Origin of the sequence: Marinobacterium nitratireducens (assembly GCF_014645375.1) — a bacterium.
Lineage (GTDB): Bacteria > Pseudomonadota > Gammaproteobacteria > Pseudomonadales > Balneatricaceae > Marinobacterium_A > Marinobacterium_A nitratireducens.
On sequence record NZ_BMLT01000001.1, the window covers coordinates 368,835 to 426,505 of the forward strand.

Below are 57,671 nucleotides of genomic sequence, written 5' to 3' on the forward strand. Positions count from 1 at the left end.
CCGAGCGACTGTCACGGCCGGCGAGTATCGATCTAGACGACCCGACAGTAGGCGGTCGGAGAGGGGCTGTAGCAGGCCAAGAGCCAGCACCGATCGCCGACTCATCAGAGTCGCGAAAATCGTCCCTGCCGCTGCAAGTTGACCGAGATCGACGGCTCAGCGCACCACGGGTTCAAAGGCCGTGGCGACTACCTGCACGCTGCGCGAGTTCATAGACGACGCCTCCAGCGAACTGATGACCTCAAGCTTTGTCGCCGCCGAGACCACCAGGCATACGTGAGGCTGCTGATTGACTACTTGATCCAGCACGGTCGTCCGGTGGTCCTGTATTCCGACCGACACAGCATCGTCAGCATCAACCTCCTCGAGCATGAGGGAGAAATGACTCAATTCAACCGAGCGCTCAAGACGCTCGACATCAAGCCGATCTCCGCGCCGTGAGCCTGTTCAAAAAAAAATACCTGTTTTCCAAAACCTCAAAGAACTCTGTCGCAGGAACCCTCTGGGGAACATGCGATCTAGTCCCTTGTTTTCGGATAACTTGGCAGTTGCAGCGGTATAACCAGTATTTTGAACGAATTTCAGACAAACGTTCTCAATTTTTTGTCTGGATGCTGATTAGCAAATTTCAGACACCGATATTTATGGCCGAGTTGGCTTAATAAATATATTAAAAATGTAGGCTAGCCCGCTAAACTGCATTAATCTGACGAAAACTGAGCACTTAATCGTAGGTTTCACTAGGGTCGAGGACGGTATCACATACTTGTTCTCGATTAGCCAGCATGCATAACAAATCCATCAAATTTTCTCCCTACGGTTGCCGGGCCTCGCGCCGTTTATGTCGGCGGTATACGGGGCTTATCCAGCCTAGCAAACCAACTCAAAACGTATTCGTCGAAAGCCTTAATGGGAGACTGTAAATTCTTCTGTGTAAGTGGCGGTTTATCACAGTGATATTCTGTCACCGAACAGGATCATAAATTGGCTCATCGCCTGTTTCCAATCCCGTATTGGCATAGTCCACTTCTTAGCGATCTGATGCAAGGCCAGATACAGCACTTTCATCACCGACTTATCGTTGGGGAAAGATCGTCGCGTCTTAGTGACCTTTCTCAGTGACGCGTTAACCGACTCGATGGCATTGGTCGTGTAGATGACCTTGCAGATCTGTGGCGGATAATCAAAGAACACGCTCAGGCGCTCCCAGTTGGCTCTCCAGGAACGACTGATTGTCGGATGATCCTCATCCCACTTCAGCGCAAACTCATCCAAGGCACGTTCTGCTTCATCGAGCGTAGATGCGCCGTAAATATTGCGTAGGTCTGCTGCGACGTCCTTACGCTGTTTCCAGTTCACATAGCGCAGGGAGTGGCGTACCTGGTGAACGATACACAGCTGGATCTGAGTCTGCGGGTAGACTGCCTCAATAGCCTCAGGGAAGTCTTTAAGACCGTCAACGCAGGCAATTAAGATATCCTGCAAGCCACGGTTCTTCAGCTCAGTAACGACTGAGAGCCAGAACTTAGCGCCTTCGGTCTGGGCCATCCATAAGCCCAGTAGTTCCTTCTCGCCGTCAAGGTTGATGCCCAGTGCCAGATAAACGTGTTTGTTCTGTACGGCGCCGCTATCGCGACTTTGTACAACCAGAGCATCCAGATAGACAATAGGGTAGACGCTATCCAGAGGACGATTCTGCCAGGCAAAGACCTCGTCCATCACGGCATTGGTCACCTGCGATATGAAGGTTGGAGAGACCTCGACACCATAAGCTTCTTGGAAATGCGCCTGTATGTCGCGTGTCGTCATGCCTCGGGCATACAATGAGATAATACGGTCATCGAAGCCGTTGAGCTGCTTTTCACCTTTACGAACTAACTTCGGCTCAAAGGTACCGTTACGATCACGGGGGACTTCAAGTTCCATCTCACCATGGATGCTGCGAACTGACTTACGGCCTTTGCCATTGCGAGAGTTACCCGTGTTCTTGCCTGAGGGTTCATTCTTGGCATAACCGAGATGATCATCCATCTCGCCTTCCAAGGCGCGTTCAGCAACCATCTTGGTTAGCTGTTTAAGAAGACCATCCTCACCGAGGATGTCATCAGGGCTGGAGCAGCCCTCTAAGAGTTGAGCAATTAGCTCGTCTGATATTGGCATTCTGTTGTCCTTTCAACAGGGTGGTAAGAATGCCACTTACACAGTTCTTTTTACACTCTCGCAAACGGCAAATCCTCTGCAACGCCGGACAGGTAGGTTTATCCTTTATGCAGGGATAACTTTTGGCTCTTTCTATTTGACAGGTGCTGCATTCAAACCCAATAACTGTGGCACCTTCTTTGGACATCATGTGGGTTAAATGACCTTCGCCACTCTCGACATCCAAAACCGTTTTATCTTTAAGGGAGGTTTGCGAGTAAAACGGCTGCTTTTCGTTTCAGTTCCATGGGAAATTACTATATTCATATAAAGTTATATAGCTATGCCGGATTGCTGTTGGAAGCAAGCCGCTACCATGCAAAAGGGACCTGCATCATAAAATGCAGGCCTCTTCATATGGGAAATGTGATCGCTTATTGAATTTGATCTATCATGAATTGTCCAAGAACAGAATGGTGGGCGATACGGGAAATGGGCAGGATTGTTTCTGCCGGACCCCAAGCAAAGACATTGACCGGAACAGCCGTATGGGTACCTGTGCCCCAAACGACATTTTGCTTGGTTGCCTGTTCGCGTGCCAGAACGTTGCCGCGTTGGTTATAGGGGAAGAACGCATCGAAATCGTGAATGGCAGGGACGTTTTTCTTTTTCAGATAGCTGTGTTCCTCATCATAGTAAGGATTGACCTTGTCTGTAAGAACGCGTTTTGCTTGTTCTTCGGAAATGGTGAAAACTGAATTCTTGTTGACCAAGGCGGCAAGGGCTGCGGGCGTTTGATTTTTTTCATCCATTTTGGAGAAAGCTTTGAACAAACCTTCATAGCTGAGTTTTTGATCATACAAACCATCCAGAATTTCAAAACTTCCGAAATTGAAAGCTGGCTTGTAGTCCTGGTCTTTAAAGGCTGGGCCAGTGCGTTTTTGTGCTTTGGGCAGGTCGGCGGAAGAATAGCTAAACCCGAAAGATCCAGTTTCATGGTCAGCGGTGACAATGACCAGAGTATCTTCGCGATCTTTGGCCCAGTCGTAAACGCTTTGAACGGCTTCGTCAAACTTAACCATTTCATTCAACATTCTTCCGGCATCGTTCTGATGTCCGGCCAAGTCGATCTGACCGCCTTCGACCATAAGGAAGAAACCGTCGTTATCCTTTTGCAGAATGGAAAGGGCTTTTTCTGTCATTTCCGCTAGGGTCGGTTGTTTGCGGACCGGATCGTCTTTGGTCAAACGATATTCCACGCCATCGGCCATATAGGAACTGGAAAACAGGCCGAGCAATTTGTCGCCTGTTTGTGCATCAAGCTGTTGCCTGTTGAAGGCGAGGGAATATCCGGCGTTTTGTGCATCGCTTAGTAAATTGCGTTCATCCTTGCGTTTGGATTTCAGCGCGACGGCCCCATCTGTCAATTTGACGAGCTGATTATAAGTATCGCCCTTTTCGTTGGTGGATTTCGGAATGAAATTACTAATGCCGCCGGAAAGCATGACATCGGCGCCCACATTGATCATGTCTACGGCAATGTCATTTTCCAAAGAACGGTGCGGTTGATGTGCGGCAAAGGCAGCCGGAGTTGCATGTGTCAGGCGGGTATCGGATACAATGCCTGTTGCTTTACCAAGACGTTTGGCTTTTTCAAGAATAGTTTCAACATGATTGCCTTGGGCATCAATTCCGATGACTTCGGATCCCGTGTGCATGCCTGTTGCAAGCTGGGTTGCCGAACAGGCAGAATCGACAACGATTGCATCTGTCGGATTGGTGAGGGAGGCGCCGACAACCCCTTCTCTGGCAAAGGTTGACAGGGCTGTTTCACGTCCTTTGTAAATCGAATGAGGGGCATGTTGGGCGTAGGTTTCGAGTAAGCCAACCTGCTGGGGGCCCATGCCATCACCGATCATGAGAATGACATTTTTGATTTCTGCTGCGTGAAGCGTTGCCGGCAAAGTAGCGGTAAAAGCCGCTGCCAGCAAAAGAGTTTTTGTACGTTTCACCCTAACCTTAGACCTAACGAATTCTGAATGCATCGGTGCGTTAAATTCTGTTCTTTTTATACTCATTGTTAGCAACCTCATGTGTTATTTTTTTGGTTTTTCGAATCTGGTAGAAACAAATTCAAACATGCGAGTGTGATCCGCTGAATTCCCAACTTCTTTGGATGCGCTCTGCCACATTAAATCTGTTTCTTCCAGATTTTTTAGCTCCAAGTTCAGACTTTTCACTAATTCTGCCGCTATGCCCTATGCCGCTATGCCGCTATGCCGCTATCAAAGTGACATATTGTCGTACATAACGTCATTATTAATATGTTTTTGAACGGAGAGCAAGTCATGGAGAAAACGGCAAGTTATTCGATCAAGGAGTTGCTAGCCCGGATGTTGCAGCATAAACAAGAAGGGCGACCTGGTTTTGCGTTATAATTCAAGTGCTTAAGTCGAATATAACAACCCGGTCGCCCATGACACATTGTACTGTTACACAGGACCTAGTTCCACGCTGTAAAGGCCGTAAGATCGAGGCCAATTTCGACGGTGGCGACATCACGTCCGATGCCGGTGTGATACTGCTACGACAGCTCGACCGGGAGCTGGGCCTGACCCGTTCGATCGCCCGCAAGATTACAGATCCGCGCAGCCCCTCCCATTGCCGGCACCAAGCACAGACCATGATCCAACAACGCGTTTACGGACTGGCGCTGGGTTACGAAGACCTCAACGATCACAAGACACTGAGGCATGACCTGGCGCTTCAGACGGCCGTCGATAGCGATGCTGAACTGGCCAGTCAGTCGACGTTGTGCCGGTTCGAACTCAACGCTAATCGGGCCTGGGCCGTGGCCATGCATGAAGAGCTGGTTGAGCAGTTCATCCGCTCGTACAGAAAGCCACCGAAGCGGCTGATTCTCGATTCGACGCGACTGACGATACGGTGCATGGGGAGCAGGTGGGCCGCTATTTCAGTGGTTACTACAGAAGTTACTGTTTCCTGCGCTTTTCGTTTTTTGCGGGCAGAAGCTGTTGGTGAGCTACCTGCGCCCTGCCTACGTTGACGCTGCCAAGCATGCCTGGGCCGTTCTGGCCCTGCTGGTCAGGCGGCTTCGAGCCGAGTGGCCGCAGGTGCAGATCATCTTCCGGGGCGACAGCGGCTTCTGCCGACCACGGCTGCTGACCTGGTGTGAGCGCCACGATGTCGGTTATGTCGTCGGCATCGGCAAGAACTCCAAGCTGGAACAGCTGGCACTGGATACCCGTTACCGCGCCGCTGTGGCGTTCGAGGCCTCTCGGGTAAAGCAGCGCTGTTTTGCGACGCTGTGGTACTCGGCCCGGAGCTGGAAGAAACGCGTGCGCAAAGTGATCGTCAAAGCGGAGTTCAGCTATCAGGGTGACAACAACCGCTATATCGCCACCAACCTGCCGGGCTCTGCCAAGTGGCTCTATGACCGGCGCTACTGTCTGCGGGGCGATATGGAGAACCGGATCAAGGAACAGCAGTGGCTGTTCTCGGACAGAACCAGCTGCCACGACTGGTGGCCCAATCAGTACCGCCTGCTGCTGTCCGGTCTGGCCTACGTCCTGATGGAAAGGCTGCGCAGCGGCTACCTGCGCGGCACCCGTTACGCCAGCGCCCAGGTGACCACGTTGCGTACCCGGCTACTGAAAGTCGGTGCCGTCATCACCCGCAACACTCGCCGGATCCGCAACATGATGAGTAGCACTTATCCGGACCAGGAGCTGTTCCAGAAGACAGCCGCCAAGCTGGCGCCGGGGTAGCGCCAGCGGTGCTGTTCCCGGCACGGAATAAACAATGGGGTAAGGGGAAGTTGCGCTTTCATCGTACCATTTGATCAAGAAACAAACAGTACGCCGGAGCGTGCTCCTCAAATCGGACAGAACTGAGCCATTGGGTCCTCTACTCGAGAACCGGATGAAACATTCGGGCTAGCCGGATAAAGTAGGGCAAACATCTTGTAATACAATATTATTGTGCTAATGTCCTTCATAGTATAATGAAAATAAGGGGGAAAAGATGTCCAATCCTGGAAGCGAAGATGCCTTTGATTACGTAATCGTAGGAGCTGGAACGGCCGGTTGTGTTCTTGCCAACCGGCTCAGTGCAGCAGGGCATTCCGTCTGCATTTTGGAGGCGGGGCCGAGAGACTGGAACCCGATGATCCATATCCCGGCGGGCTACATCAAAAACTTGTATTCCAAGACCCTGACATGGAATTTTGTGTCAGAGCCAGGCCCCGGAGTTGGTGGCCGTAGCTTTTCCCTGCCCCAAGGCCGGGTCCTTGGCGGGTCAAGCTCGATCAACGGCTTGAACTACGTCCGAGGTCAAGCCATCGATTACGATAACTGGGCAGCAGCCGGGAATCCGGGCTGGTCTTATGAGGATGTGCTGCCCTACTTCAAGCGCTCGGAAACGAAAATCGGCACGGGTGATCCCAAATATCGCGGTAAGTCAGGTGAGCTTCCAATTACCGATCTGGATTGGCACCACCCCGTCAGCAATGCCCTGGTCGCCGCTGCCGAAGCGATTGGCATCCGGAAAAACCCTGACTACAACGGGGCCTTTCAAGAAGGAGCCGGCTTCTTTCAGCGCACGATGAAGAATGGCTGGCGCTTCAGTTCCGCCAAGGCCTTTCTCTACAAAGCGCGCAAACGGAAAAACGTTTCGGTTCGCACAAATGCCCACACCAGCCGCATCCTGTTTGACGGTCTAAAAGCCGTTGGTGTCGAGTACATCAAGGGCGGAAAAGGCGGACCGACGGTTCAAGTAACCGCACGCCGCGAAGTCATCTTGTCGGCTGGCGCTTTGAATTCGCCAAAGATCTTGCAGCTTTCTGGGATCGGTCCGGCAGACTTGCTGAAGCGTCACGGGATCCCCGTGTTGCATGATCTGCCCGGAGTAGGTCGCAACTTGCGCGATCACTATGCAGTCCGCATGGTGTCCCGGGTCGCGGGCATCCGCACCATCAACGAGATGGTGCAAGGCCCAGCACTCTTGGTGCAGATCCTACGTTGGCTGGTCGGATTGCCAAGCCCGCTCGCAATCAGCCCGTCAGTAGTTCATATTTTTGCGAAATCAGATCCGGCGCTGGATCGGCCCGACCTCGAATTCGCCTGCGCGCCGGCCAGTTTCCGCGAAGGCGTGGTGGGCCTACTGGACAAGCAACCTGGCCTGACACTTGGCGTCTGGCAAGAACGGCCAGAAAGTCTGGGTTATACTGAAATCCGCAGCCGCGATCCCTTTGAAAGCCCGATCATCCAGCCGAACTATTTGACCCATCCAGAGGATGTCAAAGCTTTGCTGGGCGGCATTCGTCTTGCCCGACAACTGTTCCGCGCTGGTCCGCTGCAAAAGTATGTGGTGGATGAGACGTCGCCGCCAAAATCGCTGGAAACCGACGATGAGCTTCTGGATTTCGCACGGCAAAAGGGCACAACCGTTTACCACATGATTGGCACGGCGCGCATGGGCCCGGCGGAAGACCCGGACACTGTGGTGAACCATAAACTGCAGGTTCATGGGCTGCAAAATCTGCGGGTCATCGACGCTTCGATCATGCCAAGCATGCCATCGGCCAACACCAACGCGACAACCTACATGATCGCGGAAAAAGGTGCTGACATGATCTTGGCCGAAAAGGTTTGAGATCTGACATGACCAGTCACCACACCCTAATTCCCGAGAACGACCGACTACGGGCTTACGCCGAAGCCATGGTGCCTTGCTTTGAGAGGACGCAGGAAAGCGCCGCGCGCTTGGCGGGGCTGCTTGTTGAAGCCGAAATTGTAGGGAACAACTGCCGGTTTGACAATGAGTCACTCCACCTTGGTCTGAAGGCACGGGATCAGGCCGTCTGCCTGCTGGCGAGCGTCGATGCCAGCAAGGCCGATGCCCACTTCCATCACCATGCCTCGCTTGCCCTAGAGCGGCTTTGCCAAGCATGGGCTGCTTTGGAAGATCGCCGCCAAGGCTTGATTGCTGCCCTGGACCCGTTGCCGATGCTGCAAGCCGCCTGGCGAGAGATGCAGGCCGCATCGCGCACCTTGCCGGGCTTTGACACCGTCGATTTCAGCAATTCCTGCTGTGCTATGCACCACCAAATTGCTGTGTCCCCGCACTGACGAAACCCACGACACAATACAAGGAGAAGAAAATGTCGGCTTACTCGATTTGGATTCTGGAATACGCCAACGTTCCAAATGCACCGACCAGTTCGCTGGTCTATGGTCAGCACAACGTCGGCGTCGAGAAACTACCCTACGCCTACACACTTGTGCGCGGAAACGGGATGAACATTCTGCTTGATTGCGGGATGAACGCCGCCTCGCATGGGATGGAGTTCGTGAAGCGCTATAACGTCTCAGACTGGATCAGTCCGACACAGGTTTTGGCGGAAGTTGGCCTAACTCCCGAAGATATCACCCACTGCATCCTGACCCACGCCCATTTCGATCATATGGGCGGGCTTGAGCTGTTCCCGAACGCAAAATTTTACATCCAGCAGAACGAGCTGGCATCTTGGGTTTCAGCAATGGCGATGGAACGCCGTTTCCGCTGGTTGATGGCGGCCACCGACACGGGCGATATGATCTACGCCGTCCAGCTCGCTCGCGAAGGCCGGATGATCGGCATTCCAGGGGATGTGGACAACCTCTTGCCTGGTATCGATGTCAAGCTCGCCAAGGATACGCATACAGCCGGATCGCAATACGTGGTGATCCGAAACGATCTGCGCGCAGAGAGTGAAGATGTCTACATCTATACTGGCGACTTGATTTATCGGCATGAAAACCTGCACGGCGGCCAGCCTGATGATCCGCAGTATGTGCCGGTGGGCTACGCCTTGGGAAGCAACACAAACCTTCTGATGACGACTGACGAGGTGATGAAGGGTGTGGGGCACGACATCCGCCGTGTTCTGATCCCACACGAAGGCAAGATGACCACCCTTTACCCGTCTCGGGTCTCGGAGAGCGGCCACTACATCGTTGAAGTGGCTCTGAGAAAGGACGACACATCTCGCGTGGCTTGAAGCCGGTTGCCGATCACGCTGGAACTAGGGGCGCAACAATGCGGCCCTTTTTTGCTGGACTCGTCCTCAATCCCCAGCGGACGCATAGGTCCACTTCTAAAGAAAAAAACCGGTCCGCATCAATGTGCAAACCGGGTTCTACTCTGCAGGACAGGGAGCGTCAGATCACCATACGCGATGCCGCCAAGACAGAGATATTTGATCCAAAGGAAGTCGTCAAGACCGTACTTTGATTCCTCGCGGCCGAAGCCAGACTGTTTGCCCCCCCCCCAAAAAATGGCGCGACTTCGGTCGAAATCAGCCCTGTGTTGATCAGCAAGCTCTTGATAGTGTGCGTATTCCGGTGAAGATGAACACCGATTCCGGACGAACGTGAACACCTGATTTCTCAACGCATCACGCCTTCGGATTATTAGCCCAGCTGTTCATCTTCGGTCAACTGCCCGAGGATTTTTCGCATCGATTCGCCCTTGAGCGGAAGGCGGTGCGTGTTGTGCATCAGCCGGTCCAGGATGGCATCCGCCAGGGTGTTGTCGCCGATGCTGGCGTACCACTGGTCGGTCGGCAGTTGGCTGATCACCAGCGTCGAGCTTTGCCCGTGGCGGTCATCCATGATCTCCATCAGGTCGTTGCGGTGAGCCGGTTTCAGCGGCTCCAGCCCCCAGTCATCGATCATCAGCAGCCGGGCCTTCGCCAACTGCTGGAGCAGCTTGTGATAGCTGCCGTCGGCCTTGGCCTGGGTCAGCTCCAGCAACAGACGAGAGAGCCGGTAGTAGCGGACGCTGTAGCCCCGCAGGCAAGCACTGTGCGCTAACGCACAGCCGAGGTAGGTCTTACCGCTGCCGCAGGGTCCGGTGATTAGCAGGTTCTGGGCACGGTCGATCCAGTCCCCTTGCGCCAGCCGGGCCACCTGGGCCTGGCTGACATTACGCGGATGCTGGTAGTCGATGTCCTGCACGGTGGCGGCGAGCTTGAAGCGCGCCTGGCGGATCAGTCGCTCATGTTTGCGATGTTCCCGGTTCAGGTTTTCATGCTCGATCAGCAGGCCGAGCCGTTCGATGAACGGCAGTGCTTCGTAGGTGCCGGTCTGCTCCAGTTGGGATTGTAGGGCGCGGGCCATGCCGCCGAGTTTGAGGTGACGCAGCTGTGCCAGGATCTGGTTGCTCATCGGATTGTCCTCTGGTGTGTCGACGGGATCAGTGGAAGCTGTGGGGACCACGGGTGTTCTCGTGCTGCAGGGGCAGCTCGGCCTGGACGCTAAGTGTCTCGGGCAGCCGGTCGCGGTTACTGAGCAGGATCAACTTGACCTGTTTCAAGCGGATCAAGCCTTCCCGGTTGGCGATGCCGCAGGCCGCGTCCAAGCGCTCGGCCGGATAGTCCCGACTCAGGTTCAGCAGGCCCAGGCAGACCCGGTAGGCCTGCTCGGGATGGGCTTTGGCGGCCAGTTGCTCCGCCACCCAGGCCTGCACCTCGGGCCCGATGTCCTTGGCCCAGTTCTTCAACCGTCCCGGCGTCCATTGCTGCTGTTTCTGGTGGCGCTTGGGCATATGGCCTGCCTCGGTGGTGGTGCCGGGGCGGTGCCGGCGGGGATGGGAGGCGACCACCCGTTTACGGAAGTACAGCGTGACTAGGTGCTCGCTGGCATGGAGCTCTAGCGTCTCGCCGACATACTGGTGCGGTACCGAGTAGTGATGCTGCTGGTACTGGATGTGGTAGTCGCTGTCGACCTTGACCGGCTTGATCTCGACGTAGCGGTAGGGATGGTTCGGCAGTGGTCGCAACGCCGGCCGGTCGAGCTGTTCGAAGGCCTGCCGACGGTTGCCCGGCAGTTGCTTGAACGGCTTCTCGTTCAGTTCCGCCAGTAGGGCCCGGATGCACTGGTTGACCTCGGCCAGCGAGAAGAAGCTGTGATGCCTTAGCCGCGCCAGGATCCAGCGCTCGACGATCTGCACGCCGACCTCGGCCTTCACCTTGTCTTTCGGCGTGCCGGCACCACCACGATCTGGTAGTGCTCGGCCCACTGCTGGTAACTCGGGTTCAGGTCCGGATCATAGCGACAGGCCCGGCTGACGCCGCGGGTCATGCGGGGGACTTGTTCACATGTTCCCTTAGCGTTTTATCCAATGACTTGCTTACCCCCTAAAAAAGAAGTAGTCTGTTTGACAGATTGTACGACAATGTACTAATCTGACCGGGAGGTGCAAAAATGAGTGGAATAAAAACAGTATCTTTTATTGGGCTTGGGCAGATGGGCCGCCCGATGGCCAAAAACTTGCATGAAGCTGGCTTCAGGGTAGTTGGATTCGATGCTTCAGAAGAAGCGCGTTTAGAGGCAGGCAAATCAGGACTGATAGTTTCCAACTCTTTAGAAGACGCTATTCGCGATTCCGATTGTATCGTAACGATGCTGCCCAACGGGGACATCGTGCAAGACGTATTGGTTTCGAATGATCGCTTTTTATCCGCACATAAGGGCGCTTTGCTTCTAGAGATGAGTTCTTCTGCACCGCTGCAGACTCGCCAGCTATCAGAGCTCGTTGGAACTCATTTACGCGTCGTAGATGCCCCTGTATCAGGGGGGGTAAAACGAGCAATAGAAGGTACTCTCACGGTTATGGCTGGTGGGAGCAACGAGGATATCGAGTCATCGAAACCGGTTCTTGAAGTCATATCATCGAAAGTGTTTTCCTGTGGCCCCGTAGGTGCTGGCCATGCCATGAAATCAATCAACAATTATGTTTCTGGGGCTGGTGTCGTAGCAGCTAGTGAGGCTGTTAGGTTAGGAACAGAGTTTGGTCTGGAAGCCGAGACAATAGTTGACGTGTTAAACGCTTCATCCGGAAAAAACAATGCCACTGAAGTCAAAATGAAGCAATTCATCCTCAACGAAGCTTTTTCGTCGGGATTCGCTTTAGGTTTGATGTCAAAAGATATCGGCATAGCGGCAGACTTGGCGAAAAGTCTGAACTTGAATCTAAAAAATCTGGAAGAAACAGATTTAATGTGGAAGCGCGCATCCAAAGAAGTTGGGGGTTCAGCTGATCACACTCGCATGTTCGAATTTGTAACTACAAACTCAGATTCGAAGAACTAAAAAACAGAGGATTATATCGGTGAGTAAAAAAAGCGAAATTTTAGAAGAAAATATTAGTGAATCATTCGCTCGAGGACTTAAGACTCGCAAGGAAGTTCTAGGGGATAAATATGTAGATGCATCACTGAACAACGCAACTGATTTTAGCGCGCCGATGCAAAAGCTTGTAACCGAATATTGCTGGGATAGCATTTGGAATCGCCCTGGTTTGAGTCGACGAGAAAGATCCATTCTTAATCTCGGTATGATTTCTGCCCTAAATCGCCAGCATGAGCTAAAAACGCATGTAAGAGGTGCATTGAACAATGGTTTGACCCCAGACGAAATAACAGAAGTGTTTTTGCAGGTTGCAATTTACTGCGGAGTACCAGCCGCCATAGATAGCTTCCGTAGCGCACAACAGATTATTGACGAATTTGTAGAGTAAACAGTTCCTAAAGATAAAAAGAGGTTGTCATGAGCATAAAAATAAATAAGCAATCCTTCTTGGATGCAGCTAAGAGTGATTTCGAATTTACGAGAGAAACTCGATATCTTACTGGGATTATTCGGCTTGACCTTGGCTCAGATTCATGGGCATTGACGTTCGCTAATGGCGAATTCGTTGGAGTCGCGGACGGGCTTAATATTCCGGATGAAGAGGCAAAGGTTATCGTTGGCGGTACTGAAGAGCAATGGTCCGCTCTCTTAGAAGTTAAACCGAAGCCATTTTATCAGTGTATTCAGTCAGCAGCGGTTAAACATGGTATGCGTATCAATGTAGCCAATGAAACATTCGCATATTTACCCGCCCTAAACCGCATGACAACACTGCTTCGTCAACTTAACAATCAGGAGGGCTGAGCCATGGCTAAGCATGATCCAATTACTGGCCGTTACGTTTACTTGACTGTAGAAGGTATTGAATACCGTGTCTACTACGAAGAAGCTGGACAAGGTATCCCTCTGATTGTTGGCCATACGGCGGGTTCAGATGGCAGGCAGTATCGCCATTTGCTGTGCGACGAAGAAGTTACCAAGAACTTCCGTGTCATAGCCTTCGACCTACCTTATCATGGTAAGTCACTTCCCCCATATGGCGTGCGCTGGTGGGAGCAAGAATATAACATGACGAAAGCCAGAATGATGGCTTACCCCAATGCCTTGTCTGAGGCTTTGGGATTGGAAAGACCAGTGTACATGGGATGTTCGATGGGCGGCCATCTGGCATGTGATTTGGCTTCAAATTTCCCTGATTCATATAGAGCAACAATTGCGGTAGAAGGCGCGCTGAGGTCTGCACAGGAATATGTTGACGTTGGTATGGATGGGATCAGGAAGGAGTTCGACAATCCGAATGTAAACCGCACATCTGTCGGCGCAGCCATGATGTTGAACATATCTCCATACTCTCCTGAAGAAAATGTTCGCGAAATTCAATGGGAGTATAGCTGCGGAGGTCCGGGAGTCTTCGCGGGCGATCTCTACTACTACTACTACGATCACAATATGTCGGACGAGGAAGCGCGAGCAATCGATACTGACAAATGTATGCTCTATATGCTTACTGGTGAGTATGACCCTAACACAGCGCCTGAGGATACTCAGGAACTTGCTGATCTCGTTCCGACAGCAAAGTATTGGCCGATGGAAAAGCTGGGGCATTTCCCTGTGACCGAAGACTACTCAAAGTTCAGAGAATATCTACTTCCGATACTTTCTGAAATCAAAGAAAAATCATGACTCCTTCTAAAAATAAAAAAGGAAGATATGATGAAAATTTCCAGATTAAGTCTAATTATTGCAGCAATTGGCTCGACTTATCTAAGTGCTGGAGCGGCACTCGCTGACGCAGTGCAGTCGCTTCCAGATAGTGAGCAGCCCATTTATGCACTGGTCGACCCGCAAATCCCGCTTGGGGAATCACCCCTAACAGACTTTAAAGCCAAGAATCCACCCCCTTGGAAAATAGGCTACGCCTCCTCATATGCTGGTAATACTTGGAGAGCGGAGAGTCTGAACGAAATAATGAATGTGCTGTTGCCGGAGGCAAAAGAGGCTGGTCTGGTTTCCGAAGTGGTTGTAACTCAATCTGACCTCAAGGATGCAGTACAAATACAGCAAATGCGCCAGATGGTTGATGATGGTGTTGACGCAATCATCATCTGCTGCTCCAACGTAACGGCTTTGAACTCGACTATAGAATATGCTTACTCAAAGGGAGTTCCAGTCTTCTCCTTTTCCGGGTATGTAACTTCGCCGTATGCGATAAACGTTGCAGCGAACCACATGCTCGGTGGCTACGAAATGGGTAAGTGGCTAGCCGAAGAAATTGGCGGAAAAGGGAATGTTGTTCTGGTATCCGGGATCCCAGGTTTTGCCTCCTCTGATAGCTTTGATCTTGGAGCAAAAAAAGCACTTGAGGAGTATCCCGATATCAGCATTATTGGTGAGCTAGCTGGCAAGTGGACCGACCAAGTTGCTCAAACTGAACTCCAGAAGTTCTTAGCTACGAATCCTAGACAAGTCGATGGGATAATAACCCAATCTGCTCAGGAAAATGGCGTCCTGAATGCAATGCTTCAGTCTGGTCGCCCGATGGTGCCGATTACTCTAGGAGGAGAAGCATCAGCAGCTTGCTATTGGAGCAAGAACCCGGATTGGATCTCGTCCTCTTTCCATATTTGGCCGCCAGCTCGCGAAATGTCGCAAGCTTGGGATGTGATGTTACGCACATTGCAAGGCCAAGGGCCCAAAATTCAGTCCATGCTGAGACCTGTTCTTCCCTACTCATTAGCCGATGTTAGAGAGGCACTTCCAGAGGATTGCAATCTTAATTCGACCGACTGGATTCAACCCTCTAACTCAGAGTGGTGGCCTGAGGATATTGCAGAACAATATTTTCACAATCCAAGTTAAGTTAAACCAGGTGCTGGCCGGAGACCGGTCAGCACCGCGCCTGCTTATACAGGATCAATATAATGTCAAAAATAAGAACAATTAGTTTAAAAAACATTTCGAAAAGCTTCGGAGAAACACGGGCCTTATCGAATTGCAGTTTTGAGGCTTATGCTGGTGAAGTTCACGCTGTAGTTGGAGAGAACGGCTGTGGCAAGAGTACACTCGCGAAAATCATATCGGGTGTACTTCTCCCCGATAGCGGAGAAATAGAAATCTTAGGTGGCGTCAACACAACGCCATTGGATGCGCGTAGGCTAGGTGTAGCAACTATATTTCAAGAAGTATTAGTAGCCGATGAGGCGAATGTTCTCGATAACTTGTTTGTTGGGTCAGAAGGTTTTTTTTCTGTCGGGAAAAGCGAGTCAGAGAAGGTTCGAGAGGCAAGTGAACTGCTAACCCGCTGCATTGGGCACGATATAGATTTATTCGCTGATGTCGGTAGCCTCCCGCTGAATATAAAGCAGTGGGTAGTGATCGCACGCGCAATACTAAGAAGGCCAAAGGTAGTAATACTAGACGAGTCTTCTGCTGCCTTAGATCTTGATGCCACTAATCGTCTTCACGGCGAAATCGATCGACTTCGAAATGAAGGCTGCACAGTTTTAATTGTCACACACCGCATTGCCGAGCTTGTAAGGATTGCAGACCGAGCAACGATTCTTAGAGATGGCGCGCCAGTTGGTGTACTAGAAAAGTCTGAAATTACTGAAGCTAAGTTATTAGAATTAATGACTCCTTCAGACCGCTCCGTAATGGCGCAGCCAAACGTAGATATCAAGGATAATAAAAGCAATCTTCTCGACTCTATTATAGAAGGTAAGTCGATCCAGTTGACCGAAGGAAGTCATTCGTTTGATTTCGAGTTAAAACCTGGAACCATAGTTGGCTTGGCGGGACTCGATGGCCACGGGCAGGATTTATTTGCTCGTACCCTCGCAGGGCTTTACCGACAAAATAGCGGAACCATTACTTTTCGGAAGGAAAGCGGAGAGTTTATAGATATCGATGGATTGGAGCGCGCGTCGGATCTACATATTTCTTGGGTTTCGGGTGATAGAAAAAAAGAGGGGATTTTTCCGCAACGCAGCATATTCGATAACTTCGCATTTGGAATTTACCGCCGTAATTTAGGTTGGTTTGGTAAGATAAACAAGCGCTATGCACAAAAGGCTTTCGCCCAAGAAGTCAAAAGGCTAAAAATTAAAACAGGAAATACAGCGAACAAAATAACTTCGCTTTCTGGCGGAAATCAACAAAAGGTACTTATCTCTAGAGCTTTCGCTGATCAGCCTAAAGTTATTGTTCTCAATGACCCAGCCAGAGGCGTTGATCTGAACACCAAAAGGGATCTTTATAAAGAGCTAAGAAACTTTACAGAATCTGGTGGGGCAGTAGTTTATCTGTCTTCAGAGATTGAGGAATTTTTAGGATTTGCGGATCGAGTAGATGTTTTCTACCAGAATGCCATTTTCCGATCACTGGACTACCAGTCTGTAAGTGAAGAATCCATGTTGGCTGCGATGTTTGGCCAGCCGTTAGGGTCACATGTTGAAATCGTATAGGTAATAAAAACAATGTTAATTACGAAAACTTTTCGATCTCTTGGGTCGATAAAAATACCACTTATACTTTTCATGATTTTGCTTTTCGTAATCTCGATTCAAGCTCCAAAATTATTTTCTGTTTCGGGTTTTTCAAACGCAATTTTGGTATCTGCGCCTCTCATTTTGGCCACATTAGCCTTGACCCCCATTGTTATGGCCGGTCGTGGTGCAGTTGATTTATCGATTGGGCCACTAATAAGTTTTTTGAATGTAACTCTAATTGCGTGGTTATCGGGAAATAACATAACAAACCCAATCGTATTTTGCCTTTGGGCCGTTATTGCGGGAGCTGGATACCAAATAATTCAGGCTTTGATAGTTACATACATCCGAATAGCACCAATTATCGTTGCCCTCTCCGGCTATTTGATTTTGACTGGGGTCAATTTAATGGTGATGAGTAGGCCAGGAGGACTTTCTCCTGAATGGATGTCTAGTTGGTCTGGAGGAGGAGAGCCGCAGATATTTTCACCTATTTTAATTCTAGTGCTAACTGCTTTAGGTCTTTGGGGTTTATTCACGCGCACTGGACTCTATAAACAACTGAGGCTTGTCGGATCAGATGAACGAATGGCCTACACATCTGGTGTAAGGGTGGATTTCGTGCGTATCGTAGCCTACGCGCTAGGAGGAGTTTTCGCGGGCTTTGCTGCACTTAGCTACACAGCACTAGTCTCTTCAGGTGACCCAACGCAAGGAGCAACGTACACACTACAAGCTGTTACTGCTCTTGTTCTAGGAGGAGCTAGTTTATCTGGAGGTCGAGGTACCGCGACGGGTGCGCTTTTGGGAGCTTTGAATATGTTTCTAATCACTTACTTACTGGGTGCATTCAGCTTCGGGTCTTTATCTGGTTACATTACTTCGCTGGCATATGGTGGGATTTTAGCTGCGTCGTTGCTTGTAAACGTGGTATCGAATAGATCTAGTGTTTCGAGAGGATAATTATAATGTCTACAAGTTATTTTTATGACAGATGCTTATCAAGAATGTCTATTGATAAATCAATATCTATTGATAAATCAATAGTGCTAGGATCTGCGCTATTAATATTCCTTACGATAATGGGTGGATTTTTATTAGAAGGATTTTTTTCCTTTCAGAATTTAAGGTCAGTTCTCCTGCTTGCAGCGTTTTTGGGAATCGCATCGTTGGGGCAAACGCTTGTTGCGCTACTTGGCGGACTAGATTTATCAATCCCATTTATTATAGGTTCAGCAAATATTCTACTGCCTAGTTTACTGTCGTCTGGACTTCCACCAGTTTTGGCGATAGTGATTGTTTTAATGCTAGGTGCATTAGTTGGCCTAATGAACGGAGCTTTAAGCTTTCGTTTGCAAGGTCAGTCTTTAATAATGTCATTGGCTGTCGGTTTTATGGCAGTTGGAGCAACGCAGATTTACACATCCATTGGATCAGAGTTTGGAGGTAATGTTTTTACCCCTATACCAGAATGGCTTCGGAATTTAGCTGCTTTTAATGGAGTTACTTTTGGGATCCAGATACCACCAGTGGTATTTATATGGGCTGCAATCTCTATACTGTTAATTTGGCTGATGCGAAACACTTGGTTTGGTATCAGTATATACGCGGTAGGAGGAAGCCGAGTAGCTGCACATAGATTAAGAATCTCAGAATCTCGCACCTGGATTCAGGTACATGGCATTTCTGGTTTTATGTCTGCTACGGCTGGCATATTACTACTGGGGTTCTCTGGCGGCGGGTTTGTAGGCGTCGGGGATCCATATCTTTTTACAACTGTCGCAGCTGTAGTAATTGGGGGCACGTCTTTGTTAGGAGGTTCGGGCGGATACGGCGCAACGATACTAGGTGTCCTGGTGCTTACTGTTTTAACCTCGCTGTTGGTCGGACTGGGTTTAAGTTTTGCTGCACAACAGGCGGTCATAGGTTCCTTCATTATTCCTATGGTTGCCGTTTATGCCCGCTCAAAACATATTCGTAATCAAATTTAAGGAGTTTAAGATGATCGCAAAATCCCTATCAAGCAAGTTGTCGGATCCAACTCTCGTAAGAGAACAAGCTCTTCTTGCCGGTGAGTGGGTGGACTCTAGTGAAGGAAAAACCATCGAAGTTACTAATCCGTCTACTGGCGAAGTCATTGCCAGCGTCGCGGATATGTCGTTAGAAGATATTAAACTATCGATAGAGAAGGCCGATGTAGCACAAAAAAAATGGGCTCGTACTACAGGAAAGGAGAAAGCCGCTATTCTTCGCCGATGGTACGATCTTGTTATAGCCAATCAAGAAGATCTCGCTATCATTCTAACTTCTGAAATGGGCAAGCCACTTAGCGAAGCGCGAGGCGAAGTAATTTACGGTGCTGGCTATATTGAGTGGTTTGGTGAAGAGGCTAAGCGTATTTACGGAGACACAATTCCAGGGCATAGCGAAGATAAACGCATTATAGTTCTGAAGCAGCCAATTGGAGTCACCGCAGCTATAACGCCTTGGAACTTCCCGTCTGCTATGGTTGCTCGCAAATTTGCACCCGCTCTTGCAGCAGGATGCTCGATGGTATTCAAACCCGCCGCGGAAACGCCATTGTCAGCCCTTGCATTAGCCGCATTGGCGGAGCGGGCTGGCTTGCCAAAAGGTCTTCTCAGCGTTTTGCCGACCACCAATGCTAAAAGCTTCGGCGATGAGGTTTGTAGTAACCCGATTGTAAAAAAATTAACCTTTACCGGATCAACAGAGGTTGGTCGAGTTCTAATGGCTAACGGTGCTAAGAAAATTCTTAAACTAAGTCTGGAACTTGGTGGAAACGCACCATTTATCGTCTTTAATGATGCAGATGTAGACGAAGCAGTTCAAGGAGCTATCGTTTCTAAATTTAGGAACAACGGTCAGACGTGTGTCTGCGCTAACCGAATCTATGTGCAGTCCGAAGTCTATGAGCTCTTCGTTGAGAAGCTTACAGAAGCTGTTAAGACGCTGGAAGTTGGAGACGGTTTCGATGAGAGGACTTCCCTAGGTCCTCTAATTAACGCTGCTGCAAAAGAAAAGCTTTCCGATCACATATCGGATGCAATTTCTAAGGGCGCTGAGGTTCTAACTGGGAATGAACAGCATCCACTCGGTGGCACATTCGCTTTCCCAACAGTTCTGAAAAATGTGACATCTGATATGAAGGTCGCGGGAGAGGAAACATTTGCACCTCTCGCTCCAGTCTTCAAGTTCGATACAGTTGACGAAGTGATAGAACTCGCAAACAACACCGAGTTTGGATTAGCCTCATACTTTTACGCTAATGATCTTACTCAGGTCTGGAAGGTTGCAGAAGCGCTAGAATATGGAATGGTTGGAGTAAATACAGGACTTATCTCAACCGAAGTAGCGCCTTTTGGTGGCGTTAAACAATCAGGCTTTGGCAGAGAGGGCTCCAAGTATGGATTAGACGACTTCTTGTCTCTTAAATACATTTGCCTTGGTGGTATGGAATAATCACCAAAGCCTTTCCTAGATATAAGTTTATACTTATATCTAGGGTAGTTATGATTAAGTCTATAGCGTCTCAGCGTGGCATGATGTGTCCAGATATAAGGCGAGCTTTGCCGCCAATGGCCGTAGCCCTTGGCAAACAGCTCAACGCCGTAGATGGGGGCTTCATGCCGCGCCCTTCGGGGCTTGCAGGCTTGCCCACTCCCTGCGTTGGACTTTTTTGCCGTAGCGCCACTACGCCTGCAAAGGTCCGCCTTGATAGAGAGCCAGCCTGTAAGCCTGAGATGCCATGTACTTGTTCATAGCTTCCCTAAGACCTCATCGGCACAACGCAATATGAGCCCGAATAAGAAAGAAGAGGCGTACTGAATCAACTATAAAGCGGAGGCCAGTTTTACTTGACCACTACACAATAGGGTAAGTTCACATGCGAGTATTGAAGCAGAAAGCATCGTTGCGGTATCAGATTCAGGAAGTATTAAGAGAAGAAATATTTTCTGGGAGATTTAAGCCTGGTCAACGCTTGATTGAACAAGATTTATGTTTAGAGTTGGATATCAGTAGAACATCACTGAGAGAGGCCTTGAGGAGTTTAGAAGCAGAAGGCCTAGTAACAATCGTACCGCATAAAGGAGCAGTTGTAACCTCTTTGGATATTGCCGATATTAAACAAATATATCAGGTGCGAGGTGCTCTTGAGGCTCTGGCTGTACAAAATTTTGTCTTGTATGGCTCAGATAAAGATTTGGCGAATTTGAAATCATCAGTCGAAGACTTTTGTAAATGCGTTGACAACAAGCTAGACGGCGAGAACAGCAGAGATCTAAAGAATCAATTTTACGACTGCTTGCTTTCCATAAATGAAAATAAAATTATTCAAGATCAATTGAGTAAGCTAAATAATAGAGTGAGTCTATTTCGTTCTCTCTCAATGGCGCGTCCAGGGAGACTCAAATATACCGCAGAAGAGCTTAAAAGTATCATTCGCGCGATTTCTAATAGAGATGAGATTCTAGCAGGTGAGGCTGCTAAACGTCATATAGAGATGTCGGAGAAAAATATCATTGAACTGCTATCAGAATCGAAGCAAAAAGGTATTAAAAGCTCTCATGATTAAACCAATCGATGGTGTGAGAAAACAGGAAATATTGTCTAAGTTACCGCCTTTCGCTGAAGAGTTAGGCGTCGAGATCGTTGAAGTTGCAGCCGATAGAGTTGTTGGGCAGCTCGTGGTTACTCCTAAGCATGCTAATAGAAACGGAGTGATGCACGGTGGGGCGATAATGGGCTTCGCCGATGTGCTGGGCGGGGTAGCATCAGCTGCTAATCTAGCTTCAGGCTACTCAACTGTCACTGTTGAAAGCAAGACCAACTTTATTCGAGCCGTCCAACTTGGTAGCGTCGTCAAAGGCGTATGCGAACCCATTAATATCGGCAAGAAAATAATGATATGGCAGACAAAAATTTTTAGAGAAGATAACTCTATAGCAGCTATTATAACTCAATCACAAATGACAATTCGTTGGAGTTAGCTTAGGGAAATGGGATGGACTCCCCCTCTATCGGCATCTATGTGCCAGATTGGAAGTTGACGCAACCAATCGTAAAGAAGGAGCCCATCATGGAAATTATGCGTATTGGTCTCGACTTGGCCAAGAATGTTTTCGAAGTCTTTGGGGTTGATGAGCAGGAGCAACAGGCGTCTGCGCAAGGCGCTCAAACGCAGCCAGGTAATGAAGTTCTTCGCTCAGCTCCATCCTTGCATTGTCGGGATGGAAAGCTGCGGCAGTGCCCACCATTGGGCGCGAAGGCTGCGCAGCTGTGGCCATGAGGTCCGAATGATGGCTCCACAGTTCGTGGCTCCATACCGAAAGAGCGATAAAAACGATCACAATGATGCTGAGGCCATCTGCGAAGCCTGCGGCCGGCCCAATATGCGCTTTGTACCGATTAAGACCGAAGAGCAGCAAGCCGTACTGATGGTGCACCGGGTTCGAAGCTTGATGGTGGGCGAACGCACATCGCTCGTTAATCAGATCAGAGGGCTGCTGAGCGAATTCGGTATTGTATTGCCGCAAGGACGCTGCCACGTGCGCAGCCAATTACCCGGTATTCTCGAAGATGCCGAGAACGAACTGCCCGTGGTCGCGAGAGAGGTCTTCGCCAATCAGTATAAGCGCCTCTGTGACCTGGATCGAAAGATTGGCGAGTATGACAAGAGGATTGAGGCGCTGGCTCAGGCCGATGAAAACGCTAAACGACTCATGACTCTTGAGGGTGTGGGTCCGATTACTGCGACGGCACTCATCGCCACGGTTGGTGACGTCAGAACCTTAAAAAGACAGCCGGCAATTTTCAGCCTGGCTCGGGCTTGTACCCAGACAGTGGTCAACAGGTGGTCGAGCGCGACATGGCCGGATCACCAAACGTGGAGACGTCTATCTGTGAACGCTGCTGATCCACGGAGCTCGCGCTGTCATGCGCTACCTGATGAATAAAGACGACCAAAAGAGCAAATGGGACAAGGCGGTTCGAGAGCGACGTGGCTTCAACAAAGCAGCAGTTGCACTGGCGGCCAAGCATGCTCGGATACTCTGGGCGATGTTGGCCAAGGGATCAGAATACCGGCCAACATTAGCTTGAACGTTTAAACCGAGGTGAATGCAACGACATTGGCGTGATTGCATAACGGGTTGTACCGACGTCAGCAAAACCTGAGATCACACAGGGTCCTTGAGACCGGCAGGGAAATGAGGAGCTGGCGGGCGGATCTCCATCAGGATCCGAGCCGATAAAAACGGCTCAATACAGAGACCGGATACAAGCGAGCAGTAAGACCTTACATGTCGAACGCCAACAAGTTGCGAAACCGGGGGAGTCCATACAAACCTGTGATTAAGTCCTTATTTCTACCACGACTCGCAATCGCCGTAACTGGACTCAACTTCGGCGTCACTCTCCTGTGTTTTTCGTCGGAGAGCAGCCTTTTCAGGCAGTTCAGACGGATTGACCCTGTGCTCGCAACATCTGATCCACGCGAATGAGGTTTGACAGCGCAAACAGCATTGCCAGTTTGCCATCATTTTTCTTCAGACCACGGTAACGGGCTTTCACGAAGCCGAATTGGCACTTAATGATCCGGAACGGATGCTCGACCTTGGCGCGGAGGCTGGCCTTCAGATACTCGGTGCGGATCCTGACCTTATTGATCCGGGGATGCTTTTTCAGCACCTTCAGTTTCCCTGGTTGTTCAGCGATATGCCAGTCCGCACGCACATCTTTCAGCTCGTCCCGCTTTTCCGCGCCTCGGTAACCCGCATCGGCAAAAATGAACGCTCCATCGCCGTGTAGCAGATGCTCAGCCTGGTTCAGGTCATGCTCATTGGCTGCAGTAGTGGTGAAGCTGTGCGTGATTCCGGTACGCGCATCCACACCGATGTGTGCTTTCAGGCCAAAGTGCTATTGGTTGCCTTTCTTAATGGAATGGTCGCCCCGCCTTTTCGCGAACCCCCGCCAGAAGTAACAAACTGGTAACGTTGAACCATCCAACGACAGGAGCAACCAAGATGAACGCTACACGGATTGGAATCGACTTGGCTAAGAATTCGTTTCAACTCCACGGTGTTGGATCGAACGGAAAGGTTGCACTCAGGAAGAAACTGACACGCACGAAATTACTGCCATTCATCGCCAACCTGCCAGCCTGCGAAATCGGCATGGAGGCATGTGGCAGCGCACACTACTGGGCGCGCGAGTTCGCAAAGTTTGGTCATTCAGTCAAACTGATCGCGCCTCAATTCGTAAAGCCGTATGTCAAATCGAATAAGAATGATTCGGCAGATGCCGAGGCGATCTGTGAAGCCATGAGCCGGCCGAACATGCGTTTCGTCCCCATCAAAACACAAGAGCAACAGGCCTCTTTGAGCATGCATCGCGTACGCGAGGGGCTTGTGCAGGAGCGCACGGCAGTGGCCAACCGAATCCGAGGGCTACTTTTTGAGTTCGGCCTGGTGATACCAGCGGGCATCCGCCACTTACGCTTTGGATTACAAGACGTTATCGAGGCAAACGAGCATGCGCTTCCAAACACCTTTCGATTGTTGGTTCAACGTTTACTGGATCATTTCGCATACCTTGATCAGCAGCTGAAAGAGCTGGAGCAGGACATCCACCGTGAGTACCGTGCTAGCGAAGCCTGTAGACGTCTCGGTGCCATTCCCGGCATCGGCCCTATCACGGCTACTGCGTTAGTAGCGACAATAGGTGACGCCCGGAGTTTCCAGAGTGGGCGGCAGTTAGCAGCATGGCTTGGACTCGTCCCTCGGCAACATTCGACAGGCGGTAAACCAACGTTATTGGGCATCAGCAAGCGTGGCGACGGTTATTTGCGCCGGAATTTGATCCACGGTGCCCGGGCAGTCATGCGCTTTGCCACAGACAAAGACGAACCAGTTCCGTGGCTGGTGCATCTTCTTCAACGGCGTCACAAGAATGTCGTCATCACGGCCTTGGCCAATAAAAATGTGCGAGTCGCCTGGGCGCTGCTGACCCATGAGTGCGACTATCAAATAGGCTACAGGGGCAGTGCTGCTTGATCAATCAGGGACGATTCAGGCAGGCACTGAAAAAGAAAAACCGTCAACGAGAGTCGACCAATTGCAAAGGCAATTATGACGTGATGGCAAGGCAGGTCAGACCGTGACCGGGTGAACCCGAACCAGACTAGGCACCCTTGAGTGCGATTTTTTGATAGTGCCCCGGTCAGCGCATTCCATCAGGGACAAAGGCGACGGCCTTAATGAAAGTCCGGATATATGGCTGCAACTCTCAACCTCGCCAAACCAGAACCGATTGTAGGCCATTGCAAACCAGGGGCGACCATATATGGTCTGGTGCATCTCGGGCGGTCCGCCGTTGCGGTCACGCTCGCCGCTGCGGTTCTTAGTTGAACTGGGAGCTTCGATAATAGTGGCATCGATCAGGGAATCTTCCTTGAGCAGTACACCCGCCTCGGACAACCACTGATTGACCTCGTCGAAGATCTGGCGTGCCAGTCCATGTTGTTCCAGCAGGTGGCGGAACTTCAGAATCGTGGAATGATCCGGGATGGCTTTGTCCAGTGACTAGCCGGCAAACAGGCGCATGGAGCCAATTTCGTACAGTGCATCTTCCATGGCGGGATCACTGAGGTTGTACCACTGTTGCATGCAGTGAATCCGCACCATGGTCGTGAGCGGATAGGGCCGACGCCCATTACCAGCCTTTGGATAATAGGGCTCGATCAGCGCTTCCAACCGCGCCCACGGGATCAGCTGGTCCATCCGCCCGAGGAACTTTTCCTTTCGCGTCTGGCGGCGCTTGTTGCTGAACTCACTGTCGGCGAATGTGAGCTGCTGATCCATCCGAGCTTTCCTTGATGCAGTTGATGGCCGCTATTGTCTCATGGCGCGGACTAGATCACAGCTTCCCTAGGTCTATGCCTAGGCCTTTGCTTCTACCAAGGTGTCCGGTTTAAACGGGGGCTACTACTTTCCCCTTACCTCGTAACCTGAGCCGCCACTGACGACTCAAAAGGCCTCGATTCCGGCTCGCTGGACGTACACCAGTCGCTTCAGGTTATAGCAGGCGGCCATCATCGTCATGGAATAGTTGGCTCTCGCTTGACCCACGGTCCAGATCAGTTTGCTTCCCATCTGCTCGATCCTGGCGAACACATGCTCTACGCGGGCACGTGTTTTGGCGGTCCGCGCATTGCGCCCCTGCTGACAGTCCGACAAAGGCTTATGACGATGGCCTTTGGCGATAACCGTGTTGCTTTAGCCAGGCTTCTCGTTCCGCTGAGGTGCCGCCGGTCCAGATGCTGTATACACCAGAGTGCTATGGGTGATGAACCGCCGGACACAGCTGAATCTACCCTTCTGTCTGAAATACACGTCCCCCCCCTATTCGCACACTCACCCCTCCACGAGCAGCCTAGAGAAGAGAACGCACATCTTATTATTGTATTAATGTAGTATTGTTGTTAGTGTCGGAACCAGAACGGCAGGCTGATGCTCACACCCGACGCTGAAAACGGTCGCCAAACCAGGCCCAGCCTAACCGAGTAGTAACTTGAGTTTGACTGAGAGGACTAGCAGTAATGAAAGGTAAAGTTGCGGTTATGACGGAGCCAGGCCGGCTCGAATATCAAGAGTACGATCTGCCACAGCCAGGCTACGGAGCCGTGTTATTGGAGGTGCTTCGTTCGAACGTTTGCGGATCCGAACTACACATATGGAGAGGTCACCATCCAGTTAAAAAGCGTGGCGGGATCGGCCACGAAATGGTTGGGCGAGTTACCGCTTTGGGCGAGGGAGTTTCAACAGATAGTGCCGGCGAAACATTATCAGTAGGTGATAGGGTTGTAGCAACATACTTTCAAACGTGTCTAAGTTGTCCTCAATGCATGAGAGGTCAATATAACCTGTGTGATAACGCTTACGAATTCTTTGGATTGCAACCTGAAGATTCGCCTCATTTTCATACCTCATTTTCCACGCATATATATATCCATCCTCGTCAGCATATTTATAAAGTACACGAAGCAATCCCTGATAGTGTGGCTGCTAGCGCAAACTGTGCTCTATCCCAGGTGTATTTCGGATTGGACAAGATTGATCTTAAGTACGGCGAGACGCTGGTAATTCAAGGGGCTGGTGGTTTGGGCTTGATGGGCGTGGCAGTCGCGCGTGAGCGGGGTGCAAGGGTTATCATTATTGATAGTGTAAAGCAGAGGTTGGAACAAGCTAAATCATTTGGTGCTGACGTCGTCATAAATATTGATGACTACCCCGAAGTTACTGAAAGACAGAATTTGGTTAAATCTTTGACCGCAGGAGAAGGTGCCGACGTTGGGATGGAAGTAGCTGGCGTGCCAGCTGCATTCAACGAGGGTGTCACAGGGCTTGTAAGACGAGGCGGTCGTTACCTTGTAATGGGTAATTTATCGCCGGGAAGAACTATAGATTTTGACCCAGGTTTATTCACTCGCCGTGCCATCCAAGTGCTGCCGGTGGATCGTTACGACGGACGCTATTTGTTCAAAGCACTACAATTTTTAGAGAACACAATGGATAAATATCCATATGAAAAATTGATTGACGCAGAATTCGATCTCTGTTGTGTCGAGGAAGCGCTTGATAAATCTGCAAGCCGACAGGTTACTAGGGCGTCGATAGTGATCAAATAAAAGTAAAGATAAGTGCAGTAGATTAATTGTTCAACTTAGATTGCTTGAGCAATGATTTATAAAAAAGCCCTGAAAAATAAACATAAGCAACAAAGAAAAAATTAACGGAGAAAATAAAATGAAAAAAACAGCGGTTCTAAAAGAATCAGGCTTATAAAATCCTTACGCAGTACCAAAGGCGATTAGCATCGAATATGTTGATCTAGCTGTGGATGCTAAAGACGTTGTTCGCACAGTTTCGGTATTCGAGAGACCGGCGGTAGATTTCCGATACTGCATTGAGGACGCTGCTTGTTCTAGTGGTTAATCCATTTCGGCAGCGCCCAGTGGCGCGATATCGAATTCGCATAGGGAACGGCGGAAGCCCATTCTCTGATCATCGTCTGTATAAGGCGCTCGGCCTTGCCATTGGTCCTCGGTGTGTAAGGCCGAGTGTAGACATGCTTGATACCCGCCGCATCGAGAGCCGCATTGAACAGTCGCGAACGATAGGCTGAGCCGTTGTCGGTCATCAGACGTTTCACTGTAACGCCAATTCTCGCATACGCCTCCAGGGCGCGCTTTAGGAAGCTGGTGGTCGTGTGCTGGGCCTCATCAGCCAGCACCTCGGCATAGGCCCATCGACTGTGATCATTGATACAGATATCGACGCATTCGTAGCCCGCGCCAAAGGTCTTCTGTTTCCGATTCCCGGTCATGCGATGTCCCGGGCGGTCAAAGCGTGGCAGCTTCTTGATGTCCATGTGGAGCATGTCTCCGGGCTGCGCATGCTCGTAGCGATTGGCCGGCGGTTTGGGCTCCAGGTCACGGAGGCCTTGAGCTGTTGTCGACGCCGTTCAGTTAGGCAATTTTCAGCGTGCTGGCGATCTTGCGCGTCGTCCAGCGAAACTACGCTGCATGTTGGCAATCAACTCAGCCCACTGCTGCGACAGTTGATTGGGTGAATTGCGCGGACGACTGGAGGCTGATTGCAGGCCATTGAGACCGGCTTCTTTACAACGACAGCTGCACATGAGCACGATCTTAATCAGGCCAGTCATGTACTGCATGGTGATGAGGCCTTCATCTTCGCGGACGCGGGGTACATCAACACCGATATGCGCCTTCATTCCAAAGTGACATTCATTGCCTGTCTTGGTCTGATGCATCTCGGGCGGTCCGCCGTTGCGGTCACGCTCACCGGCTTTGTTTTTGGTCGAACTCGGCGCCTCAATAATGGTGGCATCAAGCAGCGAGCCTTCTTTGAGCTGGACACCGGCTTCCGATAGCCACTGGTTCACCTCTTCAAAAATCTGGCGAGCTAAACCGTGCTGTTCCAGCAGGTGCCGAAACTTCAGAATGGTGGAGTGATCAGGTATCGCCTTGTCCAATGACGGGCCCGCAAAGAGTCGCATGGATGCAATCTCGTACAGTGAAAGCTGAAAACGCGGCTTAAATCGGGCGCCTACGGGGTGAGCGAGCGTAATACTAATATAGTATATATAGATTCAATACAATAAATCTTTATCCATTATCTGAGTCATGCTAATTGAACAACAATCCCTTCCATTTCTTCAGATGGAGCATTATATCTTTCCATAACTCGCGGATCGTGACCCGGTATTATTAAAGATGGGGACGAAGCGAGCTCATTTAATTTAGCATGGCCTTCAAGCATGTCGTGAACATTAAGAACAATCGGAAAAGGACGTTTACTTTCAAAATTTTCGTAGTAATGCGATGCATCAGAGGCTAGTACCATCCAACCTTGTTTGGTCCAAACTTGTACAATCTGCAAGCCTGCACAATGTCCTCCAATATGATGTAATCTTAGACCAGGTACTAACTCTGCATTACCGTCTATAAAGTTGACGCGGTCGGTATGTACGTACCGGACAACGTCCAACACATCCTCCAACTCGTATGCCTGTCTCAGGAAGCTATGCCGCATGCTTCTACCTGTGACGTAGGCCACTTCGCTATCTTGTATGAAAAAACGCGCATTCTTAAATAGACTAAGATTACCTGCATGATCATAATGCATATGCGTGATGATAATCGACTCAACATCACTGCGATCTATTCCCAGCAAAGAGAGCCCTTCAGTCGGGCAGCGTAAGAATATACGTCTACGTGATATCGCTCTCTGCGCATCAAATCCCGTATCAATTAGGAATAAATGTTCTTTTGATCGAGCGACCCATACATAATAATCCATAGACGTAGCAGAATCGTGCGGATCAGAGCCAATGAAATTATCAGATGCGTTTCGCTGAACCGTAGCATATTTAATCGCGTAAACCGAAAATGGCTCTATATTGTTTTCGAACATAAACTACTCACAGTTAAATAATTATACATAAACTACATCAAGTGATATTCAACAATTCTATAGCCGGAATCGTTAGCGTTATTATATTAATTTAAGCCTTAATAATCATAAACTATATATTATGGATTAATGATTATTTTGCTTCTCGCCTGACTTCATCAATAAGAGCTCGACAACGTTTTTTTCAGAATTTTCGATATGTTTTAACGCCGCTTCACTAGCTCTTGCCCTATCGCGTTTTTTAATTGCTTCCACGATTTCTTCAATTTCAATAACAGTGAACTTAAGGCGACCAGGGCGTCCCATTGATAAAGTTCTTAGCATACTTATTCTGTTATTCAACTTATCCAGTTGTTCCTTAACTATTCTATTTTCGCTTATTCCCAGTAAAATATCATAAAATCTTTGCTTTATTTCACGAATTTCTTTACCGCTTAAGTTACGACTTGCCGCAATTCTCAACTCTTCAACCGCATTAGCTAATTCAGCAATTTCCTCATCTGTCGAGCTAACGACAAAATTACTTGTGGCCAATGCTTCTAAAGCACCTCGAACTTGATAGATCTGTCGTACATCGGGCAGTTCAACAGAAGCAACCACCGCGCCTCGATGAGGTACAAGAGTCAAGAGTCCCTCTGCTTCAAGAGATCGGATCGCTTCGCGCAAGGAAGTGCGACTGATATCCATCTCGTTACAAAGATCTTGTTCGACAAGTCGTTGCCCAGGCTTCAATCTACCGGATAGAATCTCTTCCCGAAGAGCCTCCTGGATCTGGAACCTCAGAGATGAGGTCTGTCGGACAACTTTCATAAAACCCCCGATAATGTATTACGATATGTGAATCGTACCATAAATGACTGATCCTGACCCCGTTTCAGTACCGCTTTCACGTGGAAAAATCCGGCTCTTCGGGGTCTTCGTTTTTGCTGTATATCGCTTGTTTCCGGGCGTAGTCGGCGGGTGTCATCCGGTCCACCCGGCTTCGACAGTTATCCACTGATTTGGGCTAAATTCCCGACCTGTCATCCTGTAAATTCAATGAGTTAGCGTTTCTCATCGCCAAACCATTGTAATGTTCCGTGACGCCACCGAAGAGGTCATCACCGAATCGCAGTGGCAGGGCCTGCGACTGGTGGTCGCGCATGACCCCGATCGAGCCGCCGAACAGACGGAAACGCGCGATGCCCAGATCCAGTCACTCGAGCAGGAGGCCGACCAACTGGCGCACAAGCTGGATGCTCAGGATAGTGGCCAGAAAGCCCGGGGGCGCAAGCTCTCGGATGGCGGCGCGACGGCGAAGCTGTACAAGGAGGTCAGCGACCGGGGACTGGCGCGGATCGTCCAGGTCGACCTGAAAAGCCCGCTATTCAGTTACGACATCGATGAACAGGCGCTGCATCGGGCGCGCCTGATGGAAGGCAAACTGCTGCTGGTCACCAATGTCCCGGACTTGCCGGCTGAGCAGATTGTGAAGCGTTACAAGTCGTTGGCCGACATCGAACGCGGCTTCAAGGTGCTGAAGTCTGACATCGAAATCGGCCCCGTCTACCACCGGCTACCGGACCGGATCCGGGCACATGCCATGATCTGTTTTATGGCCCTGGTGCTGCACCGAGTGATGCGAATGCGATTGAAGGCCGCTGGCTCCGACTATTCCCCCACACGGGCTCTGGAACAGCTGCGCCGAATCCAGTATCACCGGGCGAATCTCAACGCCGCCGCGTTCAACGGCATCTCGACGATGAACGCAGAACAGCTGTCGATTTTTAAGGCGCTGGAGGTGAGTAAACCGACCGCCAGTCAGGATCTGCCCCTCTTGTAGTGGAGCGTTTTGAAACGCTTTCTATAAGAATCAATGACTTATATCCCCTAACTGTCGAACTCAGGAGTAATGAATTTCTATATCTTCCGAACTCTGACAGAGGTGCGGGAGATCACCGACAAGTGGCTCGTCGAATACAACGAGGAGCGGCATCATGAATCATTGGGCGACCTGGCGCCTTGTGTCTTCCTGGCCCAACATTACGACCGGATGGACTCTAATAATTGCTGGCACTAAAACAAGGAGGTTTACATGACGTCGGTGGCTATATATCGCTAAGTAACAATACTACAAATAGATGCATCGTCCCATACTCGAAAATATAAAACGATCAGGCATGGAGTCATGCTTGTTGCCTAACACCGCTGGCGCTGTGTGTAACGATATACATGACTAGAGAAAAATGAAGCTTGTGTCTTGAAAACGTTATTTTCAAAGTCGATTCACGAATTTATAATTTATAGTAATCTATCTGAGTCATTCAATAAAATAATATTCTTATCCGATAAGACAATGTCACCTAACAATGAGCTCATTCTAATAAACCTCCTACAAACCTCTCGCATTAAGTTGATCATTAAGATACTGAAATCGGCATTATGATGTATTTGTAGCTCGTGAAAAACATCAGTTGATATCTTAACGACCACCCCTTTTGAGTGCATGCGCGCGCTTCCCCAGCGCGGCTGGAGTGCTATCATACTTGTGACGCCGACTTCCATCCCAGTCTTTATCCTTCCTTGAAATATTTTCTTTCGTTCACCGACCTTACAAAAAAAATCAACGTCACCAACTAATATTATATAAAAACTATCTGACGGATCACCAGATTTGAATAGCCATTCGTTTTTGTCTATCTCGTATATAGTCCCTCTCGCCAATAAAAAAAATGTCGCTTCTGAAGATATAGCCCCAAATGTAGAAAAGGTGGATAAATTTATTTCATCTATATACATATTTAGATCTGAAAAATTAATTATTTTCATATGTTCCTCAGGTATAAGAACCATAATAGTGTAAAAATAAAAACGTGACTAAAACGAAACTTATTAATAAATAATTTTTCTTTTAAATTACAGATGTTCAATATTTTATTAAACGATTCTAAAATAAAAAGTTGAAAATAATCCAATATGTGTCAATTAATACATATGAATTATAGACTATGAAACATGTGATCCTCCAGCCAAGCAGTACAAGCGCATGAAGAAGGCGATCAAGAAAGTGAAGGGCTTTCTGGGACGGGTGGTCCGCGACCTGGAGCGCCAAGTCAAACGGCTTTGCCTATGTACGCGACTTACTGCGTTTGGGGCTGACTGAACCGCCCCGGGTTCTGCGGAAGCAGCTTTTGTCTGAGTCAGGCCGCGTCACCTGACCCATTCAATTAGTGATTATACCATTTCCCGCTCTTCCGGTGGGAAGTCACAGATAGGCTACAGGAGACGGCGGTTGTTGAATTAGTCCATCCAGTCAATCACTCTGGATTCAATGGCATCTAACGGCCGCTGCCGTTTAGGTTTCTTTGACTACCAAGTAAGGATAATTCGACGGAGTCTCATCGAACAGATTACTCGAGCCCTGCAATAGATATCCATGCAGCCGGCGCGATTTGCGCGGCCCCGTTACTTCACAGGTCCAGATATTTAGCCCGTTGGGCTGTTTGCGGTGCAGTTGCAGTTTCTCGAAGAGCTTCTGCACCCACTGCCAATCCTGCTGCTGGTCCTCCTTGGCCCAGGCGGCGATCTGCGGATGCTCCTGCGCATATCGGTGGAACACGCCGGGGCTGACCAGGAACACGGTGTCGGCTACCGTATGCACCAATGCTTTCGCATCATTGATGATCAGCTTTCGTGACTGGATACCCTGTTTCAGCCAGCTCATGAAATGCTCACCGGAAGGTTTCTCTTTCGCAGCCAGAGCTGAGGCTTCCACCGCATGTTGCGTCTCTAATAGTGGTTTGGCGGCATCGGTATCCGAATGTACCGAATCACTGGGTGCAACTGGTGATGTCTTTGGATGGGGCGGTTCGATCATCGAAAGCAGATCCACAATCGCATCCGGTCCTGCATCTGCGCCTTCGGCGCCATTAGGTACGGTCTTATTCCCACGCCCTGATTCAGAGTCCTTTTCCAATGGCGTAGCGGGCGGGGAGGGGGAGCCGCACCAACAGCGACGCCAGCATCGGGCGCAGCCTCGATGGTTCCGACTTCTTGGTTGGTAGGTGTCTCCATCGTTACGGTACCGGTGCATGGCTCCGGGCGCTCATCCACCTCCCAGATCAGGGCCGGTGCTAAACGCAGTAAGGTGAAACCATGAGACCAGCCGGTTGCGCTGGTGATGGTGGCTTTCCAGATCGCCTTGCCCTCTGCGGTCGGCTGCAGGATGCCGTGATCCTGCAGCACCTCGAATACCGCGGTGTTGTTCGCCGGAATGCCGTCGATGCCTTGGGACAGCAAGTGCGCACGGAGCTTGTCGGAGACCGTCTTGCTTACCAGCCAAAGCGCATCCTGGGTCAGCCAGCCATCGGAGGCCTGGGGTTGGTTCAGCTTCAGCTCCTCCTTGAGCAGGTAGCGCAGGCCGTCGAGCAGCTTGCGCTGCAGGGCGTGTTTCGGAGCTGTCATGGCCTTGGCCGGATCGCCGCCCAGTTCGTGAGCCACCGAGGCGCGGTCGGCCTGGATGACCAGTTCGCCCAATACGCCGGCATGTTCGTACTGACCGGCCAGTACATACAGTAGCGCCGACCAGAGCACGTGGTAGTCGCTGAGCCAGTCCAGAATTTGACGATCGAGCAACTGGTGGTAGAGCAGACCGATGGCGGCACTGTGCAGGCGGTATACCCGGTCCTCACGGTAGCGGAAGCGATAGGGTTGTTGCAGCGGGCCGTGCCAGGGGTGCCAGCGGTTGCCGTCGGCAAGTTCGACGTGCAGGTCGACGGCAAGCTTACCGATATCGTGCAGCAGTGCGGCGTAGGCGGTGGCGGCCGTCCAGGCTTCGGACTGGGCGGCCTGGTCCTCGGGCGTGGCGCCGGCGGGCAATAGGTGGGACTGCCGCAGCTTGAGGGCATAGGCCACGATCTCCCGCTCCAATTTAATCTCCTTTGTCTTCACTAATTCCGTGCCAATATTTTGGGCGACCCCGCTATCTATATGTGTCGGTGTCACGACCGGAGCGCCGGCCGGGTAGGATGGGTGAAGTGATGCATCCTCTCGATCCTGAACGCTTTGTACGCCATTCGGGCATCACGAAACCCGTCGAATCGATCGTATTTCAGATCGATTGGTGTCGGTTGGCACAATGATGGCGGTGGGGCTCTCAGCCCGGAATTCATCTGCTTTGTAACTTTCAGCCTCAATATCTCCGGCTGCTTCAACGCCTGCGGACACCATCGTATCGGTATCCTCGGTGTCGACACGCAAGTGTGAAGAGTATTTCCAGATCGCGATCGGTTGGGCCCGGGGCAAGGCCAGTGCGCTCGGCAAGGCGATCGGGCCGTCGGTCCGTGCCGAAGAGGTGCCGGATGTGATCGAACGTTCGATGGCGATCTATCTGCATTATCGCGAGGTCGAGGAAGCCTTCATCGACACCCTTGGGCGTATCTGCCTGGCGCCGTTCAAGGAGGGTGCCTACGACCGGGGCTGGTCGCTCGGGAGGCAGGAGCATGAACGACCTGATCAAGATCGTAGATGGTGAGGCCAGGATTGTGGAACGGTATCCCTGGAAAATCCAGGATGACCGCGACGCTACGGTGGCGGACAACCGTATTATGCCTCTGGCCTGTTGGTAGGCACTGACATATAGCGCCAAGGTCGGGGTGGCTGTGCTGCTCTATCCGGATGATGATCCCGAGTTCCTGCTTCCCTGGCTGGACCAGATTGAATTGATTGCTCTGATGTTTCCAAGCTTTCGAGGCGGCAGGGCATCTACACAGGCCGTAAAGTTGCGTTCGCGCCTCGGGTTCGAGGGAAATCTGCGAGCGGTCGGTGACGTATTGCGCGATCAATTGCAAACAGGCCCTGCCGTTGTCCGACAGGACACTTTTGTGTGTATCGGCGTCCTTAGAGGTTGCTGGCGGTCAGCGTTTCACAGCTGACGGTAAGTGCCTGCGCCCGGTCGTAGACGTGCTGTGCAGGCAGGGACTGCGCGCTCAGCTCGGCTATGTAACTTGCGACAACCCCGTCGAGGACCGGCTTCCAGAGCGGGTTCTGCGCCGGGTTGTCGACCTGGTGAAAGCTGTGTCCGTTATCGATCGCTTCCTGACGGGCCTGAGCATCCAGTTGGTCGAGCTTACGTCCCATCGCCGTCGCCCATGCCATACCGCTGTTGCTGTCGAGAATGGCTTTCAGGTCGTCCGGAAGCTTCTGATAGCTTGTGTTGTTCATCGTGGTGATAAACGAAAGCGTGTACAGGCTCAACGCGGTATGGTGCGAAAGCTGCTCGTTGAGGCGGAACTCTTTCATCGCCTGCCAGGGGAAGGCTACGCCGTCGATGACGCCGCGTTGAGCCGCCGTGTAGGTCTCCGGCGCCGGCATGCCGACAGGCTGTGCGCCCAGCGAGGTCAGCAGCTCTCCGACGACCGTGGTGGCGCGGCGGATGCGCAGGCCATTCATATCTTCTGGCGCCAGCACTGGCTTTTCCCGGGTGTGGATGTGCCCCGGACCATGCGCGAAAAAGAACAGCGGGTGCGTATCCTGATACTCGCGGCTGATCAGGTTTTCATCGTAGAGCCCCTGCAGCACACAGCTGGCATTTTCCGCTGTCTTGACGATGCCCGGCAGTTCGATGACCTGGGTGAGCGGGAAGCGTCCGGCGGTGTAACCCTGCGCGGTGACTGTGATGTCAGCAACACCGCTGACGGTCGCCGCGTAGCTTTGCGGCGCTTTGGCCAGTGTCTGCGCCGGGTAGATGTCGATCTTCAGACGTCCGTCTGAGGCTTCATGGACCGTTTTCGCCCAATCCTGGACCACTTCGTCGACACTGGAGCCTGCCGGCCAGAAATGGGCCAGGCGCAGCGAATGGGTTTCAGCCTGAGCGCTTCCCGCGACGAGGGAGGTGCTCAGAAGTATTGCTGAGAGCAGCGTATTTTTTTTCATAGTTATTTGGCGTCTTTATTATGGGTTACTCGGCAGCGATAAACCGGGGGCTCAGGCCCCGCGAAGCCTGTCGACGATCCGACGCGCCCGGTTGGGACCGACGTCGACATGGATGTCGATCATGGGCTTGTCCGGGAAGCGTTTCATGTTGGCGTACTGCGCCTCGATGACGACCTTGTCCTCGTCGAAAGTCATTGCGGTCTGCTCGATGACCAGCTTCATCGTTTCTTCAGGGTTGCTGACCGGATTGCTGGCCTGGGTCCAGAAATAGAAGCAGGTCTCATCGGTCTCGGGGGTCACCCCATGGAATCCGCGCAGATGGAAACCACCCCGGTTGGGATCGTCCAGGGACTCGGTATTGGCATCGACAGCGCCGGTCCAGATCTCGAGATGGGAAGGATGGAACACGATTTCCTGCCAACGGTCGACCTTGTCCTTGAACGGGTAGGCGGCGGTGTAGGTCGGAGGAGGAGTGGAACCCGGCATAAGGCGCAAAACGCGTACCGAATCGCCTTCGCTCTCGACTTTCATCTCCGCGTTCATATGGATCGAGGCGTTACCGCCGATGGTGCGCAGGTGAACGTAGCCGAGGTGGCTCAGATCCAGCAGGTTGTCATGAATGAGCTGGTAGGGCGCGTTGTAGTGATAGACATCCCCATCGTACCGGTAGCGTTCATCGCTGTGTACCTTGTATTCGGGTGGCTCGCAATTCGGTTCGGAACTGGCGTCGCTGCCCATCCAGATCCAGATGATCGAGTCCTGCTCCCGAACAGGGTAGGCGGAGACTTTCGCCTTGGACGGCACTTTCGCCTGACCCGGAACCTCGAGGCATTTTCCGCTGCCGTCGAACAGCAGTCCGTGATAACCGCATCGTACGCCACGTTCTTCAACAGTGCCCAGCGAGAGCGGAAGGTCACGATGGCAGCAGCGATCCTCGAGTGCGTGTATCTGGCCGTCCGGTGTCCGGTACATGACGACGGCACGGTTCAGCAGGGTACGCCCGAGCGGCTTGTCGGTCAGCTCCTTGCCGAGGGCGGCCACATACCACCTGTCCAGCGGGAAGGGCGTTGTTTCGACGTCCTGAGTCTTGGAGATGTCGGTCGGATCCATTAGTGAAACGGTCATGGTGAACCTCTTGTTTTTGTCTGGGTATAGTGGGGCGGTTACAGTTCGATGCTTAACGTGGCGGTCTGCGCCCGGGAACAGCAGGGTGTGAACTGGTCATTGGCCTGCTTTTCGGCGTCGGTCATGAATTGATCCCGATGATCGGGAGTACCATCCACCACCCGTGTCAGGCAGGCACCGCAGATGCCCTGTTCGCAGGACGAGTCCACGTCGACACCGGCTTCTTCCAGCACTTCGAGGGCGGACTTGTCGGCTGGTACCTGAAGCGTCTTGCCGGACCGGACCAGGTGAAGCTCGAACGGCCGGTCCTCTGCCGCAGTCTCGTCCGGCTTGGCACTGAAAACTTCCTTGTGCAGATTCTCGCCAGCCCACCCCAGTTTTCTGGCCGCATCGAAGATGTAGTCCATGAAACCGTTGGGCCCACAGGTATACAGGTGAACGTTTTTACCCGGCTGAGAAAGTGCTTTAGCGACCTCGGTCGATGAATCGCTCGACGAATCGTCGAAATGGAAGAATACCCGGGATTTAAAAGGGCTGTTGCGCAACTCCTCGTAAAAAGCGCTGCTGCTTTTTGAACGGGCGTGGTAATGCAGCTCGAAGCTTCGGCCCAGTCCATGAAGCACCTGGGCCATCGATAGCAGCGGCGTTATGCCAATGCCGCCGGCAAAAAGCAGCACATGCTGATTCTCCGCGTCGAGCGGAAAAAGATTGCGAGGTGCGGAAATCCTTATTCGGTCGCCTGCTGCGAACGTCTCGTGCAACTTGACGGAACCGCCGCGAGAGTTCGGGTCTTTCAGCACGGCAACCCGGTAAGCGCTTCTATCCTGGGGATGGTTGAACAGGGAATACTGACGCACTGTTTTCTCATCAATATGTACGTCGATATGAGAGCCCGCTTCGAAAGCAGGCAGTTCGGATCCATCGGTTGATACGAGTTCAAAACTCAGGATATCAGCTGTTTGGCTTTCTCTGCTTTTAATAATGACTTCCAGCATGCCATTGCCTTTGGAGTTGTTTTTCTAGCGTTTACCGAACTATAAAATTCATATAGTTGTGATGTCAACTAGATTTGTTGGGCATTTCCAAATGGTGATTTTCATATATTGAAATCAATGAGTTGATCTCGCCTTGGTTAGCCGGGCGGGGTGGGGGCCAAAGGCACGCGCTGGGCCGGAAGCCTTTCCTAACCTCTCCGCTATCGGTAGCATCGTGCTGTTACCAACAGGATGGCCATCGAATGAATACCTCCCGCTCCATATCTACGGATCGCAACAGCCTGGACCTCGAACGTTATGTGCCGGCACTTGTGACTTCTCTTGCCAACAAGCTATCCAGTGGAGCATCGGCGTGCTATCGCAAGCATTTCGGTGTAGGCGTCGTGGAGTGGAGGCTGCTGGCAATGCTGGCAGTCGAAACCAATATCACGGCAAACCGGATCTGTCAGGTGATCGGACTGGATAAGGCGGCTGTCAGTCGGTCGTTAAAACAACTGGAAGAGAGTGGCCACGTGCTATTTTCGAAGGATTTAGAGGACGGTCGTCGTGTCCTGGTTGCGTTGACGCCAGAGGGTAAATGCCTCCATGACAGGATTCTCAAGGTGGCGTTGCAGAGAGAGCGGTTGCTGTTAGGGGACTTTACCGACGAGGAGTGCGATGCGCTCGTGAATTTGCTGTTGCGGATGAATGCACGGGTCGGGTTGGTAAATTCCTATGATCCTGAACGCGCCGAGGCCTGAGGGACGATGTCTTGCCACTAAGGCCCCTGCGAACAAGTCCCCAAGGCTGTCAGTCTTGAAGTATCGCGCCGCACGATAAATGGAATCTCGATAAACAATTACTCAGATATGAGTCCGCTTTGTATGCTCGAACGATAACTGAGTCCGGCGTCTCTGCCGGGCGGTATCGTTGCACAACAAGAATTACAGGAGTTGTTGATGAGCACGGCGGTCAATAAGGTACTGGTAATCGGTGGCGGGTTTTCGGGGATGACGGCGGCGATCCAGCTACGCCGTCAGGGCATGGCGGTGGACCTGATCGAGATCGATCGCGACTGGCGTCCGCTCGGTGCGGGGATCAGCATCGCCGGTGCGACGCTGCGGGCGCTGGACAAACTGGGCATACTCGACGAGGTGGCGCGCGAGGGCTATCTGTCGGATAACTTCGATATCTATTCGCCGGAAGGGCAGTTTATCGCCCAGATGCCGGTACGACCCGCTGTAGCCGACAAACCGCTCAAAGGCGGCGGGGGGATCCTGCGCCCGGTACTGGCGAAAATTCTCGCCAAAGCGACACGCCAAGCGGGTGCCAATATTCACCTCGGCTGTTCCTTTGAGCGTATCGTGCCGCAAGGTGAGGAGGTTGAAATCCTGTTCACTGACGGTCGTATAGAAAGATACGACCTGGTCGTGGCCGCGGATGGTGTCCATTCCAGCGTGCGCAAGACGCTGTTCCCGGATATGCCGTCGCCAAAACCGATTCACCAGAGTGTGTGGCGGGCGGTGCTGCCGCGGCCTGCCGAGATCGTACGTCCCAGTCAGTGGCTCGGTCGCGTCAAGGTCGGGGTCAATCCGATTTCGCAAAGCCAGATGTACATGTTCATCACCGAAGATCGGGATTTCGACGAGTGGATCGAGCCCGAACGCTGGCCCGATGAAATGGCGCGGCTGGTACGGGAGTTTGAAGCACCGGTACTGAAAAAGCTGGTGGACGAACTGTATAAGCCGGAAGCCCGAATCGATTATCGCCCGCTCGCCAACCTGCTGGTGCCGCTGCCTTGGCACCGCGACCGCGTCGTGCTGATCGGCGATACCGTGCACGCGACCACGCCACATCTTGCTTCGGGTGCCTGTATCGGCATCGAAGACGCCATCGTGCTGGCCGAGGAGCTGGCGAATATCCCGGATCTGGAAGCGGCGCTGGCAAATTTCGAGCGCCGCCGCTGGGATCGCTGCCGCCTGGTGGTGGAGAACTCGGCGAGGCTCTGTGAAATCGAGAAAAGCGGCGGCGACAGGAATGAGCACGCTGCACTGATGCGCGCGTCGATGGAGGCGCTGGCGGAGCCTATCTGAACCCCATTTATTGGGTAATCGGCAACGGCAGGACGGTGCGGCCTGTCATGCAGATATGAACCCGGTAATACCTGAATCAGGGATGTTTCATGACTGGCCGCAGGCCGGTGCCAATGCCACTAAAGCCGGTTTTGGTGGTGTGACCGACGAATAAAGAAGGAGGTTGTTTGTCGGTCGGTTCAATAACAACGGGATAAATCAGATGCATAACTATAAAAAAATGCTGTTCCATGCGCTTTCAGCGGCGCTGTTGTCGGTCGTCGGGCCTGCAGAGTCGCTGTTGGCTTCCGAGACCCGGCCGAACATTCTGCTGATAGTGGCCGACGATCTGGGGTATTCGGATATCGGCGCTTACGGTGGCGAGATCAATACCCCAAATCTGGACGCCTTGGCCGGTTCCGGGCTGACCATGACGAACTTTCATGCCAATCCGTCCTGTTCGCCGACACGGGCGTCGCTGATGTCCGGAACGGATTCCCACCTTGCGGGCCTGGGCATCATGTACGAGATGCGTCACGGGGCCGCATCGCCGGAGCAGCTGGCCGCCGACGGTTACAAGGGCTACCTGCTCCCGGAGCTGGAGGCGTTTCCCACTAAACTGCGGCAGGCCGGCTACCATACCTATATGGTGGGCAAGTGGCACCTGGCCAATGTCCAGGGCGGACTGGCGCAGACGATTCCCGCAGCGCGCGGTTTCGAGCGCTCCTTTTCGCTGGTCCAGGGTGGTGCGAGCCATTACGGCGACAGCCTCGCGGCACTGCCGTCGCCGTTTCCGGTCGGCGCGCCGAGGCACAACCAGCACGCGTTGTACACGGAAGACTGGAATATCGGCACGGAGCTGCCCGCCGATTTTTATTCCACGACTTTTTACACCGACAAGCTGATCGAATACATCGAATCCGACAGCGCCGACGGTCAGCCGTTTTTCGCTTACGCCGCCTACACGGCCCCCCACTGGCCGTTGCAGCTGCCGCTCGAGGCGAAGGAGGAAGGCAGTGAATGGCAGCGCAAATTCCAGAGTTACCAGGCCCAGTACGAGGCTGGTTACGATGCGCTGATTCACCGCCGTCTGGCGAAGATGAAACGCCTCGGGATTATCGCCCGGGACGCGGAATATGATGACTGGGCGGAATATGGTCGCGGTAACGGCATTCCGGCCTGGAACAGCCTGAGTTCCGAAGAGCGTAAGCGCAAGGCGCGGGAGATGGCGGTTTATGCGGTGATGGTGGAATACATGGACTATCAGATCGGCAGACTGCTGGCCCGGGTGGACCAGGAAAATACAGTCGTCGTTTTCATGTCCGATAACGGTGCCGAAGCGACCTCTCCCCGGGCGTTATGGAACTCCATAGGCGTGCCTGCCGACTCCGGCAATGAGTATGAGAACCTGCTGCGGGACTCTGCGGGCACCGGCGATTACAACGGCTATGACAATCTGGGCTTTCCCGGCTCTTATTTTGCCTATGACCCGGGCTGGGCCCGCGTTTCCGGGCTGCCGCACCGCGGCTACAAGTCCATGACGAGCGAGGGCGGAATCAGCGTTCCGATGATTCTGAGTGGGCCTGGAGTGCGCAGTGATGGCGCGCTAAGCGGTGCCTTCGGTACCGTAATGGACCTGGCGCCCACCTTCTTGCAACTGGCACAGGCGGACAGTCCGGTCCAGGAGCTGCGCGGTGAGTCGATGCTGCCTTTCCTGGCCGGGGACCGGGACGCCATTCATGCCGCCGGATACGGCGTCGGCTGGGAGTTGCTGGGAGGCAAGGCCTATATCGAGGACGGCTACAAGCTGTTTGCGCTGGATCCGCGGCACGGAGGCGATGGCGTTAGCTGGTCGCTGTACGATCTGGTCAACGACAGAGCCGAGCAGCATGACCTGTTCTGGGATCCCGGCTACGCGGAGCGGGTCGAGCATTTGCTGCAACAGTACGAGCGCTATGCCGACGACACGGGAGTCGTGCCCTATCCCTGAACGGGCTCGCTGTTTGATTTCTTGATTACATCTCCGGCCCGCTCTGCGGGCCGCATTCGTTTCTGTCTTATTACCCCAGTCGTTATTCCGCACTCGGGAAGTAGCCATTCGCTCGTATCTGGAGGGGCAATGGCTTTGCTGCGGCTGAAATCGATGTATCTCCAAACGCGATAGATCGCATTCTTATAATCGATTAGTAAGAAACCTGGTTCCGCGGCACTCTTTTTAACCAGTGACTGGTCGCCCGGATCGGTATGCCTGGATGCATTCAGGCGCTATCCCGGTGAGCGATCTCAAGCTGCAATTAAAAACAATAACGAGGTTCAGTTAAATGACCTATATCAAGACTGCCGCAAGGCGGTGTCCGCCTTTTCCGCTTACGCTGGCTGCCGCTCTGGTGTTGGGTGCGCCTGTCGCTCAGGCCTTTCAGATCGAAACCGGCGTTGACGATCTGCGCCTTCGCTGGGACAACACCGTCAAGTACAGCGCCGCCTTTCGTCTCGAGGATCAGAGCGCGAAGCTTACCGAAGGTCCCGTGGCACTGAACCAGGACGACGGTGATCGCAACTTCGACAAGGGACTGATCTCGAATCGCTTCGATATTCTGTCGGAACTCGATATCGGCTACCGGGATGTCGGTGCCCGTATCAGCGGAGCAGGCTGGTACGACGCCGAGTATCAGAATGGAACCGATGCCTCGGACCCTTCCCGTGCCAACGCGCGTTCGGTGGCTTTCGACGAGTTCACCGACGATACACGCCACCTGCACGGCGGCGATATCGAGCTGCTGGATGCCTTCGTGTACTGGAACGGCATGCTCGGCGATCACGCGACCTCGCTTCGCCTCGGACAGCACGGCCTTGTCTGGGGTGAGAGCCTGTTCTTCGGTGCCAACGCCATCGCCGGCGGTATGGCGCCGATCGACGTGGTCAAGGCGCTGTCGGTACCCAATACCCAGTTCAAGGAACTGATCCGTCCGGTCAACCAGCTCTCCGGTACACTGCAGCTGACCGACGAGCTGTCGCTGGGCGCCTTCTACCAGTTCGAGTGGGAAGAGACCCGCCTGCCCGGCTCCGGCAGTTATTTCTCGATCAGCGATACCATCGGCGAGGGTAACGAGCGCCTGATCACCGGCGGACCCTTCCCGAGTGGCAATCCGGCGGCCTTTTTCCACGGCAGCGATATCGAGGCCGACGACTCGGGGCAGGGCGGTATCCAGCTGCGTTATGCTGCCGACACCGTCGATTACGGCCTCTACGCGCTGCAGTACCACGACAAGTCGCCCAAGCTTTACCTCCAGCCGAGTACGACCGGGCCGGACTTCGCTAGCGGACAGGTGGGCGAATACCAGTGGGTCTATCCGGAGAAAATCCGCACCCTGGGCGCCAGCTTCATCACCTCCATCGGCAAGTACAGTATCGCCGGCGAGGGCTCGCTGCGCTGGAATATGCCGCTGATATCCAATGCCGGCATCGTGACACCGGTCACGCCCGGCGATAACGACGACAATCCGCTTTATGCAGTCGGGCGTACCGCACACGCCAACCTCAACGTGCTGGCAACGCTGGGACCGTCATTCATCTCCGAGGAAGCGAGCCTGGTCGGCGAAATCGCCTGGCACCACCTGCTGGAGGTCACCGACAACGAGTCGGCACAGGATCCGAATGCGGGCGACACCGGGCTGGGGATCAAGCTGGTCTATACCCCGACTTACCGCCAGGTATTACCGGGCCTTGATCTGAGCGTACCGATGGGCATCAGTTACTTCCCGATGGGCAACTCGCCGGTGGTACCGAATTTTGGCCCGGACAACGGCGGCGACATGAACATCGGCCTCACCGGCGTCTATCTGGACCGGGTCACCATGGGACTGAGCTACACCCACTACTACGGCGCCGAAAACACCAACCTCGATGGCAACAGCCACTTCAACTATCAGCAGTCGCTGAAAGACCGCGATTACATCTCGTTTTTCGTCAGGACCACCTTTTAAGAGGGCTTGAACATGATAAATACAACCAAGCTAAAACCACTTTTCGTCGCCACCTTCGGTGTCTGTGCACTGAGCGCCCAGTTGAGTCTGGCGGCGGTCTCGGCGGATGAGGCGGCCAAGCTCGGAAGCAGTCTGACCCCCCTCGGTGCCGAGCGCGCCGGCAATGCCGATGGCAGTATTCCGGCCTGGGACGGCGGCTTTACCGAAGTCAGCGAACGTACCCTCAGGGACGGCAAACGCCTGGATCCGTTCGCAGACGACAAGCCGCTTTACAGCGTCACCGCCGCGAACATGGCCGAGTATGCCGACAAGCTGACCGACGGTGTCAAGGCGATGCTCGAGCGTTATCCCGACAGCTACCGCATCGACGTCTATCCGACGCGCCGCAGCGCCGCGGCGCCGCAGTGGGTCTACGATAACACCGCCAGAAACGCCATCCGCGCAAAGCTGACCGACAGCAGTGCCGGGCCTATCCCGGACGGTGCCTATGGCGGCATCCCTTTCCCCATCCCGCAAGATGCCAATGAGGTGATGTGGAACCATCTGCTCAACTGGCGCGGCACCTCGATCGCCATGGACTGGAAGCATTACCTGGTGACTGCCGAAGGGCAACAGGTCATGACCACTGACGGCGAAGCCATTCAGGAAATGCCCTATTACTACCAGGACGGTTCAGCTGAGGATTTCGGCGGCGACTACTGGCTGTTTCATCTGCTCAACATCGGACCGCCGCTGCGTGCCGGCGAGCAGATCATGGGTCGCACGAACCTCAACGGTGACAAGTCCAAGGCCCACGTCTACCTCACCGGGCAGCGGCGGGTGCGCAAGCTGCCGAACGCCTGCTGCGATACGCCGACGCCCGCCACGGCCGGGGTCATGAGCTTCGACGAGCTGAGCGTCTTCTCCGGCCGCCTGGATCGCTTCGACTGGACGCTGGTGGGCAAGCAGGAAATGCTGGTGCCCTACAACACCAACAAGGTCCAGACTCTTGACTCGGCGGAGCAGGTGCTGGGCGAGCATCATCTGAATCCGGACCAGGTGCGCTGGGAACTGCATCGCGTCTGGGTGGTGGAAGCAAACCTCGCCGACGGCAAGCGGCATCAGTTGCCGAAGTCGCGCTACTACATCGACGAGGACACCTGGATCGCGCTGCTTGGCGACCGCTGGGATGCCAAGGGGCAGCTGGCCAAGACGCTCTGGGCGTTGCCGGCCGCACTGCCTGACCTGCCGGCGCAGGCCACCCTGTCCGCCGGTTTCTACGATCTGACCTCCGGCGCCTGGTTCATCCAGAATCTCTACGCCGGTGAGTCCGAGCAGTACGAGCTCGTCGATCGCTACCGCTCGTCCGACTTCTCGCCGGCCATGATGGCCGGGCGCGGTGTGCGCTGAGGCACCGTTGGGGAGGGGCTCCGTCCCCTCCCGCTCACCGCACTCCTGACTCGAGGTTAATCATGAAGTTTCTTTATCGGGCGAGCAGCCTTCTGCTCGCGCTTTGTCTGCCCGTGGTCGCGGCCCAGGTCCAGGCCGTCAGGTCGGATACCGTCGGCAAGGTGCTCGAGACGCCGGCAATGGCAGTGCCACAACTCGAATCCGCAGTCTTTATCGAACTGGCCCGGGCAGGGGACAGGCTGGTCGCTGTCGGCGAGCGTGGTCTGATCGCGCTGTCCGACGACCAGGGCGAGAGCTGGCGCCAGGCTTCGGTACCGGTGTCCGTGTCCCTGACGGCGGTTCAGTTCATCGATGCCGATCATGGATGGGCGGTGGGGCACGGAGGCGTCGTGCTGGCGACGCAGGATGGTGGCGAGCATTGGCAGGTCCGGCTGACCGGCATCGAGGCGGCTCGGCTGGAGCTCGATGCCGCCCGCGCCGCCCAGCCGGGTGCGACCGATACCCGCGCTGCCGATCTGCGTGTGCAGTTGGCCGAGCGTCTGCTGGCCGAGGGGCCGGACAAGCCGTTTCTCGCGCTGCATTTCAGCGACGCCGGGCATGGCCTGGTGGTCGGAGCCTTCGGGCTTGCCTTCCGTACCGAGGATGGCGGACACAGCTGGCGCTCGGCGGTCGGACAGATCGAGAACCCCTACGGTATGCATATCTACGCCATCGCCCGCGAGGGCCATACCTGGTACCTGGGCGGAGAGCAGGGGTTCCTCGCACGCGCCGATAACGGTCGTGATTTTCGCCAGCTCGAAAGCCCCTACGAGGGAACCTATTTCACGCTTCAGGCCCGCGCCGGCGGCGGTCTGTTGCTGGCGGGCATGAAAGGGCACGCCTTCGTCTCCAGCGACCGCGGCGAGTCATTCGCGCCGCTGGCGTCGCGGGCCGGAGCCTCGTTCAGCGACAGTATCGCGCTGCCTGGCGGCGATGCCCTGCTGTCGAATCAGGCCGGCATGCTTTTTCGACTAACCGCGGCAGGGCACCTCGCGCCCTTCGCACAGCCGCTGCGGCGCCCGGTGTCGGGCCTGACCCAAGCACCTGACGGTGGACTGGTGTTCGCGGGTTTCACGGGTCTGTTCCGCCTGGCACCAAACGACATCACCGCTTCGGAGTGACGCTATGACCTCCCGCAACATCAATTCGGAATCGCCGGCGAACAGGTCGCTGGCCGAATTCGACCGAAAATCGGGCAACCGTCTCGAGCGCTTGCTGTTCAACCACCGTCCGGCGGTACTGCTGCTGTGCTTGCTGGCGACGATCTTGCTCGGAGTCCAGGCCACGAAGGTCGAGCTCAAGGCCAGCTTCGAGAAAATGATCCCGACGCAGCACCCTTATATCTTCAATTACCTCGAGCATCAGCAGGAACTGTCGGGCCTCGGCAATGCGCTGCGTATCGCGGTTGCCAACCGTAATGGCGATATTTACGATGCCCACTATCTGCAGATGCTGCAGCAACTGAGCGATCAGATCTATCTGCTGCCGGGCATCGACCGTGCCTATATGAAGTCGCTCTGGACGCCGGCGACGCGCTGGACCGCCGTCACCGAGGACGGGCTCGACGGCGGACCGGTGATACCGGACGACTACGACGGCAGTGAGCGGTCGCTGGGCGAGCTGCGCCGCAACGTGCAGCTGTCCAACGAAATCGGGCAGTTGGTGGCATTCGATCAGCGCTCCAGCATCATCTATGTACCGCTTCTGACCCGCACCATCGATGGCGACGCAATCGACTACAACGCACTGTCGCAGGAACTCGAGTCGCTGCGCGCACGCTATGCCGGCGATTCGATCGACATTCATATCACCGGCTTCGCGAAAAAGGTCGGTGACCTGATCGACGGCCTGCAGCAGATCCTGCTGTTCTTCGCGCTGGCAATCGTTATTACCGGCGGGGTGCTGTTCGCCTATACCCGCTGTCTGCGCAGCACGCTGCTGGTTGTGTGCTGCTCGTTGGTCGCGGTGGTCTGGCAACTGGGCCTGCTGCCATTGCTCGGCTACCACCTCGATCCCTATTCGGTGCTGGTGCCGTTCCTGGTGTTCGCGATCGGCATGAGCCACGGTGCCCAGAAAATGAACGGCATCATGCAGGACATCGGTCGTGGTCTTCACAAGCTGGTTGCAGCGCGCCACACCTTCCGGCGCCTGTTCATGGCCGGCGTCATGGCGTTGCTCAGCGATGCCGTCGGCTTTGCGGTGCTGATGTTTATCGAGATACCGGTCATCCAGGACCTGGCGATTGCCGCCAGTGTCGGCGTAGCGGTTCTGATCGTCACCAATCTGATCCTGCTGCCCGTGCTGCTGTCTTACCTCGGCATCAGCGCAACTGCCGCGCAGCGCAGTTTGCAGGATCTGCGAGAAGGGCAGACACCGACGGATGGCATGGAGCGGCATCGGGTCTGGCGTCTGCTGGACGGCTTTACCCGCCAACGCTGGGCCACCGCCTGTATCGCCGTAGCGGCCTTGCTGGCGGTCGGCGGCCACCTGGTGGGTGGCAACCTGAAGATCGGCGATCTGGATCCGGGCGCTCCGGAGCTGCGCTCGGATTCCCGCTACAACCTCGACGACGCCTTCATGAACGCCCATTACGGCGCCAGCAGCGATGTATTCGCCGTCATGGTAACTGCGCCGACCGGAGAATGCGCCCGCTACGACATCCTGCGCAAGGTGGATGCGCTCGACTGGCAACTGCGAACCCTGCCGGGCGTCGATTCGACCAACTCGCTGGCGTTGCTCAACCGTCGCATGCTGGTGGGCCTGTCCGAAGGCAGCCCGAAGTGGTACCACCTGCAGCCCAATCAGGCAATGCTGAACATGGTCACCGCCGCCGCGCCGCGCGGGCTCTACAACGAAACCTGCAGTCTGCTGACGCTCTATGTCTATCTGGCCGATCACAAGGCTGAAACCCTGACCGGTCTGGTCGAGCACGTGGAGGCATTTGCCGCTGCCAACAACACGAACGACGTCCAGTTCATGCTGGCCGCCGGCAACGCCGGCATTGAAGCGGCCACCAACATCGTGGTCGATGAATCCAACCAGAAGATGCTGTACTGGGTCTACGCGGTGGTGATCCTGCTGTGCCTCATCACCTTCCGCTCCTGGCGAGCGACGCTCTGTGCCGTACTGCCGCTGATGCTGACCTCCATTCTCTGCGAAGCGCTGATGGTTGCGCTCGGCATCGGCGTCAAGGTCGCGACACTGCCGGTCATCGCCCTGGGTGTCGGCATCGGCGTCGACTATGCACTCTACGTCATGAGTATGCTGCTGGCGTTTCGTCGCAACGGTTCCAGTCTGTCCGAGGCCTATTACCAGGCGCTGGTCTCGACCGGCAAGGTGGTGATGCTGACCGGCGTTACCCTGGCGATCGGTGTCGTCACCTGGCTGTTCTCGCCGATCAAATTTCAGGCCGACATGGGCATCCTGCTGGCGTTCATGTTCGTCTGGAACATGCTCGGTGCTCTGATTCTGCTGCCGGCACTGGCGCATTTTCTGCTGCCGGAGGTGCGTCCTCTTAGCAGTCCGAAGGCAACGGGAGACGCTGCGTCGACTGACGACCTGTCCTCAGGTGCCACACAGCCTGGCTGAAACATCGCCACACCGAACCCACTTATTCCAAGAACAAGAGGTACCCCACCATGGGAACACCGATATCGCTAGTGCTGCATTCCAGGCTGCCGGAGGGCACCAGCCCCGAACCGCAGATCAGGTTCGTGCGGGAGAATAAAGATGTTTGCTGAACGTCGGGCGGGCCTGCCGCAGTCACTGCTGTTGCTATCGGGAAGCTGCCTGCCGGTACTGGGTGCGGTGCTGATCGCGCCGGTGCTGCCACGAATGCAGGCGCACTTCGCGGATGTCGCAGGCGTCGAGGTGCTGGTGCCGATCGTACTGACGATCCCGGCGCTGGTGATCGCGCTGCTGGCGCCGCTTGCCGGGATGATCGCCGACCGGCTCGGACGGCGGCCGCTGTTGCTGCTGTCGATGCTGCTTTACGGCATCTGCGGGCTGGCGCCGTTCTGGCTGGATTCGCTGCCGGCCATCCTTGCCAGCCGGGCAGGCCTCGGGCTGGCCGAGGCGGGGATCATGACCTGCTGCACCACGCTGATGGGCGACTACTTCAGCGGCGCGCAACGACACCGGTTGTTCGCACTGCAGATGGTCGCGACCTCGCTGTCCGCGGCGATTTTCATCGCCCTGGGCGGAGCCCTGGGCCAGAACGACTGGCGCCTGCCGTTCGCGCTCTACGCCGCGGGCTTCGTTTTCCTGCCGCTGATGGCGCTGCTGCTGTGGGAGCCGGCCAGGCATGAGCCCTGCCATCAGGCGCTTTCGCGCGGCGACTTTCCCTGGCGCCGGTTGCTGCCACTTTATGTCCTGACGCTGATGGCGGGGATCAGTCTGTTCATTGTCCCGGTGCAGGCGGGCTACCTGCTCAACCTGCTGCAGGTGGAGGCACCGCGGGATATCGGGCTCACCATGGGCGCGAACCAGTTCGGCGTGCTGGTCGGGGCCCTGAGCTTTCGCCGGCTGTCTCACCTGCGCCGTTCTGTACTGTTGCTGCTGGCCTTCGGCACGGCGGGCACGGGCGGATTGCTGATGGCGTTCTCGACAAGCCATGGCATGGTCACGATCGCCGTGCTGATCAATGGCCTGGGCATCGGCCTGATGTTGCCGACGCTTATCACCCAGGTCATGGCGCAGGTCGACTACGAACATCGGGGACGCGCCACCGGTGGTTTCACGGCCGCGCTGTTCGCCGGGGAGTTCATGAGTCCGCTGGTGGTGCTGGCGCTGACCGGCGCCTCGGGGAGCGACCTGTCGTTGGCGCTGGCGATCGTCGGCTTGGCACAGCTGCTGGTCGCTGGCATCTGCGCGGTTCTGTTCCGCGGCACCGGTTCTGTGCCGAGCGCAGAAGCCGGAGCAGCATAACCAGACAGGGAGCTGATCACCCGATGGCAGATCCGGCGTTTGGTCTTGCCAGCAAGAGCGCGCTTATAGCCGGCGCCACCCCTGGTATCGGGCTGGCAATTGCTCGTGAATACGGGGCTGCCGGGGCGCGACTGCTTGCCGCGCCGGGTGGAGGCTTCACCGCTGGAGAAAATATCGTCGTCGATGGTGGCACCACCATCGGCGATGGCAACTGAGAGGATATTCGATCGTGCAGGAATTACCTGGATTCAAGCGTGTCGTGACGGGGCACAATGCCGACGGCAAAGCCGTGGTTGCGATGCATGGGCCGACACCCAATAACTTTCCGCTGAAGGCGGTGCCCGGCACTGTGTTTTACGAGGTCTGGAACAGCGCCGGCAGCCCGGCGCTGCTCGATAACGGAGATGATCCGACCGCCAGGGACTTGCAGCTCAGTCCGGAGGCGCTGGGCAGCGTGATCCGCGTCGTGGATATCCCGCCGGACAGCATTCAAAACCAGGTCAGCGCGGAAGACGCGGCAGCCGCGTTCGACGAAATCGGCGAAGGGCATGCCGGTACCGGCAACGCCGACTCGAAGCACAAGTTGATGCACCGCACCGAAACCCTGGACTACGGCATCGTCACCGAGGGCGAGGTCTGGCTGGTGCTGGACGACGACGAAGTCCACCTCAGGCGTGGCGATATCGTCGTGCAGCGCGGCACCAACCATGCCTGGAGCAACCGCACCGCGGAGATGGCGCGGATGGTGTTCATTTTGCTCGACGGCCGTTTCGCCCCGGAACTGACAGGAGAATCCGCATGAAGTTCGCATCACTGAAAGAGGGCGGGCGCGACGGCCGTCTGGTACTGGTCTCCCGCGATCTGACCCGCGCGGTCGACGCCAGCGACATCGCGCCGACGCTGCTGGCGGCGGTCGAGGCCTGGGAGGAGGTCGAGGCTGAGCTCGAACAGCGCTATCAGGCGCTCAATCGCGGGGAACTGGACAGTGCCTTTGCGTTCGCTCCGGAGCGGACGCTGGCACCGCTGCCGCGCACCTGGCAATGGCTGGACGGGTCGCTGTTTCTCAGTCATGGCGAGCGTATGCAGAAGGCCTTCAACCTGGATCCGATAGACGGCGCCGACCGCATTCCGCTGGCCTACCAGGGCGCGGGCGACGACTTCATCGGCCCGCGCGACCCGGTCGCGCTGCCCAGCGAGGCCGATGGCATCGACTTTGAAGGTGAGTTCGCCGTGATCGTCGACGAGGTGCCCCTCGGCTGCACGGCCGCAGCGGCGTTGGCGCACGTACGGCTGATCGTTCAGCTCAATGACGTCAGCCTGCGGGCGCTTGCGCCGAGGGAAATGGTTACCGGTTTCGGCTTCGTGCAGGCCAAGCCGTCGAGCGCCTTTGCACCGGTTGCGGTCACGCCGGACGAACTCGGCGACGCCTGGCGCGACGGGCGGGTGCAGCTGCCGCTGCAGGTGGAGTGGAACGGTGAGCGGTTCGGCAATCCGTTTGCCGGCGAGATGCACTTCGGTTTTCACCAACTGATTGAGCACTGTGCCCGGACCCGGCGCCTGAGCGCCGGCAGCCTGCTCGGTTCCGGCACCGTATCCAATGCGAATCCCGACGTCGGTGCGGCCTGCATCAGCGAGCGTCGTGCGGTCGAAATGATCGAATTCGGCGAGCCGCGCACGAGCTACATGCGTTTCGGCGATCGGGTCCGGATGGAGGTGCTTGGCCCTGACGGAGGTTCGATTTTCGGCGCAATCGATCAGCAGATCGTGCAGGCGGGAGGTACCTCATGAGGGTTCTTGTGACCGGCGCCGGCGGCTTTCTCGGTCGCCAGCTGGTATCCCGGCTGCTCGGGAGGGGGACGCTGCGCAACCAGTCCATCGAACGGCTGTTGTTGCTGGACAGGCATTTCGAAGCAATACCCGGCGACCGGCGCTTACGGCTGTTCCCGGGTTCGATCACCGATCCGGCGCTGCTGCGCCGCGTGCTGGCCGATGGCGTCGATGTGGTTTTCCATCTGGCCTCGGTGCCCGGTGGCGCCGCCGAAGCCGATTATGAACAGGGCCGCGACGTCAACCTGCTCGCCAGCATCGAACTGCTGGAGCAGTTACGCAACCGCCAGCATCCGCCGGTGGTGGTGTTTGCCAGCAGCGTCGCCGTCTATGGCGGCAAGCTGGTGCCGCTGATGGACGAATCGGTACCACCGCGACCGGCGCTTTCCTATGGCAGCCATAAACGGATGATCGAATTGATGCTGGAGGATCTGACGCGTCGTGGCGAGATCGATGCCCGCTCGCTGCGCCTGCCCGGTATCGTGGCCCGGCCGCCGCAGCCCAACGGACTGCGGTCGGCATTCATGAGCGATCTGATGCATGCTTTCGCCGAAGGGCGCCGGTACCGTTGTCCGGTGTCGCCGCAGGCAACCGCCTGGTGGATGTCGGCGCAGTGCTGCGTCGACAACCTGCTGCATGCAGCCGAGCTGACGCCCGACACGGGGCGACGGGTCTGGCAGCTACCGGTACTGCACCTGAGCATCGCCCAGGTGGTGGATGCGCTGGCCGAGGTGTTCGGCGATGAGTACCGGGCGCTGATTTCCTTCGAGCCCGATCCGGAGCTGGAAACGCTGTTCGGGCGTTTTCCGCCGCTGGATACGCCCGCCGCCAGTGCGCTTGGCTTTCGCCACGACGGCTCGGCCCGGGCGCTGATCAGACAGTCATTTGAACTGATGCCCGCGCTGGCATCCTGACTCCAGGAGTTGACTCTCATGCTTTCGACATCCTCACTCGAATTCATCGACCTGTCGGTAACCCTCGATAACAATCCCCACACCGACCCGCCGCCGCTGTTGCCGAAGATCGATTACATGGATCACCAGCAGGGCTGGCCGGAAATGGCTGCCATGTTCCCGGGGCTCGGGATCGATCAGATGCCGGGGCAGGAGGCCTGGGCCGCGGAACGCCTGCAGATCACCACCCACAGCGGCACCCACATGGATGCGCCCTGGCACTACGCCTCGACCACCGATGGCGGCAAGCCGGCGTTCGGTATCGACGAGCTGCCGCTGGAATGGTGCCTCAAGCCCGGCGTAAAGCTGGACTTTCGTCAGCTGCCGGATGGTCACGTCGTGACGGCGGCCGAAGTCGAGGCGGAATTGGCCCGCATCGGCCACGATCTCCAGCCGCTCGATATCGTGCTGGTCAACACCCGCGCCGGTGAACTCTTCGGACAACCCGGCTATCTGGAAGCCGGCATCGGCATGGGACGCGAGGCGACGCTCTATCTGCTGGAGCGGGGCGTGCGGGTGGTTGGTACCGATGCCTGGAGCTGGGATGCGCCCTTCAAGTACACCCGCGAGCGTTTTGCCGAGAGTGGCGATGCATCACTTATCTGGGAGGGGCACAAGGCCGGGCGCGATATTGGCTACGGGCAGATGGAGAAGCTCGCCAATCTCGACCGGCTGCCGCCAAGCGGATTCCTGGTGTCCTGCTTCCCCTATAAAATCAGGCACGCATCGGCGGGTTTTGTACGTGCGGTGGCCATTTTCGAACAGTCGTGAGAAACGGACGACCGGACCTTGAGAACAAATACAATGAAAAGAAAAACCTTACCCTGGCTGCTGTGCGGTCTCGCAGCGCTCGGCTCCGGGCCGCTGCAGGCCGAAGCCGCCGAGCGTCCCAACATATTGCTGATCATGGCGGACGACCTGGGCTATTCGGATCTCGGCAGCTTCGGCGGCGAGATCGAGACCCCGGTGTTGGACGGTCTTGCCGCCGGAGGCCTGCAGCTAACCCAGATGTATGCCGCTCCGTCCTGTTCGCCCACACGTGCGATGCTGATGTCTGGAACCGACAACCATCTTGCGGGGCTGGGTGCCATGGCCGAAGCGTTGCCGCACATGCCCTTTTTGCAGGGTAAACCGGGATACGAGGGTTTCCTGAACGAGCAATCGTTCTCGATTGCCGAATTGCTGCGCGATGCCGGTTACCGCACCAGCATGGTGGGCAAGTGGCATCTTGGGCTGGAGTCCGACCAGGGCCCCGCAGCACGGGGCTTCGAGCAGTCGTTTGCGTTGCTCGAAGCCGGTGGCGTGCACTTCAAGCCGTCGACCGAGGAGCCGACGCGACTGGACCGGATATCATACCGCGAAGACGGAAAACCGGTGACGCTGCCGGATGATTTCTACTCGACGGACTTCTACACCGATAAACTGATCACCTATCTGCAAGAGGGAGAGGGCAGCGACAAGCCGTTTTTCGCCTATGCGGCCTACACCGCTCCGCATTGGCCGCTGCAGGCACCGGACGCCTATATCGACAAGTATCGCGGGCATTACGACGAAGGTTACGACAGCGTACGCAGCGCCCGTATCGAGCGGATGAAGTCGCTGGGTCTGATTCCCGAGGGCTTCGCGTCCGCGCAACCGCTGCCGGCAAATCCGAAACTGCCGGGCTGGGATCAGCTGAGTCCGGAACAGAAGCGGTACGAGGCGCGCAGGATGGAAATCTACGCCGCCATGGTCGACAACCTCGACGACAATATCGGACGTCTGCTCGATTACCTGCGCGAGAGCGGGCAGTACGAGAATACGCTGATTGTCTTCCTGTCCGACAATGGCGCCGCGGCCGACGATCATGCCCATTTCTATCCGGCGGGGAAGAATACCGACAACAGTCCGGAAAACATGGGACGCCGCGGTTCGCAGATCGATTACGGCCTGCGCTGGGCCGAGGTGAGCGCGGCGCCGTTCCGGCTTTTCAAGATCACCACCGCGGAAGGCGGCATCAGCGTGCCGGCCATCGTCAAGCTACCGGCAGCGATGTCCCGCACGGGGCTCGTGCGCAACACCGCACGGGTGGATGACCTCGCACCCACCTTTCTGGAGCTGGCGGGAGCTCCCGACCCCGGCGCAAGCTACCGCGGGCAGCCGAAGCACCCCATTACCGGCCAGTCGATGCTGCCGCTGCTGAGTGGAAACGGGCCGGAGGTCGCTGAGACGCCGGTGCTGGCGGGCGAGCTGTTCGGCAACATCTACTACCGCGAAGGCGATCTCAAGCTGCTGGGACTACGACCCTGGGGCGACTTCGGTCCCTCGAGAAAGCCGGTCCAGTGGCAGCTTTTCGACCTCAGCAAGGACCGGGGTGAGCGCTACGATCTGGCCGCCAGCGAGCCCGAGACGGTCGAGCGCCTGAAGGCCGCCTGGCATGAATACGCCGACCGTGTCGGTGTGGTGCGACCGCCTGAGAAAAGCCCCGAGTCCTGATCCCTTATCCCCGGTTCGGCCGCGCCGACGGCGTGGCCTTTGAGCTGATGTTCGACCCAAAATAAAAAGGAAAAACCGAATGGCCTTTCTGAGAAATACCTGGTACGTCGCCGCCTGGGGAAGTGAAATCGAGGTGCAACAGCTTTTCAGCCGGACGCTGTTGAACGAACGAATATTGTTTTTCCGCGATACGGTGGGGCGTATACAGGCTATAAAGGATCGTTGCCCGCACCGGTTCGCGCCTCTGTCCTTGGGCAGGCACTGCGGCGACGCCGCTGCAGTGCGCGCCCGGCGGCTGCTCGACAAGCTGATTGCCACCGAGCAGGCGACCGGTGAGAGGCCGCATTCAGGTGCAACGGCCTGATAGCGACTTCATACTAACGCGCGCCTTTGCGCCTGGTCGGTATTGCCTCCGGCAATACCGATCTTCCCGCGTGACGGACTGCCGCCATCCATGTCGGTTGTTACCTTCAGCCCCCCGCATGCGTTTCACGTTAATTTACGACGAGCCATAAAAAAGGTTCTTCGCGGATTAGTGGGAAAGTTAAGTCTGAGTTAGCGACCTGCTTGTCATCATTTGAAATTAAATCACCTTAGAGGCACCGTCATTCCCGCGGCACCGTCATTCCCGCGGCACCGTCATTCCCGAGGCACCGTCATTCCCGCGAATGCGGGAATCCATAAACGCCGGAAACTGCTGGATCCCCGTTGCGCGGGAATGACGGCAAGAAAAAAGCTCCCGGTAGCCTGAGGCTACCGGGAGCTTGCAGTGGCCCGTTGCCGGGCCCCTGTATTCAGATCAGGACTTGGGCGGCGGGCCGCCGGGCGCCCATTTTTCGCGGTATTCGAACAGGAAGTACTGCGACTTGTCTGCACTCATCGGTGCCTCGCGCGCGCTCCAGCGGTCATCGTGCAGGTCCATGTCGGCGTCGTACTCGACGTTGCAGCCCATCGGGCTCTTGAAGTACCAGAACCAGTTGGAGCCGAACTGGTGTCGTCCCGGACCCCAGAAGGACTCGTAGCCTTTTTCCAGAAAGCGGGTGCCGGCGATCATCACGTCGGTCGGGCCGCCCATATGGAAAGTGAAGTGCTCGATACCCTTCATGAAGGGAGGCGTCTGGATAAAGAACAGGGTGTGGTGATCCAGGGTGCCGGCCGGGC

General features: G+C 54.6%; 47 protein-coding genes and 10 pseudogenes (1 of these 57 only partly in view). 39 read left to right on the top strand and 18 right to left on the bottom strand.

Translation table 11 applies throughout. From position 1 onward, the window contains the following. Positions 1-138: 138 nt before the first annotated feature. Entirely contained in the window at positions 139-441 is a 303-nt protein-coding gene (locus tag IEX85_RS01625; RefSeq protein WP_188857615.1) for a hypothetical protein, read from the top strand. A 507-nt stretch (positions 442-948) separates the two neighbouring features. Here the strand turns inward: IEX85_RS01625 and IEX85_RS01630 are convergent. Continuing rightward, positions 949-2,160, bottom strand: a complete 1,212-nt coding sequence (locus tag IEX85_RS01630; RefSeq protein ID WP_188857617.1) for an IS256 family transposase — start codon at positions 2,158-2,160, stop codon at positions 949-951. Positions 2,161-2,573: 413 nt separating this feature from the next. Beyond that, positions 2,574-4,217: an alkaline phosphatase gene (locus IEX85_RS01635; protein WP_229721743.1), complete on the bottom strand. Its 1,644-nt coding sequence runs from the start codon at positions 4,215-4,217 to the stop codon at positions 2,574-2,576. 398 nt (positions 4,218-4,615) lie between these two features. On the opposite strand from IEX85_RS01635, the pseudogene IEX85_RS01640 reads away from it, so the two are divergent. From IEX85_RS01640 to IEX85_RS01655, 4 genes and pseudogenes are all read left to right on the top strand, one after another. Beyond that, a pseudogene (locus tag IEX85_RS01640) lies at positions 4,616-5,927 on the top strand (IS1380 family transposase). 256 nt (positions 5,928-6,183) lie between these two features. After that, a complete protein-coding gene (locus tag IEX85_RS01645) occupies positions 6,184-7,812 on the top strand; it encodes a GMC family oxidoreductase (protein ID WP_188857618.1) in 1,629 nt (542 codons plus the stop codon). A gap of 8 nt (positions 7,813-7,820) precedes the next feature. Continuing rightward, the gene (locus IEX85_RS01650; protein WP_188857620.1) at positions 7,821-8,288 is read left to right on the top strand and encodes a hypothetical protein; all 468 of its coding nucleotides are present in this window, start codon (positions 7,821-7,823) and stop codon (positions 8,286-8,288) included. A gap of 32 nt (positions 8,289-8,320) precedes the next feature. Then, entirely contained in the window at positions 8,321-9,199 is an 879-nt protein-coding gene (locus IEX85_RS01655; RefSeq protein ID WP_229721744.1) for an N-acyl homoserine lactonase family protein, read from the top strand. Between the two features lie 412 nt (positions 9,200-9,611). Here IEX85_RS01655 and istB read toward each other — a convergent pair whose 3' ends face one another. Together istB and IEX85_RS01665 are read right to left on the bottom strand one after the other, a co-directional pair. After that, complete coding sequence (gene istB, locus IEX85_RS01660; protein ID WP_188857622.1) at positions 9,612-10,367, bottom strand: IS21-like element helper ATPase IstB; 756 nt, start codon at positions 10,365-10,367, stop codon at positions 9,612-9,614. 28 nt (positions 10,368-10,395) lie between these two features. Next, positions 10,396-11,273, bottom strand: a pseudogene (locus IEX85_RS01665) (Mu transposase domain-containing protein); the annotation flags it as partial. A gap of 132 nt (positions 11,274-11,405) precedes the next feature. Between IEX85_RS01665 and IEX85_RS01670 the strand changes: the two are divergent. The 12 genes and pseudogenes from IEX85_RS01670 (at position 11,406) to IEX85_RS01725 (ending at position 22,939) form a co-directional block, all read left to right on the top strand. Continuing rightward, positions 11,406-12,293 carry an NAD(P)-dependent oxidoreductase gene (locus IEX85_RS01670; protein ID WP_188857623.1) on the top strand — a complete coding sequence of 296 codons (888 nt, stop codon included), beginning with the start codon at positions 11,406-11,408 and terminating at the stop codon, positions 12,291-12,293. A gap of 19 nt (positions 12,294-12,312) precedes the next feature. Beyond that, positions 12,313-12,720 (top strand): carboxymuconolactone decarboxylase family protein, encoded by a 408-nt coding sequence (locus IEX85_RS01675; RefSeq protein WP_188857625.1) that lies wholly within the window; start codon positions 12,313-12,315, stop codon positions 12,718-12,720. Positions 12,721-12,749: 29 nt separating this feature from the next. After that, positions 12,750-13,136, top strand: coding sequence for a hypothetical protein (locus IEX85_RS01680; RefSeq protein WP_188857627.1), 387 nt, complete (start codon positions 12,750-12,752; stop codon positions 13,134-13,136). A gap of 3 nt (positions 13,137-13,139) precedes the next feature. Further along, a complete protein-coding gene (locus tag IEX85_RS01685; RefSeq protein WP_188857629.1) occupies positions 13,140-14,015 on the top strand; it encodes an alpha/beta fold hydrolase in 876 nt (291 codons plus the stop codon). Positions 14,016-14,045: 30 nt separating this feature from the next. Further along, complete coding sequence (locus IEX85_RS01690; protein WP_188857630.1) at positions 14,046-15,191, top strand: ABC transporter substrate-binding protein; 1,146 nt, start codon at positions 14,046-14,048, stop codon at positions 15,189-15,191. A gap of 62 nt (positions 15,192-15,253) precedes the next feature. Beyond that, positions 15,254-16,795: a sugar ABC transporter ATP-binding protein gene (locus IEX85_RS01695; RefSeq protein WP_188857632.1), complete on the top strand. Its 1,542-nt coding sequence runs from the start codon at positions 15,254-15,256 to the stop codon at positions 16,793-16,795. A 12-nt stretch (positions 16,796-16,807) separates the two neighbouring features. Beyond that, the gene (locus IEX85_RS01700; protein WP_188857634.1) at positions 16,808-17,782 is read left to right on the top strand and encodes an ABC transporter permease; all 975 of its coding nucleotides are present in this window, start codon (positions 16,808-16,810) and stop codon (positions 17,780-17,782) included. 5 nt (positions 17,783-17,787) lie between these two features. Beyond that, the gene (locus tag IEX85_RS01705; protein ID WP_188857636.1) at positions 17,788-18,810 is read left to right on the top strand and encodes an ABC transporter permease; all 1,023 of its coding nucleotides are present in this window, start codon (positions 17,788-17,790) and stop codon (positions 18,808-18,810) included. A gap of 10 nt (positions 18,811-18,820) precedes the next feature. Next, positions 18,821-20,299 carry an NAD-dependent succinate-semialdehyde dehydrogenase gene (locus IEX85_RS01710; protein WP_188857637.1) on the top strand — a complete coding sequence of 493 codons (1,479 nt, stop codon included), beginning with the start codon at positions 18,821-18,823 and terminating at the stop codon, positions 20,297-20,299. A gap of 424 nt (positions 20,300-20,723) precedes the next feature. Then, a complete protein-coding gene (locus tag IEX85_RS01715) occupies positions 20,724-21,413 on the top strand; it encodes a GntR family transcriptional regulator (protein ID WP_188857639.1) in 690 nt (229 codons plus the stop codon). Next, entirely contained in the window at positions 21,406-21,828 is a 423-nt protein-coding gene (locus IEX85_RS01720; RefSeq protein WP_188857640.1) for a PaaI family thioesterase, read from the top strand. The genes IEX85_RS01715 and IEX85_RS01720 overlap by 8 nt, the downstream gene beginning before the upstream one ends. Before the next feature lie 89 nt (positions 21,829-21,917). Continuing rightward, a pseudogene (locus IEX85_RS01725) lies at positions 21,918-22,939 on the top strand (IS110 family RNA-guided transposase). A 354-nt stretch (positions 22,940-23,293) separates the two neighbouring features. On the opposite strand, the pseudogene IEX85_RS01730 reads toward IEX85_RS01725, so the two are convergent. Next, positions 23,294-23,782 (bottom strand): annotated as a pseudogene (locus tag IEX85_RS01730) (IS5 family transposase); the annotation flags it as partial. Positions 23,783-23,862: 80 nt separating this feature from the next. Between IEX85_RS01730 and IEX85_RS01735 the strand changes: the two are divergent. Further along, entirely contained in the window at positions 23,863-24,891 is a 1,029-nt protein-coding gene (locus tag IEX85_RS01735; RefSeq protein WP_188857642.1) for an IS110 family RNA-guided transposase, read from the top strand. Between the two features lie 273 nt (positions 24,892-25,164). On the opposite strand, the pseudogene IEX85_RS01740 reads toward IEX85_RS01735, so the two are convergent. Continuing rightward, positions 25,165-25,698 (bottom strand): annotated as a pseudogene (locus tag IEX85_RS01740) (IS5 family transposase); the annotation flags it as partial. A gap of 165 nt (positions 25,699-25,863) precedes the next feature. Further along, a pseudogene (locus tag IEX85_RS01745) lies at positions 25,864-26,146 on the bottom strand (transposase); the annotation flags it as partial. Positions 26,147-26,435: 289 nt separating this feature from the next. Here IEX85_RS01745 and IEX85_RS01750 point away from each other — a divergent pair. Beyond that, entirely contained in the window at positions 26,436-27,524 is a 1,089-nt protein-coding gene (locus IEX85_RS01750; RefSeq protein WP_188857644.1) for a zinc-binding dehydrogenase, read from the top strand. Positions 27,525-27,820: 296 nt separating this feature from the next. Here the strand turns inward: IEX85_RS01750 and IEX85_RS01755 are convergent, their stop codons facing one another. Next, positions 27,821-28,327: a DDE-type integrase/transposase/recombinase gene (locus tag IEX85_RS01755; RefSeq protein WP_268238062.1), complete on the bottom strand. Its 507-nt coding sequence runs from the start codon at positions 28,325-28,327 to the stop codon at positions 27,821-27,823. A gap of 180 nt (positions 28,328-28,507) precedes the next feature. On the opposite strand from IEX85_RS01755, the pseudogene IEX85_RS23915 reads away from it, so the two are divergent. Continuing rightward, positions 28,508-28,609 (top strand): annotated as a pseudogene (locus IEX85_RS23915) (IS5/IS1182 family transposase); the annotation flags it as partial. Here IEX85_RS23915 and IEX85_RS01760 read toward each other — a convergent pair. The 3 genes and pseudogenes from IEX85_RS01760 to IEX85_RS01770 form a co-directional block, all read right to left on the bottom strand. Continuing rightward, positions 28,610-28,939, bottom strand: a pseudogene (locus IEX85_RS01760) (IS5/IS1182 family transposase); the annotation flags it as partial. 104 nt (positions 28,940-29,043) lie between these two features. Further along, positions 29,044-29,835, bottom strand: coding sequence for an N-acyl homoserine lactonase family protein (locus tag IEX85_RS01765; protein WP_188857647.1), 792 nt, complete (start codon positions 29,833-29,835; stop codon positions 29,044-29,046). Between the two features lie 126 nt (positions 29,836-29,961). Beyond that, positions 29,962-30,645, bottom strand: coding sequence for a GntR family transcriptional regulator (locus tag IEX85_RS01770; protein ID WP_188857649.1), 684 nt, complete (start codon positions 30,643-30,645; stop codon positions 29,962-29,964). A 274-nt stretch (positions 30,646-30,919) separates the two neighbouring features. Here IEX85_RS01770 and IEX85_RS01775 point away from each other — a divergent pair. Both IEX85_RS01775 and IEX85_RS01780 read left to right on the top strand, forming a co-directional pair. After that, positions 30,920-31,657, top strand: a pseudogene (locus tag IEX85_RS01775) (IS1634 family transposase); the annotation flags it as partial. A gap of 66 nt (positions 31,658-31,723) precedes the next feature. Beyond that, a pseudogene (locus IEX85_RS01780) lies at positions 31,724-31,894 on the top strand (integrase core domain-containing protein); the annotation flags it as partial. 221 nt (positions 31,895-32,115) lie between these two features. Here IEX85_RS01780 and IEX85_RS01785 read toward each other — a convergent pair. The 3 genes from IEX85_RS01785 to mobH form a co-directional block, all read right to left on the bottom strand. Continuing rightward, the gene (locus IEX85_RS01785; protein ID WP_229721745.1) at positions 32,116-32,613 is read right to left on the bottom strand and encodes a Crp/Fnr family transcriptional regulator; all 498 of its coding nucleotides are present in this window, start codon (positions 32,611-32,613) and stop codon (positions 32,116-32,118) included. Between the two features lie 556 nt (positions 32,614-33,169). Continuing rightward, complete coding sequence (locus IEX85_RS24265) at positions 33,170-33,706, bottom strand: conjugal transfer nickase/helicase domain-containing protein (RefSeq protein WP_444543269.1); 537 nt, start codon at positions 33,704-33,706, stop codon at positions 33,170-33,172. Next, positions 33,688-34,743: a MobH family relaxase gene (mobH, locus tag IEX85_RS01790; protein ID WP_444543270.1), complete on the bottom strand. Its 1,056-nt coding sequence runs from the start codon at positions 34,741-34,743 to the stop codon at positions 33,688-33,690. The genes IEX85_RS24265 and mobH overlap by 19 nt, the downstream gene beginning before the upstream one ends. A 316-nt stretch (positions 34,744-35,059) precedes the next feature. Here mobH and IEX85_RS01795 point away from each other — a divergent pair, with 316 nt between their 5' ends. Then, on the top strand, positions 35,060-35,347 hold the full coding sequence (locus tag IEX85_RS01795; protein WP_188857657.1) for a hypothetical protein: 288 nt from the start codon (positions 35,060-35,062) through the stop codon (positions 35,345-35,347). A 127-nt stretch (positions 35,348-35,474) separates the two neighbouring features. Continuing rightward, positions 35,475-35,747 carry a DUF934 domain-containing protein gene (locus IEX85_RS24200; protein ID WP_188857658.1) on the top strand — a complete coding sequence of 91 codons (273 nt, stop codon included), beginning with the start codon at positions 35,475-35,477 and terminating at the stop codon, positions 35,745-35,747. Here the strand turns inward: IEX85_RS24200 and IEX85_RS01805 are convergent. The 3 genes from IEX85_RS01805 to IEX85_RS01815 are packed head-to-tail and all read right to left on the bottom strand — an operon-like array spanning position 35,713 to position 38,867. Continuing rightward, positions 35,713-36,747, bottom strand: coding sequence for a TRAP transporter substrate-binding protein (locus IEX85_RS01805; RefSeq protein WP_188857660.1), 1,035 nt, complete (start codon positions 36,745-36,747; stop codon positions 35,713-35,715). The genes IEX85_RS24200 and IEX85_RS01805 overlap by 35 nt on opposite strands. A 51-nt stretch (positions 36,748-36,798) precedes the next feature. Beyond that, positions 36,799-37,872: a Rieske 2Fe-2S domain-containing protein gene (locus IEX85_RS01810; RefSeq protein WP_229721746.1), complete on the bottom strand. Its 1,074-nt coding sequence runs from the start codon at positions 37,870-37,872 to the stop codon at positions 36,799-36,801. Positions 37,873-37,910: 38 nt separating this feature from the next. Further along, positions 37,911-38,867 carry a PDR/VanB family oxidoreductase gene (locus IEX85_RS01815; RefSeq protein WP_188857662.1) on the bottom strand — a complete coding sequence of 319 codons (957 nt, stop codon included), beginning with the start codon at positions 38,865-38,867 and terminating at the stop codon, positions 37,911-37,913. Between the two features lie 242 nt (positions 38,868-39,109). On the opposite strand from IEX85_RS01815, the gene IEX85_RS01820 reads away from it, so the two are divergent. The 15 genes from IEX85_RS01820 to IEX85_RS01890 all read left to right on the top strand — a co-directional run bounded on the left by IEX85_RS01820 (position 39,110) and on the right by IEX85_RS01890 (position 56,874). Next, a complete protein-coding gene (locus IEX85_RS01820; protein WP_188857664.1) occupies positions 39,110-39,607 on the top strand; it encodes a MarR family winged helix-turn-helix transcriptional regulator in 498 nt (165 codons plus the stop codon). A gap of 198 nt (positions 39,608-39,805) precedes the next feature. Then, complete coding sequence (locus IEX85_RS01825; RefSeq protein WP_188857666.1) at positions 39,806-40,939, top strand: FAD-dependent oxidoreductase; 1,134 nt, start codon at positions 39,806-39,808, stop codon at positions 40,937-40,939. A 202-nt stretch (positions 40,940-41,141) separates the two neighbouring features. Then, complete coding sequence (locus IEX85_RS01830) at positions 41,142-42,908, top strand: arylsulfatase (RefSeq protein ID WP_188857668.1); 1,767 nt, start codon at positions 41,142-41,144, stop codon at positions 42,906-42,908. A gap of 331 nt (positions 42,909-43,239) precedes the next feature. Then, complete coding sequence (locus IEX85_RS01835; RefSeq protein ID WP_188857669.1) at positions 43,240-44,901, top strand: DUF1302 domain-containing protein; 1,662 nt, start codon at positions 43,240-43,242, stop codon at positions 44,899-44,901. Between the two features lie 12 nt (positions 44,902-44,913). Further along, positions 44,914-46,290, top strand: a complete 1,377-nt coding sequence (locus tag IEX85_RS01840; protein ID WP_188857671.1) for a DUF1329 domain-containing protein — start codon at positions 44,914-44,916, stop codon at positions 46,288-46,290. 62 nt (positions 46,291-46,352) lie between these two features. Next, positions 46,353-47,450, top strand: a complete 1,098-nt coding sequence (locus tag IEX85_RS01845) for a WD40/YVTN/BNR-like repeat-containing protein (protein WP_188857672.1) — start codon at positions 46,353-46,355, stop codon at positions 47,448-47,450. A gap of 4 nt (positions 47,451-47,454) precedes the next feature. Next, on the top strand, positions 47,455-49,917 hold the full coding sequence (locus IEX85_RS01850) for an efflux RND transporter permease subunit (protein WP_188857674.1): 2,463 nt from the start codon (positions 47,455-47,457) through the stop codon (positions 49,915-49,917). 141 nt (positions 49,918-50,058) lie between these two features. Then, entirely contained in the window at positions 50,059-51,255 is a 1,197-nt protein-coding gene (locus tag IEX85_RS01855; protein WP_188857676.1) for an MFS transporter, read from the top strand. Between the two features lie 23 nt (positions 51,256-51,278). Next, entirely contained in the window at positions 51,279-51,470 is a 192-nt protein-coding gene (locus tag IEX85_RS01860; RefSeq protein WP_188857678.1) for a hypothetical protein, read from the top strand. A 14-nt stretch (positions 51,471-51,484) separates the two neighbouring features. Further along, the gene (locus IEX85_RS01865) at positions 51,485-52,057 is read left to right on the top strand and encodes a cupin domain-containing protein (RefSeq protein WP_188857680.1); all 573 of its coding nucleotides are present in this window, start codon (positions 51,485-51,487) and stop codon (positions 52,055-52,057) included. Continuing rightward, the gene (locus IEX85_RS01870; RefSeq protein ID WP_188857688.1) at positions 52,054-53,043 is read left to right on the top strand and encodes a fumarylacetoacetate hydrolase family protein; all 990 of its coding nucleotides are present in this window, start codon (positions 52,054-52,056) and stop codon (positions 53,041-53,043) included. The genes IEX85_RS01865 and IEX85_RS01870 overlap by 4 nt, the downstream gene beginning before the upstream one ends. After that, positions 53,040-53,996 carry an NAD-dependent epimerase/dehydratase family protein gene (locus IEX85_RS01875; protein ID WP_188857691.1) on the top strand — a complete coding sequence of 319 codons (957 nt, stop codon included), beginning with the start codon at positions 53,040-53,042 and terminating at the stop codon, positions 53,994-53,996. Before IEX85_RS01870 ends, IEX85_RS01875 begins: the two co-directional genes overlap by 4 nt. 18 nt (positions 53,997-54,014) lie before the next feature. After that, on the top strand, positions 54,015-54,806 hold the full coding sequence (locus tag IEX85_RS01880) for a cyclase family protein (protein ID WP_188857692.1): 792 nt from the start codon (positions 54,015-54,017) through the stop codon (positions 54,804-54,806). A gap of 33 nt (positions 54,807-54,839) precedes the next feature. Beyond that, positions 54,840-56,510 carry an arylsulfatase gene (locus IEX85_RS01885; protein WP_188857694.1) on the top strand — a complete coding sequence of 557 codons (1,671 nt, stop codon included), beginning with the start codon at positions 54,840-54,842 and terminating at the stop codon, positions 56,508-56,510. A 79-nt stretch (positions 56,511-56,589) separates the two neighbouring features. After that, positions 56,590-56,874, top strand: a complete 285-nt coding sequence (locus IEX85_RS01890) for a Rieske 2Fe-2S domain-containing protein (RefSeq protein ID WP_188857699.1) — start codon at positions 56,590-56,592, stop codon at positions 56,872-56,874. A gap of 435 nt (positions 56,875-57,309) precedes the next feature. Here IEX85_RS01890 and IEX85_RS01895 read toward each other — a convergent pair whose 3' ends face one another. Next, a protein-coding gene (locus tag IEX85_RS01895; RefSeq protein WP_188857701.1) for a VOC family protein crosses the window boundary here: on the bottom strand, positions 57,310-57,671 show its 3' portion. Its footprint extends 577 nt past the window's final position; the window shows 362 of its 939 coding nt (coding positions 578-939); its start codon lies beyond the right edge, outside the window; the stop codon is at positions 57,310-57,312.

What these genes read in the sequence shown, in the direction of transcription:
- IEX85_RS01685 (WP_188857629.1), top strand. Translation starts at nt 13,140, where the DNA reads ATGGCTAAGCATGATCCAATTACTGGCCGTTACGTTTACTTGACTGTA.
- IEX85_RS01855 (WP_188857676.1), top strand. Translation starts at nt 50,059, where the DNA reads ATGTTTGCTGAACGTCGGGCGGGCCTGCCGCAGTCACTGCTGTTGCTA.
- IEX85_RS01850 (WP_188857674.1), top strand. Translation starts at nt 47,455, where the DNA reads ATGACCTCCCGCAACATCAATTCGGAATCGCCGGCGAACAGGTCGCTG.
- IEX85_RS01705 (WP_188857636.1), top strand. Translation starts at nt 17,788, where the DNA reads ATGTCTACAAGTTATTTTTATGACAGATGCTTATCAAGAATGTCTATT.
- IEX85_RS01715 (WP_188857639.1), top strand. Translation starts at nt 20,724, where the DNA reads ATGCGAGTATTGAAGCAGAAAGCATCGTTGCGGTATCAGATTCAGGAA.
- IEX85_RS01765 (WP_188857647.1), bottom strand. Translation starts at nt 29,835, where the DNA reads ATGTTCGAAAACAATATAGAGCCATTTTCGGTTTACGCGATTAAATAT.
- IEX85_RS01770 (WP_188857649.1), bottom strand. Translation starts at nt 30,645, where the DNA reads ATGAAAGTTGTCCGACAGACCTCATCTCTGAGGTTCCAGATCCAGGAG.
- IEX85_RS01825 (WP_188857666.1), top strand. Translation starts at nt 39,806, where the DNA reads ATGAGCACGGCGGTCAATAAGGTACTGGTAATCGGTGGCGGGTTTTCG.
- IEX85_RS01820 (WP_188857664.1), top strand. Translation starts at nt 39,110, where the DNA reads ATGAATACCTCCCGCTCCATATCTACGGATCGCAACAGCCTGGACCTC.
- IEX85_RS01690 (WP_188857630.1), top strand. Translation starts at nt 14,046, where the DNA reads ATGAAAATTTCCAGATTAAGTCTAATTATTGCAGCAATTGGCTCGACT.
- IEX85_RS01670 (WP_188857623.1), top strand. Translation starts at nt 11,406, where the DNA reads ATGAGTGGAATAAAAACAGTATCTTTTATTGGGCTTGGGCAGATGGGC.
- IEX85_RS01815 (WP_188857662.1), bottom strand. Translation starts at nt 38,867, where the DNA reads ATGCTGGAAGTCATTATTAAAAGCAGAGAAAGCCAAACAGCTGATATC.
- IEX85_RS01870 (WP_188857688.1), top strand. Translation starts at nt 52,054, where the DNA reads ATGAAGTTCGCATCACTGAAAGAGGGCGGGCGCGACGGCCGTCTGGTA.
- IEX85_RS01735 (WP_188857642.1), top strand. Translation starts at nt 23,863, where the DNA reads ATGAACGCTACACGGATTGGAATCGACTTGGCTAAGAATTCGTTTCAA.
- IEX85_RS01840 (WP_188857671.1), top strand. Translation starts at nt 44,914, where the DNA reads ATGATAAATACAACCAAGCTAAAACCACTTTTCGTCGCCACCTTCGGT.
- IEX85_RS01805 (WP_188857660.1), bottom strand. Translation starts at nt 36,747, where the DNA reads ATGAAAAAAAATACGCTGCTCTCAGCAATACTTCTGAGCACCTCCCTC.
- IEX85_RS01630 (WP_188857617.1), bottom strand. Translation starts at nt 2,160, where the DNA reads ATGCCAATATCAGACGAGCTAATTGCTCAACTCTTAGAGGGCTGCTCC.
- IEX85_RS01680 (WP_188857627.1), top strand. Translation starts at nt 12,750, where the DNA reads ATGAGCATAAAAATAAATAAGCAATCCTTCTTGGATGCAGCTAAGAGT.
- IEX85_RS01835 (WP_188857669.1), top strand. Translation starts at nt 43,240, where the DNA reads ATGACCTATATCAAGACTGCCGCAAGGCGGTGTCCGCCTTTTCCGCTT.
- IEX85_RS01650 (WP_188857620.1), top strand. Translation starts at nt 7,821, where the DNA reads ATGACCAGTCACCACACCCTAATTCCCGAGAACGACCGACTACGGGCT.
- IEX85_RS01885 (WP_188857694.1), top strand. Translation starts at nt 54,840, where the DNA reads ATGAAAAGAAAAACCTTACCCTGGCTGCTGTGCGGTCTCGCAGCGCTC.
- IEX85_RS01720 (WP_188857640.1), top strand. Translation starts at nt 21,406, where the DNA reads ATGATTAAACCAATCGATGGTGTGAGAAAACAGGAAATATTGTCTAAG.
- IEX85_RS01645 (WP_188857618.1), top strand. Translation starts at nt 6,184, where the DNA reads ATGTCCAATCCTGGAAGCGAAGATGCCTTTGATTACGTAATCGTAGGA.
- IEX85_RS01875 (WP_188857691.1), top strand. Translation starts at nt 53,040, where the DNA reads ATGAGGGTTCTTGTGACCGGCGCCGGCGGCTTTCTCGGTCGCCAGCTG.
- IEX85_RS01880 (WP_188857692.1), top strand. Translation starts at nt 54,015, where the DNA reads ATGCTTTCGACATCCTCACTCGAATTCATCGACCTGTCGGTAACCCTC.
- istB (WP_188857622.1), bottom strand. Translation starts at nt 10,367, where the DNA reads ATGAGCAACCAGATCCTGGCACAGCTGCGTCACCTCAAACTCGGCGGC.
- IEX85_RS01845 (WP_188857672.1), top strand. Translation starts at nt 46,353, where the DNA reads ATGAAGTTTCTTTATCGGGCGAGCAGCCTTCTGCTCGCGCTTTGTCTG.
- IEX85_RS01655 (WP_229721744.1), top strand. Translation starts at nt 8,321, where the DNA reads ATGTCGGCTTACTCGATTTGGATTCTGGAATACGCCAACGTTCCAAAT.
- IEX85_RS01860 (WP_188857678.1), top strand. Translation starts at nt 51,279, where the DNA reads ATGGCAGATCCGGCGTTTGGTCTTGCCAGCAAGAGCGCGCTTATAGCC.
- IEX85_RS01710 (WP_188857637.1), top strand. Translation starts at nt 18,821, where the DNA reads ATGATCGCAAAATCCCTATCAAGCAAGTTGTCGGATCCAACTCTCGTA.
- IEX85_RS01810 (WP_229721746.1), bottom strand. Translation starts at nt 37,872, where the DNA reads ATGACCGTTTCACTAATGGATCCGACCGACATCTCCAAGACTCAGGAC.
- IEX85_RS01750 (WP_188857644.1), top strand. Translation starts at nt 26,436, where the DNA reads ATGAAAGGTAAAGTTGCGGTTATGACGGAGCCAGGCCGGCTCGAATAT.
- IEX85_RS01890 (WP_188857699.1), top strand. Translation starts at nt 56,590, where the DNA reads ATGGCCTTTCTGAGAAATACCTGGTACGTCGCCGCCTGGGGAAGTGAA.
- IEX85_RS01695 (WP_188857632.1), top strand. Translation starts at nt 15,254, where the DNA reads ATGTCAAAAATAAGAACAATTAGTTTAAAAAACATTTCGAAAAGCTTC.
- IEX85_RS01635 (WP_229721743.1), bottom strand. Translation starts at nt 4,217, where the DNA reads ATGAGTATAAAAAGAACAGAATTTAACGCACCGATGCATTCAGAATTC.
- IEX85_RS01830 (WP_188857668.1), top strand. Translation starts at nt 41,142, where the DNA reads ATGCATAACTATAAAAAAATGCTGTTCCATGCGCTTTCAGCGGCGCTG.
- IEX85_RS01785 (WP_229721745.1), bottom strand. Translation starts at nt 32,613, where the DNA reads ATGTATATAGATGAAATAAATTTATCCACCTTTTCTACATTTGGGGCT.
- IEX85_RS01700 (WP_188857634.1), top strand. Translation starts at nt 16,808, where the DNA reads ATGTTAATTACGAAAACTTTTCGATCTCTTGGGTCGATAAAAATACCA.